The sequence below is a fragment of the Streptomyces sp. NPDC004610 genome (assembly GCF_040609715.1).
Classification (GTDB): Bacteria; Actinomycetota; Actinomycetes; order Streptomycetales; family Streptomycetaceae; genus Streptomyces.
The window spans coordinates 115344-171596 of sequence record NZ_JBEXLA010000016.1; the positions used below are offsets into that span (position 1 = coordinate 115344).

Here is a 56253-nt window from a genome sequence, read left to right on the forward strand (position 1 = left end):
CGCGAACACCGATGACGAGCGCAGCCCGAGGAACTGAACCCGACCATGACTCCTGACTTCCCCGAGTCCGAGATCGCTGCCCTGATCCGCCCCCACGCGGGTGCGGTGCGCGAGATACAGCGCACTCCCAGAGGCTTCAGCTCCGATCTCGCCGCGCGTGTCGACGCCGAGAAGGGCCGGTTCTTCGTCAAGGCCATCCGGAACCGGGCCGGAGGCCGGGTTGCCTCGCTCGCGCGCGAGAGGCTCGTCAACCCGTATGTCCAGCCGCTCTCTCCGACGCTCCAGTGGTATGCGAGAAACGGCGAGTGGCTGGCGTTGGGGTTCGAGTGGGCGGAGGGCCGGGCGGCCGGTCTGCTGCCCGGCTCCTCCGATCTACCCGAAGTGGCCAAGACAGTGGACTCGATCAGCCGCATCGCCCTCCCCCACCCCGCGCGGGAATGGGCCGAGACCCGCTGGGACCGCTTCGTCGTCCGTGAGGAGGACGCGCGGCTGTTCCGGGGTGACGTGCTGCTGCACACCGACATCCATCCCAGCAACTTCATCATGGGCGGACGCCGGACATGGGTGGTCGACTGGGCCTGGCCCACCCGGGGAGCGGGGTTCATCGACCCGGCGCTGCTCGTGGTGCAGCTCATCAGTGCCGGTCACAGCCCTGCCGAGGCGGAGGGGTGGGCGGCTCGCTGCGCGGCATGGGGCGGAGCCGATCAGCGGGCCGTCGACGCCTTCGCCGCGGCCACCCTGCGCATGTACCGCGCCTTCTCCCGGCGCAAGCCCGATGAGAGCTGGCTGATGGACATGGCGAGGGCCTGCGAGGCGTGGGCCGATCACCGGGGTGTGGAGGTGCCGCCCGGGGGACCGAGGGGCGTCGGCCCTTCCGGTCGGGAACAAGGCATCGCGGCCAAGTTCCGGTGAACAGCCGATGACCCCGCCGAATCTCCGGTCCCCGGCGCGAACGCTGCCCTTCGCGGAAGTGGTACGAGCGTGTCACGTACCCGCAGCACCGACTTAACACGCGTCCGGCAGATTGGTCGTTGTCGGCAGGGCGGGAGCGGCTCCCCGCCACGGCCGGCACCGAACGTCCAAGGACCTCCGGAGCGGCTCCCGGACCTCCATGGACGCCCGGACGCGCAGGCCCGGCCCTGACCCGGCCCGCGTCCCTCGCGGGGACCGCCGTCGTCCCGCCCCCCGGTGACGGGGGTGCGGCGGTCCCCGCGCATATTTTCGGGAGCGCGGACGATCGACCGGGTACGGCGGTCAGTCCTCCCAGGCGTCGTCGTCCGAGGTCTTCCTCGGGCGGCGGCCTCCGAACAGATTCGGATTCACCCGCACCGCCTGGAACACATTCACCCCGACGATGCCCGCCCACGCCACCAGCAGGCCCGGCAGATCCGCCACCCCGCCGCCGATCGCGGACAGCGGGATCGCCAGCACCAGGGAGACGATCCCGAAACCGAACCGCTCACCCCAGGAATCCGTCGCCGTGGGGGAGCGGCTGTCCCGCGCCGCTGTCATCCGCTGCTCCGCGAACTGGCGGCGCACCCGCCGCTCCACCTCGCCGTCGATCCGCTGGTCGATCTTCTCCAGGAACGAGTCGACCAGCGCGAACTCGTACTCCTCGCCCAGATCCCTGCGGGCGTGCAGGGTGGCGTTCAGCTCTTTCTTCAGGTCTGCGTCCTGCGCGTCCATTCCGCTCATGCTCCCCACGGTAAGGAGGGGGGCGGGCGGGGTGCACTGGGGTTAGCCCCCGGTTTTCGGCCCGGCCCGGTTCGCCCCTCTCGCCGAACCGCGGCGAGCCGGGCCGCCGGTCCGCCGATGATGGTCCTATGACATCCACCACCTCGTTCGATCCCCACGCCCTGCTCGCCGAGCGCAAGCTCGGGGTGCTCGCCACCCTCAAGGCCGACGGACGGCCCCAGCTCTCGCCCGTCATGCCGCACTACGACCCCCGGACCGGTCTGCTCTACGTCTCCACCGGGCAGCGCACCGCCAAGTACGCCAATCTGCGCCGCGACCCCCGTGCCGCGCTGGAGGTGACCAGCACCGACGGCATGTCCTGGGCCACCGCCGAGGGCACCGTCACCCTCACCGGGCCCGGCACCGATCCGCACGGCCCGGAGGTCGAGGCGCTGGTGGAGTACTACCGGCTCGCCGCCGGGGAGCACGAGGACTGGGAGGAGTACCGGGCGGTGATGGTCTCCGATCGGCGGGCGCTGATCATCATGGCGGTGGACCGGGTGTACGGGGAGCGGCTCGGCTGACGGGGCCTCCCCCTCCGGGCCCGGATCGGTCCCCTTGCCCGTCTGTATAGCTTCATGCAGAGTTCTCCTCGTGTGAATAGGTCGCAGAAGCGGCCGGGCAGGGGACCGAGGGGAGCGCTGTCGTGGTGCCGTCGTCATGGTCGTCGTTGTCGTCGTTGTCGTCGTTGTCGTCGTCCTTGCCGTCCTCGTCCTTGCCGTCCTCGTCGTCCTCGTCCTCGTCGTCGGGTGTCGCGTCCGTGGGGGGGATCGTCGTCCTGGACGGGATCGGGCTGCGGGTCGAGGACGTCGTCCGGCTCGCGGACGGGGGCGCCCGGCCCGTGCCGGGCAGTGATGCCATGAGGCGGGTCGAGGAGTCCTGGGACGCCGCCCGGCGCATCGCCGCCACCGGGCGGGTCTACGGCCGCTCCACCGGCGTCGGCGCCAACCGCACCGAGGATCTGCCCACCGACTCCGCCGCCGGGCACGGGCTCCGGCTGCTGCGCAGCCACGCCGGGGCGATCGGCGCCGAGGTGCCCGCCCGGCAGGTCCGCGCCATGCTCGCCGTACGGGCCAATCAGCTGCTCGCGGGTGGGGCCGGGCTGCGGCCCAGCGTCGTGGAGGCGCTCTGCGAGGCGTTGGCGAACGGGGCTCAGCCTGTCGTCCATGAGTTCGGGTCCGTCGGGACCGGTGATCTCGCCGCCCTCGCCCAGCTCGGGCTGGCGCTCGCCGGGGAGCATCCCTGGGCCGGGCAGGGCGCCCCCGCCCCCCAGGCCCTCGACAACAACGACGCCCTCGCCCTCATCAGCTCCAACGCCCTCACCCTCGGCCAGGCCGCCCTCGCCCTGCACGAACTGCGCGGCCTCGTCGCCGCCACCCAGGTCGTCGCCGCGCTCTCGCTGGTCGCCGTCGACGGGTCCCACGAGGCGTACGCCGCCCCCGTGCACGCCGCCCGGCCGCACAAGGGGTCCCTGGAGGTCGCCCGGCGGATGCGCGAGCTGATCGGCGCCGCCGACCGGCCCACCCCACCCCTGGGGCGCATCCAGGACCCGTACGGTTTCCGGTGCCTGCCCCAGATACACGGGCCCGCGCACGACGCCGCCGACGCGCTGGACGACGTCCTCGCCATTGAGGTCAACTCCGCCTCCGAGAACCCGCTGATCTCCGCCGAGGATCTCGCCGCCTACCACCACGGCGGCTTCTACCAGGCCCAGCTCGCCCTCGCCCTCGACCACTTCCGGCTCGCCCTCACCCAGGTCGCCCGGCTCTCCACCTCCCGCCTCTCCACCCTCAACGAGCCCGCCTACACCCGCCTGCGGCCCTTCCTCGCCGACCACGAACCCGCCTCCTCCGGCGTGATGATCCTGGAGTACGCGGCCGGCGCCGCCCTCGGTGATCTGCGCGCCTTCTCCGCCCCCGCCTCCCTCGGCCACGCCGTGCTCTCCCGGGGCGTCGAGGAACAGGCCAGTTTCGCGTCCCTGGCCGCCCGGCAGACCCTGCGCGCCTGCGACGCCTTCCGCCTCGTCGTCGGCTGCGAACTCGTCGCCGCCGTCCGCGCCCTGCGGATGCGCGATCTGCGCCCCGACCCCGGGCTGCCCGCCGGACACGCCCTCGAACTCGCCGAGTCCGTCCTCGACGCCGACCTCGCCGACCGGCCGCTCACCGACGATGTCACCGCCGCCGCCGCACTCCTGGACCGCTTCACCGACCTCTGGAAGGGCACCACCTCCCTATGACCGCCGCCGAGAGCCGCCCGGCACGCCGCCCCGCCGACACCCCGGCCGCGCGCCTCCAGTCCCTCTTCGAGGGCCACCGGCTCACCCCCACCCAGCGCCGTATCGCCCACAGCATGGTCCGCCGCGCCGCCGACGTCCCCTTCCTCTCCAGCGTCGAACTCGCCGAACTCGCCGGAGTCAGCCAGCCCTCCGTCACCCGTTTCGCCGTCGCCCTCGGCTTCGACGGCTACCCGGCGCTGCGCCGCGCTCTGCGCGACACCGCCCCCGCCGGACCCGCCACGGACAGCGCCGCCCCCAACGAGTACCAGCAGGCCGTCGCCGCCGAGATCGAGAACCTCCGCCAGCTCGCCGAGGCCCTCGCCGACCCCGGCCCCGTCCAGCGCGCCGGACGGCTCCTCGCCGCCTCCCGCCCGCTCCCCGTCCTCGGTCTGCGCACCGCCGCCGCCCAGGCGTACGGCTTCGCCTACTTCGCCGCCAAGGTCCATCCGGACGTACGGCTGCTGGACGAGGGCGGCACCATGCTCCAGGACCGCATCGCCGCCGCCGTCCACGCCGGGGCCTCCGCGCTGCTCTGCTTCGCCCTGCCCCGGCATCCGCGCGAGGTCGTCGACACCCTCGTCTACGCCAAGGAGTGCGGGCTCACCGTCGTCACCGTTGCCGACTCCGCGTTCGCGCCGGTCGCCAAGGTCTCCGATCTGCTGCTGCCCGCCGCCGTCGGCACCGGGCTCGCCTTCGACACCGCCTGCGCGCCGATGCTGCTCGGGCGGGTGCTGCTGGAGGCGATGTGCGACGACCTGCCGGACGCGCAGGCCCGGCTGGAGGAGTTCGACACGCGGGCGGCGGCGCGGGGGTTGTTCGTGGAGTGAGTCGACCTCCGGTCCGGAGGGAGGGGGGAGAGGGGGAGGGGGGAGTGGGGGGAGAGGGGGAGGAGGTTCGGTTCCGGTTCGGTTCGGTTCGGTTCTCAGACTGGTCTCAGTTTCCGGCGCTAGTCTCCGCCGCCCGGGACGGTGCGCGAACAGACGATGCGCGAGGAGACGCGTATGCGAGGAGGCGGCAGGGACATGGCACAGGCGGGTGGCAGAGGGCAGGGCAGGGCTCAGGGGCTGGCCCGGGTGGCCGTCGTCGTACGGGCCGGGTCGGCGCCGATGTGGTGGCTCGGGGTGGCCGCCGCCGGGATCGGTGTGCTGGTGCCGGGCATCACCGGGCGGCGGATCGGGGTGATGGCGGGGGCCGCGTTCTTCATCGTCGCGCTCGCCGTCGTCGCCCTGCGCGGGCGCAAGCGATACGACGGGCTGGCCCGGGGTGCCTCCCGGGCGGGTAAGCACGATGTGCTCCAGGACCGGGCGGTGACCACGCGCGCCTGGCGGCGCGGCCACCGCTGGTGGCTGGTGCTGGCCTTCGCCGCCGCGCTGGGCAGCGCGTTCGCCGTGCCCGCGGCCGGGGGGATGCTGCTCGCCGGGTGCGGGGCCGGGCTGCGGCTGAAGGCGGCCTGGCTCGGGCGCCGCGAGCGGACCGAGGACGCCCTGCTGTGGGTGCGGGTGGACTGGCTCGCGAAGAACGCCGGACGCCCGGCCGGCAAGGCGGTCAAGGGGTACCGCAGCACCGGCATCGCGGCCGGCGACGCGGCCCCGGGCGGGGCCCGCCGCCGGGACGCTGCGCTGGTCTGAGGGGGTGGCGGGCCGTTCTGTCGCGTCCCGTCCCGTCCCGTTGCGTTGCCTTGCGTTGCGTTCCGTCCCGGCGCCGTGGCCGGGGTCAGACCTCCAGGCTCTCCTCGATCTTCTTCAGCTGGTGCCGGGCCATCGCCAGGTTGGCCCGGTTCGCGTCCAGTGCCAGATAGAGGAACAGCCCGTTGCCGCCCCGGCCCTTGAGCAGCCGGATCAGGTGGTACTGGTCGGAGAGGGTGATCAGGATGTCCTCGATCTCGCTCTTCAGCCCCAGATGCTCCATCGTGCGCATCTTGGCGCGCACCACGTCCGTGTTGCCCGCGGCGGCCACGTTCAGATCGAAGCTCTTGCTGCCGCCCAGGGTGCCCAGGGCCATGCCGCTGGTGTAGTCGACCAGCGCGGCTCCGGTGGCGCCCTCGATCGAGGCGAGTGCTTCCTTCAGGGCGGTCTCGGTGTTGGCCATGATGGGGGTCCTCTCAGCTGTCGTTGCCGGGTGTCTTCGTGTAGCTGGTGGGGGGATGGTTCGGGTGGTGCGTGGGGGGTGTGGGGGGTGTGGGGGGTGTTTTTGGGGTGCGCGGTGGGGCCGCCGCGTCGACCAGCTCACCGATCCGGGCCGCCGCGCGACGGCCCTCCAGATGCAGCCGCCCGACGTTCACCCGGTCCTCCGTGAGCAGGGTCAGTACGGCGGTACGGCCCGCCGCGTAGGTCGCCACATAGCCCCGGGTGCCGCGCAGCAGCAGTTCCCGCAACTCGCCCTTGCCGGTGGCCTCGGTGCTGCGCATGGCGACGCCGAGCGCGGCGGCGGTCAGCGCGGCGAGGCCCTCCGGTTCGACGCCGGGGGTGTCATGGGCGACGACCAGTCCGTCGACCCCGGCGGCCAGGGCGCCGGTGAGCTGGGGCAGCAGGGCGCGCAGGCGGTGCAGTTCGTCCAGGACGGTGGGGGTGGTCATGAGGTCACCCATGCGACGGGGGGCGGGGTCACCGGCTTCGTCGGCTTCGTTGTCGGGTTCGGCGGTGTCCGGGCGTCGGCGTTCAAAGGGCCTCCAGCGCATCCCTGAGCCTCTTCAGCAAGGTGATGTCGGGGTCGGGAGTGGGGGTGGGCGCGGGGATGGGCGCGGGTTCCCGGTACGGCTCCGGGTCCGGGTACGGCTCCGGCTCCGGCTCCGCCGGGCGGATCAGGCCCGCCGCCACCAGCCGCCGTACGTCCACCAGCGTGTGGAACCCCTGTCTCCCCAGCTCCCGGGCGATGTCCGGCGCGGTGCGGACGCCGTCCACCCGGTCCAGTACCGCCCGTTGGCGCACGGTGACCGAGCGGGCGGGTACGTCCCCGGCCCGGACCAGCGGCGCGGTGTCGGCCCGCGGGTCCGGCCAGATCCGGTCCAGCAGCGCCCGCCGCCGCACCACCGTCCGCTCCAGCACGGCCACCGGCACCCGCACCGGCCCCACCCCCTCGCCCCCCGCCTCACCCCCGTACCGGAACCGGCCCGGCGTGCTGCTCGGTGCCAGTGCGAAGTACGCGGCGTCGTAGAGGGCTTCGAGGCGGCGCAGTTCCAGGGCGCCCTGGGGGAGAGGGGCGTCGGCCGGGAGCAGGGCCTCGACGCCCGGGGCCGAGGGGCTCTCGGCGTGCACGACCTGCCCGGCCGCCAGCCGCAGGGAGCCGCGCTCGCGGTGCAGGGTGCCGGTCGCCCCCTCGGCGGCCAGCCGGATCAGCATCGGGGACAGGGCCCCGGAGTCCTGGTCGGAGGCCGGGCGGCGGTGCCGGGGGTGGTGGCGGACCGGCAGCGGGGGCGGGGGAGGGGGTGGCGGTGATGCGGGCGGCGGGGGTGGGAGCGGGGTGTCGACCATGATCATCCCAGCACCAGCCGTCCGGATATCTCCCCCAGCCGGATCCGGGCGAGGGCGAGATTGCCGTCCGCGCGGCCGAGCCACACATGCAGCACGACCGTGCTCTCGAACGACGTCGGCAGGAACCGCAGGACGTGGTAGCCGTCCCGGCTGGTGACGATCAGATCCTCCACCGGCGGACCGGCCGGAGCGGACCCGCTGGACCCGCCGGACCCGTTGGACGCGCCGGATCCGTTGGAGGCGCCGGACTTGCCGGACGCGCCGGATCCGTTGGACGCGTCGGACGCGCCGGATCCGCCCCTTCCGCCCCCGCCGGGGTCGTCGTCCTGCGGTGCGAAGAGCCTCAGCTCGGCCGCCGGGCGGGCCAGTTCCGCCGCCTCGGCCGCCGCCGCCTCCGCGTCACCGCCCGGGAACTCCCCGACGACCCCGAGCGCCAGCCCGCTCGTCCAGTCCACCAGCGCGGCACCCCGGGCCCCGGGCAACCGCATCGTCTCCAGCAGACACTCGTCGATTCCGGGCACGCCGGTCTCCCCTCCCGCCTGGTGTTCGCCTGAGTGACGTAGAAACTACGCACAGTGCGGAAGGGGAGTGGTGGTTCCGGCATTTTCCGGTGGAACATGCGTCCGGGGTACTAATGTCGACCAACTGACGTGTGTTTCACGCCGGTTGGCCCCCGGTGTCCGGTGCCCCGGTGAGGTGGGCGCAGGTCAGCGGGCGTCCGGTGGGCGCAGGGCGGTCAGCGCCTCGGTGTGCGCCCCGCCCGACTCGGCGACGATCTCCTCCAGCCGCTGCGGTTCGCGGACGGTGGCGAAGGTGACGCCGCTCCCCGAGGGGCCGGTCCCGTCCGTCAGGAAGCCGTACACCCCCGGCCGGGCCAGCGAGTTGTAGCCGTAGTGGTGGGCGAAGTAGTACGCGCCCGTGTCCAGCGCCGCCGCGTAGTCGCCCTGCTCCAGCAGTGGCAGCGCCCGCCCCTCGGCGAGCAGGTCACCCGCGAAACAGGCCGGTCCCGCCACGTCCTGCACCACCCCGGGCCCCGACTTCGCCCGCCCCTTGCCGTCGTACGCGGCGATCCGCAGCGGCCACGACTGCGGCGCGTACACCGTCCGCGTCGCCACCTGCACCCCCGCGTGCGTCACCGCCACCGGCCGCCCGCCCGCGCTCTTGGCGTACTCCACCCGCGCCACCACCGTGCCGTGCTTGGCCAGCAGCGACCGGCCGAACTCCGTCACCAGCCCGTACCGCCCGTCGAACAGCCCCGGCACCGTCCGCGCCAGCAGCCGCGCGTACTCCGCGTAGGTCGGGCTCTCCTCGTCCGAGCCGAAGTTCACCGGCAGCCCGCCGCCGATGTCGAGGGTGTCGATCTGGCGCCGCCCGAGCCGCTCGTTGATCTCCTCCGCCAGCGCGTACGTCTCCGCCACCCCGCGCGCCAGCAGCTCCAGCGGGATGCCCTGCGACCCGGTGTGCGCGTGCAGCCGGGACAGCCACGGCCGCTCCGCGTACGCCCGCACCACCCACTCCCGGGCCCCCTCGTCGCGCAGCGCCACCCCGAACTTCGAGGTCGCCGTCGCCGTCGAGGTCGAGCCGATCGCCCCGCCGCCGATCTGCGGGTTCACCCGGATACCGAGCGGTGAGCGGCTCGGCGCCGACCGCATCAGGGCGTCGATCCGGTCCAGCTCCTGCGGATTGTCGGCGTTCACCGCGATGCCCAGCGCCAGCGCCTCGCGCAGCTCGGCCGGGGTCTTCGCCGGGGAGTCCAGCACCGTGAGCTCCGGCGGCAGGCCCGCCGCCCGTGCGAGCGCCAGCTCACCCGGGCTCGCCACCTCCGCGCCGATGCCCTCCGCGCGCAGCAGCCGCAGGACCGGGACCAGTGGGCCCGCCTTCACCGCGAAGGCGTGCAGCACCGGGGTGCCCGGTGCCGTCACCTCGGCGAACGCGGCCCGCAGCGCCGCCGCCGACTCCCGGACGCCGGTCACGTCCAGCAGCCCGACGAGGGGGGAGTCGGGGCCGAGCAGCCCCTGCTCCACGGCCGCCCGCACGGCACCGTCCCGCCGCGCCGCCCTGTCCGCCGCCGTCACCTGGGCCCCGCCCACCATGCCCGCGACACTCGCCGTATCGCCCGCCATGCCCGCCGTATCGCCCGCCATGCCCGCCGTACCGTCCGCTCTGCCCGTCGTGGCGTCGTCCGTCATGTCGGCCCCCGTCCCGTCCAACCTGTCCAGCCTGTTCCGTTCGGTGTACGAACCCATATGTCCAGCCAAACACGCCCGCCGTCCGGGCCCCGCCGGGCCCCCACCCTTGACTAGCCTTATTCATCGCCTCAGGATGTGAATAATCGCAGTAAACGGAAGGCGACGGACGGTGGCCCGCACGGACACCGGCCCGGTCACGGGAGCGATCAGCCAGGAGGCAGACCATGTCAGGACCCCGGCCCGTCCGAGCCCCCCGCGGTACGGAACTGAGCGCCCTGGGCTGGCAGCAGGAGGCCGCCCTGCGGATGCTCCAGAACAACCTCGACCCCGAGGTCGCCGAGCACCCCGACAAGCTGGTCGTCTACGGCGGCACCGGCAAGGCCGCCCGCGACTGGCGCTCCTTCGACGCCATGGTCCGCACCCTGCGCACCCTCAAGCAGGACGAGACCATGCTCGTCCAGTCCGGCCGCCCCGTCGGCGTGATGCAGACCCATGAGTGGGCCCCGCGCGTCCTGCTCGCCAACTCCAACCTCGTCGGCGACTGGGCCACCTGGGAGGAGTTCCGCCGCCTGGAGGCCCTCGGCCTCACCATGTACGGCCAGATGACCGCCGGGTCCTGGATCTACATCGGCACCCAGGGCATCCTCCAGGGCACCTACGAGACCTTCGCCGCCGTCGCCGCCAAGCGCTTCGGCGGAACCCTCGCCGGGACCATCACCCTCACCGCCGGACTCGGCGGCATGGGCGGCGCCCAGCCCCTCGCCGTCACCATGAACGACGGCGTCGCCCTCTGTATCGACTGCGACCCCCGCGCCATCGAACGCCGTATCGAGCACCGGTACCTGGATGTCCGGGCCGACGATCTCGACCACGCCCTCCGGCTCGCCGTCGAGGCCCGCGACGCCCGCCGCCCGCTGTCCATCGGCGTCCTCGGCAACGCCGCGGAACTGCTCCCCGAACTGCTCGCCCTGGGCGCCCCCATCGACATCGTCACCGACCAGACCTCCGCCCACGACCCGCTCGCCTACCTCCCCCTCGGCGTCCCCTTCGAGGAGATGGCCTCCGCCGCCGCGAAGGACCCCGCCGGGTTCACCGTCCGGGCCCGGGAGTCCATGGCCCGGCATGTCGAGGCCATGGTCGGCTTCCAGGACGCAGGCGCCGAGGTCTTCGACTACGGCAACTCCATTCGCGGCGAGGCCCAACTCGCCGGATATGACCGGGCGTTCGCCTTCCCCGGCTTCGTCCCCGCCTATATCCGCCCCCTGTTCTGCGAGGGCAAGGGCCCCTTCCGCTGGGCCGCCCTGTCGGGCGAGGCGTCCGACATCGCCAAGACCGACAGGGCCATCCTGGAACTGTTCCCCGAGAACGAGTCCCTCGCCCGCTGGATCCGGCTCGCCGAAGAACGCGTCCACTTCCAGGGCCTGCCCGCCCGTATCTGCTGGCTCGGCTACGGCGAGCGCGACCGGGCCGGGGAGCGCTTCAACGAGATGGTCGCCGGCGGTGAACTCGCCGCTCCGCTGGTCATCGGCCGCGACCACCTCGACTGCGGCTCGGTCGCCTCCCCCTACCGGGAGACCGAGGCCATGCTCGACGGCTCCGACGCGATCGCCGACTGGCCCCTGCTCAACGCCATGGTGAACGTCGCCTCCGGCGCCTCCTGGGTCTCCCTCCACCACGGCGGCGGCGTCGGCATGGGCCGCTCGATCCACGCCGGGCAGGTCACCGTCGCCGACGGCACCCCCCTGGCCGGCGAGAAGATCCGCCGCGTCCTCACCAACGACCCCGGCATGGGCGTGATCCGCCATGTCGACGCGGGCTACGACATCGCGGAGTCGGTGGCGGGGGAGCGGGGGGTACGGGTACCTATGCGCGAGGGCGGGAACGGGGTCGAGGGCGAGGCCCGGGGTCAAGGCAAGCCGCACGGCGAAGGTGAGTCCAAGTGACCCGGCGCGCACCCGGCGGCCCCCCCGACGGCCCGCCCTCGTCCCCACAACCACCCCCACCCCCCTCCTTCCACCAGATGTGGCGCGACCTCCACCCCCTCGGCCGCCACCCCGCCTCCCGTGGCTACCGCCGTTTCGCCTGGACCCCGGCCGACGCCGAGTGCCGGGCCTGGTTCACCGCGCAGGCCGAGGCCCGCGGACTGGTCCACGAGGTCGACCGGAACGGCAACCAGTGGGCCTGGCTCGGCGATCCCGCCCTGGGTGACGCCGTGGTCACCGGCTCCCATCTCGACTCCGTGCCCGACGGCGGCGCCTTCGACGGCCCCCTCGGTGTCGTCTCCGCCTTCGCCGCGCTGGATGAACTCCGGCGCCGGGGCACCGACTTCACCCGCCCCCTCGGCATCGTCAACTTCGGCGACGAAGAGGGCGCCCGCTTCGGGCTCGCTTGCGTCGGATCCCGGCTCAGCAGCGGACAGCTCACCCGCGACCAGGCGCACCGCCTCACCGACGGCGACGGCATCACCCTGCCCCGCGCCATGGAGGCCGCCGGGTACGACCCGGACGCGATCGGCGCCGACCCCGACCGGCTCGCCCGGATCGGCGCGTTCGTCGAACTCCATGTCGAGCAGGGCCGCGCGCTTGACCTCAGCGGGGATGCCATCGGCGTCGCCAGTGCCATCTGGCCGCACGGACGGTGGCGGTTCGACTTCCGGGGCGAGGCCAACCACGCCGGTACCACCCGGCTGACCGACCGCCGCGACCCGATGCTGCCCTACGCCGAGACCGTCCTCGCCGCCCGTCACGAGGCCGGACTCGCCCGAGCCGTCGCCACCTTCGGCAAGGTCGCCGTCGAACCCAACGGCGTCAACGCCATCCCCTCCCTGGTCCGCGGCTGGCTGGACTCCCGCGCCCCCGACCAGCGGGATCTGGACGCCGTCGTCGGCGCCGTGGAGAAGGCCGCCCGCGCCCACGCCGACGCCCATGGCGTGGACCTCGATGTCGTACGGGAGTCCTTCACCCCCGTCGTCGAGTTCGAGCCCGCCCTGCGGGACCGGATCGGGCGGATCCTGGGCCGGGACACCGGCCTCACCGTCCCCGTCCTCGGCACCGGCGCCGGACACGACGCCGGGATCCTCTCCGCCACCGTGCCCACCGCCATGCTGTTCGTGCGCAACCCGACCGGCGTCTCCCACTCCCCGGCCGAGCACGCCACCGAGGACGACTGCGTGACCGGTGTCCTCGCCCTCGCCGATGTCCTGGAAGGGCTGATCCACCCGTGAGCAGCGACAGCAGCAGCGACGGCGACAGCGACAGCAGCACTGATGGCAACACCGACGACAACACCGACGGAACCGCCCCGGGCCCCGGCCACCCCACCTACTGGCTGGAACACGCCTGGCTCGGCACCCATGTCGAACCCGGCGTCCTCGTCACCGTCACCCCCGCCGACGGCACCCTCCGTACCGTCACCCCCGGCGTCACCGCCCCGCCCCCCGGCGCCGAGGTGCTGCGCGGGCTCACCCTCCCCGGCCTCGCCAACGCCCACTCGCACGCCTTCCACCGCGCCCTGCGCGGCACCGTCCAGGTCGGCTCCGGCACCTTCTGGACCTGGCGCGAGGTGATGTACTCCGTCGCCGACCGGCTGACCCCGGACACCTATCACGCCCTCGCCCGCGCGGTGTACGCCGAGATGGCGCTCGCCGGGATCACCGCCGTCGGCGAGTTCCACTACGTCCACCACGCCCCCGGCGGCGTTCGCTACACCGACCCCAACGCCATGGGTGAGGCGCTGATCGAGGCCGCCGCCGACGCCGGGGTCCGGATCACCCTCCTCGACACCTGCTATCTCTCCGCCGGCTTCGGCGAGCCGCCCACCACCCATCAGCTCCGCTTCTCCGACGGCACCGCCGACGCCTGGGCCGCACGCTCTTCACTTCTCAAGGAACGGGATCACGTACGGATCGGGGCCGCCGTGCACTCGGTGCGGGCCGTGCCCGCGCGGGAGCTGGGCATCGTCGCCGACTGGGCGGAGCGGCGGCGGGCCCCGCTGCATGTGCATCTGTCCGAGCAGACCGCCGAGAACGACGCCTGTCTCGCCGCCCACGGCCGCACCCCCGCCCAACTCCTCGCCGACCACGGTGTCCTCGGCCCCCGCACCACCGGCGTCCACAGCACCCATCTCACCGACGCCGACATCCGGCTGATCGGCGACTCGGCGACCGGCACCTGTATGTGCCCCACCACCGAACGCGACCTCGCCGACGGCATCGGCCCGGCCGCCGCCCTCCAGCGCGCCGGTTCGCCGCTCTCGCTCGGCTCCGACAGCCACGCCGTCATCGATCTGCTCGAAGAGGCCCGCGCGATGGAGCTGAACGAGCGGCTGCGCACCCGCACCCGGGGCCACTGGACCGCCGCCGCGCTGCTGCGCGCCGCCACCGCCGACGGCCATGCCGCGCTCGGCTGGGACCGGACCGGCACCATCGAACCCGGCGCGCGCGCCGACCTCACCACCCTCGCCCTCGACACCGTCAGAACGGCGGGGCCACCGCCCAGGCTCGGCGCCGAGACGGCCGTCTTCGCGGCGACAGCGGCGGACGTACGGCACACGATCGTGGCCGGACGCCAGATCGTGCGCGACGGGGCGCACACCCGGATCCCCGACGCCGCCGACGCGCTGACCCGGGCCGTGGCCGCGCTCCGCGCCTGACCCGCCCGACGCTCGCCCGGCCCGCCCCCTCCCGCCCCCACGAGGACACGATGAGCAGCAGCACCGTCATCACCAACATCGCCACACTGGTCACCAACGACCCCTCCCTCGGCGACAACTCCCCTCTCGGTCTGATCCAGAACGCGGCCGTCGCCATCGAGGGCGACCGGATCGTCTGGACCGGTGATTCAAGCAAAGCACCCGCCACTGACAATCGCCTCGACGCCGCGGGCCGGGCCGTGATCCCCGGCTTCGTCGACTCCCACTCCCACCTCCTCTTCGCGGGCGACCGCACCGAGGAGTTCAACGCCCGGATGTCCGGCCGCTCCTACACCGCGGGCGGCATCCGGACGACGGTCGCCGCGACCCGCGCCGCCAGCGACGGGGAACTGGAGCGGAACCTCACCCGTTACCTCCACGAAGCCCTCCGCCAGGGCACGACGACGTTCGAGACCAAGTCGGGCTACGGCCTGACCGTCGAGGACGAGTCCCGCGCCCTGCGCATCGCCGCCGCCCACACCGACGAGGTCACCTACCTCGGCGCCCATATCGTCCCCCCGGACCACGCCGACGACCCGGCCGCCTATGTCGCCCTGGTCACCGGCGAGATGCTCGACGCCTGCGCCCCGTACGCCCGCTGGGTGGATGTGTTCTGCGAGCAGGGCGCCTTCGACGGCGACCAGGCCCGCGCGATCCTCACCGCGGGCCGGGCCAAGGGCCTGACCCCCCGCGTCCACGCCAACCAGCTCTCCTACGGCCCCGGCGTCCAGCTCGCCGTGGAACTCGGCGCCGCCAGCGCCGACCACTGCACCCACCTCACCGACGCCGATGTCGACGCCCTCGCCCAGGGCGGCACCGTCGCCACCCTGCTCCCCGGCGCCGAGTTCTCCACCCGCGCCGAGTGGCCCGACGCCCGCCGCCTCCTGGACGCGGGCGTCACCGTCGCCCTGTCCACCGACTGCAACCCCGGTTCCTCCTTCACCTCCTCCGTCCCGTTCTGCATCGCCCTCGCCGTACGGGACATGCGGATGACCCCGGACGAGGCCCTCTGGTCGGCCACCGCGGGCGGCGCCGCGGCCCTGCGCCGTACCGACATCGGCCGACTGACCCCGGGCGCGTACGCCGACCTCGCGCTCCTGGACGCGCCCAGCCATGTCCATCTGGCCTACCGCCCCGGCGTCCCCCTGATCTCCCGGGTCTGGCGCCGCGGAACCCCCGTCACCTGAGCCCCCTCCGGGTCCGGCGCCGCGAACCCCCGCCACCTGACGCCCCCTCACCCCTCCCTCCCGGCTCAGGCCCGCCCCGCCCGCCACCGCTGCCCCGGATCCCCGTCCGCCCCCGCCACGGACCGGAAGACGACCCCCTCCCCGCCCTCCGCCGTCACTGCCGTGTCCAGGGCGATCTCGGGCCGGATCAGCCCCGAGCCGTCGACCGTGAACCGCAGGTTCCGCCCGCTGCGCCCCTCCACCGACGAGCAGGTCCAGATGCCGACCCCGCGCTCCGGGTCGCCCCGGCTGTCGAGGCAGTACTCCGGATCGGCGGCCGACTGCACCACCCCGCGCCCGGCGTCCACCCGCCACCGCTGGGTGGCCGCCGACGAACAGGGCGCGGTCACCACGTCCACCCCCTTGTCGAACCACCCGTCCCGCACGTCCAGACACCGCCCCGAGACCACGTTCACCACCTGCGCGTACGAGGCGCCCGGCGGGGACACCGACGTGGGCCGGGGCGAGGACGAGGACGACGACGATGGCTTCCGGGGGACGGAGGTCGGTGTCGGCGTCGTCGTCGGTATCGGTGTCGGCCTCGCGGACACCGTCTCCGTCTCCGTCGCGGTGGCTGTCACGGTCACCGGGGGCGGTGGCGGCGGAGCGACCGTCACCGGGTTCGCGGCCTGCGCGGGCGGCTGCGGACCGTCCGGCGACAGCGCGGACATCAGCGCGATCAGCGCGACCACCAGCCCCGCGGACACCACCACGACCCGCAGCGACGACCGCGACGACGGCGACGACGGCGACGACGGCGAGGACCGGGAGTACCCCGAGGACCGCGAGGACCACGACGGGAAGAACCGGCCCCGCCGCTTCCCCTCCCCCTCCCCCGCCCCCGCACCCGGCTCCCCGCCCCGAGGCCGGGCGGCGTACGCGGCGCCCGCCCAGGGCAGCAGCCCCTCCGCCAGCGCGGTACGCGGGGTGTCGCGCAGCGCGGTCAGTTCCTCATAGGCGCCGGAGCAGTAGGGGCAGTGGGTCATATGGGCGACGAGGTCCGAGCTGTGCCGGGGCGAGTCCGGCCGTACGGACTCCTCGATCAGCCGCCGGAAGTCCTGGCAGTCGGGGTCGTCGGAGGCGGCGAGCCGGGTGCGGAGCAGCGCGCGGCCGAGGGCGGTGAGCGCCGGTTCGGTGCCGTAGGCGATGTCCGCGCGGGTGACGCCGAGCAGTTGGGCGGTCCGCTCCGGGCTCTCGCCCTCCACCGGCCCGTACCAGATCAGCCCCCGGGTCCGGTCCGGGAGCGTCCGGTACGCGGTGAGCAGGGGCGGTACGGGACCGTCCGGGCCGCCGGTGTTCAGCACCAGCAGCAGACCCGCGTCCAGCGCGGCGGAGCGGTCGCCGTCGGCCCAGCCGCGGGCCACCCGCCCGACCAGCAGCAGGAGGTGATGGCGCCAGGGGACGGACGGGTCGGTGCCCCGGGCGGTCTCGCGGGCGGCCAGGGTGAACGCCTGGGCGGCGAGTTGACGTGCCGCCGAGTCGCCGGTCGTGCACAGCCGGGCGTAGCCGAGGACCGACTCGCGGTGGCGGGCGCGCAGTTCCTGGAGCGCCGGGTAGGCGACGGCGGTGGGGCCGCGCAGCGCTTCGGTCAGCCGGGTGTCGGACGCGCCGAAATGCGCTCCCTCCGGATGGATCCCCGCCGGATTCGCCCCCTCCGGACGGACTCCCGCCGTATGGGTCCCCGCCGGATGCGCCGCGTACGGATGCGTCGCGTACGGATGCGTCGCGCGGTCGTCGCCGGTCCTCTCGGGCCGAGCCATTCACCAGCCTCCTCGCGTTCCCCCGCTGGAGCACGGCCGGGGCGGCGGCGCCTCGATCGGCACTGCTGACGTACCGGCCAGTTTGGAGGGTGACCATAGTGGTCCAGAGGGGCTTGCGGGAAAAGGGGCTACCGGCGGTAATGCGCCAGGGCGGCATGGGCGCGCTCCCATACGGCCCCCGGGAGCGCCGCCCGCCCCACATGCCACACCCGGCGCCGCCGGACGCCGGGTGCGAAGTCTTTGTGGGGTTCCTACGGGTGGACGCCGACGGCGGACGCCGGACGATGAGGTCCGGACGGTGAGGTCCGACGGTGACGTCCGGGGTCAGTCCTCCACCGTGAGCCCCCGCCGCAGTCGCCGCAGGGTGCGGGACAGCAGCCGTGAGACATGCATCTGGGAGATGCCGAGTTCGTCGCCGATCTCGGACTGGGTCATATTGGCCACGAACCGCAGGGACAGGATCTGCCGGTCCCTGGAGGGCAGTCCGGCGATGAGCGGCTTCAGTGACTCCACGTACTCGATGCCCTCGATGCCGTGGTCCTCGTAGCCGATCCGGTCGGCGAGCGTGCCCTCGGTGTCGTCGTCCTCCGGCTGGGCGTCCAGCGAGGAGGCGGTGTACGCGTTGGCCGCGGCCATGCCCTCCACCACCTCGTCGGTGGAGATGCCGAGGTGCTCGGCGAGTTCGGCGGCGGTGGGTGCGCGGTCCAGCCGCTGGGCCAGTTCGTCACCGGCCTTGGCCAGGTCCAGCCGGAGTTCCTGGAGCCGTCGCGGTACCCGCACCGACCAGGAGGTGTCACGGAAGAAGCGCTTGATCTCGCCGATGATGGTCGGCATCGCGAAGGTGGGGAACTCCACCCCCCGGGACAGCTCGAACCGGTCGATCGCCTTGATCAGGCCGATGGTGCCGACCTGGACGATGTCCTCCATGGGCTCGCTGCGGGAGCGGAAGCGGGAGGCGGCGAACTTGACCAGGGCGAGGTTCAGCTCGACCAGCGTATTGCGGACGTAGGCGTACGCGTGGGTCCCTTCCTCAAGGGACTCCAGCCGCTCGAAGAGGGTCTTGGACAGGGCCCGCGCGTCGACCGGCCCGATCTCGGCGAAGGGGGGGATCTCGGGGATCCCGGCCATGGGGTCGGTCATGGTGGCGGTACCGGGGGTACTGGCGGTGTCGATGTCGATGTCGGTGGCGGATTCGGTGTCGTGCGTCGACGTCGCCGTCTGGGTCTGCGATCCGTCGAGCCGGGGTGACATGGGTGTCCTCCATCGTTCTCGGCATATGGCTGCATGGCCGCTGGCTGCATGACTGCCGAAGCCGGTACGTGCGGTGCGGTGTGCGGCGCCTCCGAAGCCGGCCGTGTCGGGTACGTGTCCTTACTAGCCCTACCCGCTCTTCCGTACCCACTGCAAGTAGCGTTGCGTCGCAAATGTCCAAATATGTGAGGTTGTTCGGGTGTCGCGGAGGGGAGTGAGGGCGTAGGGTTCGAGGGCGTCGTCCGCCGCTTCGGCGCGGCGGGCACAGGGTCCGCCGGCAGGCGGACGGACCGGTCGGCGGCCATACAACCCCCGGGAGAGAGACGGCATGGACCACGGGATGCTCGGCAGCGCACAGTCGGGCCGGCTTCTGGTGGAAGTGCGGCACCAGGGGGTGAGCGCCGTGGTCACTCCGGCGGGTGAGCTGGATCACCATACGGCCGATCTGCTGCGCGAACCGCTGGAGGAGTGCCTCGCCCAGGGGCTGACCCGGCTGGTCGTCGACTGCACCCGGCTGGACTTCTGTGACTCGACGGGCCTCAATGTGCTGCTCGGCGCCCGGCTGAAGGCCGAGGCCGCAGGTGGCGGGGTCCATCTGGCGGGAATGCAACCGGTGGTCGCGAGGGTGTTCGAGATCACTGGTGTGGAGGCGGTCTTCACTCTCCATGACTCGGTGGAAGCGGCTCTCGCCGACGAGTCCACCTGAGGGGTGTTCCTCCCGAATCGTCGGGCAGAAGAGATCGTGGCACCGGTGGGATGTTCGACACGATGAGAAAACCGCCGGTACCACCGACAATGACGCTTGAATCATGAACTGGTGAATCGGTGAGGTGAAGCGCTGATGAGCACCACCCGGCCCTACCCGCCGGGCTCCCCTGAGCCCACCGGCGCTTCCGGCCCGTCCGGAGTGCCAGGCACGTCCGGCACTTCCTCCGTGTCCGGCACGTCCGGTGCGTCCGAGCCCGCGGGTACCTGCGGTGTGCCGCCCGGCGCCACGGGTGTCTCCGACGTGCAGCCGGGCGTCTCCGACCTGCACCCGGGCGTCTCCGACGTGCACCCCGGGGCGACGGGCCGCGCGGGCGTGACGTCCGGCGCGACGGGCACCACCGGAGGGCCTGGTCAGGCGGCCGGGGGCGAGCGGGGCGCCGGGGATGACGGACTCGCCGGGACCGACCGAGTCGCTGAGGGCGGCGCGGCTGCCGGGGACGACGACCAGGGAACCGCCCCCCGGACCCCCACCCCCGACCAGCCCGGCGGAGCCACCACCACTCCCGGACGCCAGCTGCGCCGCCTCAACTTCGAGGGCCAGGTCGGCATCGTGCCGATGGCCCGCGACTTCGCCCGGCAGGCGCTCCACGCCTGGGGCTGGCTGCCCGCCGCCACCGCCGACCGCCGGGCCGCCGCCGAGGATGTCCTGCTCGTCGTCTCCGAACTGGTCACCAACGCCTGTCTGCACGCCGAGGGCCCGGACGAGATGTGGCTCACCTGCGACCGCAAGGTGATCCGGATCGAGGTCTCGGACCGGGGCGCGGGCCAGCCGTCCCCGCGCACCCCGCACCGCGCGGGCCGCCCCGGAGGGCACGGCATGTTCATCGTCCAGCGCCTGTGCCTGGACTGGGGGGTCGTCCGGACCCCGGGCGTAGCGGGCAAGACGGTCTGGGCGGAACTGAGCGCCCCGGCATAGCGCACGCCCACTCCCCACGACTCACCGCGCGGCCTCTCCTCCCTCCGCTTGCCTCCCCTTGACGGCCCATGCGGCTCCCGCAGACCGGCCCCGAGTACTCGGCCGTCGCGCTGGCCCTGACACTGCTGCTCCTGGGTCGGTCGGCCATGGGGCGTGACGCTGTCCTGGGCGCCGCTGCGGCTGCGACACGGCACCGGACTCCGAGGTCGTCCTCATCCGTGACGCCAGATCGCCAGCATCAGGGCGATGAGGCTGCACGCCGTCAGAACGCCGCTCCAGAAGGCGTCGTCGTGCGGGACGCGTGGTTTCATGCCGGGTGCTCCCGCCGGATGTGCCGCCGCAGCAGGACATTGACGTCGACCAGCGCGCTCTGGTTGCCCGCCGCACGGGCTCTGCGCTGCCGGGCGGCCAGCTCCGTACAGAGGGTGCAGCCGTCCACGGGGACCGGCGGGACGAGGGTCATCCGATCCGTCCCAGCAGCGCGGCCTCGATCGCCCGCAGCACGGCGGGGGTCGGCCGAGTCCAGCCACCGGGCGGCGTCCAACGCTCGGCACGGTAATCCCGGGTGCGCCAGGGGAGTTGGGGGCGATGGGGGGTGGGCCTGGGAGTGGGAATGGGCATGGAGGTGGGCATGGCTGGGCTCCTCTACTGGGTGGGGTTGGATCTGTCTCTCACATGAGGGCGGCGCCGGGCAGGCACCCGTCAGCCGGAATCCGAGTCTCGTACGAGCAGTCCGTCACCGGCGGGGAAGCGCACGGTGCCCCCGTCCTCCCAGACGACGACCACGGCCAGTCCGCCCATCGGGCCCCGGTCGGTGCCCGTCGTCCGTACGGTGCGCCACTTGCCGTCGTAGGCGATCACATCGCCCGGCCCGATCAGGGCCGCGAGTTTGGTGCGGTGGTGTGACCGCTCTCGTGCACGAGCCGGACGTGGGTCAAAGGGGTCTCCCATTCCACGCCACCCCCTCTCGGCCGAAGGTAGGCGGTCCGGGCGATGAGCCGCCCGGTGCTCTTTGAGCGTTCCTCGATCACGCCCTGTAACTCACCGTGGCGATGTGTGGTGGTGTCCTCCACGAGGGTGCCTCGCGCATAGGGCAACGTTCCGTCGCTGATCAGGGTCGGTGGCGCCCTGTGCGTGCCGGTCACGACGGCTCCTCCTGACTGGGGGCATGTCTCTCACCCAAGAGAACTGCTCTCGCAGGAGGCCGACTTGCACATCTCATGCACACCCCGGGGCACCTGCGGGGCGTGAGTGCCACCATGGGACGAAACGGATGTCGAGTGGGGAAGACGCAAACACATGAGCGTGACCAGGATTCCCGGACCCGGTGCCAACATCGCACTCCGCCGTAAAGCCCGCGGCCTGAGTCAGGTCGCTCTCGCCCGACGGGCCGGTATCTCGGTCTCGCTGCTCAGCAAGATCGAGGTCGGCGACCGTGCTCTCACTTCCGGTATCGCCGCCGCTCTCGCCCAGGCCATGGGCCTGACCCTGGACGAGCTGCTCGGCACCGCGCCAGTCGGGCGGAGCGACGAGGCGAGCCTCACCGGCCTCAACCACGCCATCCGCCGCTTCGAGATCCCCGGCCCACCCCCACCGCACCCCGAGGACCTGCCCCGCGCACTGGCAGACCTGAACGGTCACCGCCATCGCACAGAGCTGTCCGCCGTACTGCGCAAACTGCCCGGCGTCCTGGCCGACATGACCAACCACGCCCACGCCACCCAGTCCCCGGACGCCTGGACGCGGGTCGCCGACACCTACAGCGTGGTCTACTGGCTCGCCGCCCGGCACCGCTGGATGCACCTCGCCGAACTCGCCGTCATGAAGCAGTGGTCGGCCGCCGAACGCGCCCACCCGATCGCTGCGACCGTCGCAGCCCGCGACGAGGCGGGGGCGTTCCTCAACTCAGGGGATTTCGAAGGCGGGTTGGCCGTGGTCGACCGGGCGATCGTCGCGGCGGAGTCGGTCCTGCGGGGCCGTGACCGCGCGTACGGACTGGGCATTCTGCATCTGCGCGGGCTGACGCTGGCCGGGCGGATCGGGGACGGGGCGACGGCCGGACAGCACACCGAGGCGGCCTGGCGGGTGGCCGAGGAGTTCCCGGACGACATCGAGGACCACGGCATCCACTTCGGCCCGGAGAACACCGCGGTCCATGTCATCTCGACGGCCTCGGACATGGAGAACCACCGCGAGTCCCTCGCGACGGCGGACGACCTGATCCGTGCGGGCCTCACCCTCCCGGCCACCCGGGTGGGCCCCCTCCACATGAACATCAGCCGCTCGAAACTGGCCCTCGGCGACCGGGACGGAGCCCTCGCGTCCCTCGAAGAGGCGTGGGAGGTGGCACCGGAGATGGCCGGAGTGCACCCGACCAGCCAGGAACTGATCCGAGTCCTGACCTCCCTGCACCGCCGCAGCAACCCCCGCCTGACCCGCCTGGCCAAACGCGCGGGCGTGACCTGCTAAGGGAAGAGCCGCGCCCGCCGGCCGCACGGCATCAGACAACTCCACAAGGAGGCACCCCTTGCGACCCATCGACCCGACCACGTGCACCTGGCGCAAGAGCAGCCACAGCAACGGCGACGGCGGTCAATGCCTCGAAGTCACCGACGATCTCCCCGCCTTCGTCCCCGTCCGAGACTCCAAAACCCCGCAGGGCCCGCCCTCATCTTCGGAGAACCCGCCTGGGCCGCGTTCACCGCATCCGTCTGGCAGCGGCCCCCGGCTCACCCCTCCTTCGGCGGAACCACGAACCCTCGCGTCGGTCCCGGACCAGGCTCCTCCCCGGGGAACGCGTCAACCACAGCCGCCAACGCGTTGGCCGTCACATCCCGGCGCCCGGCGACCGGGTCCGCCGAGTCGTACACGCGCCAGGGACCCGCCGTGTCCTCCGGCGCGACCACGCCGAGGATTCCCAACCGCCGCAGCACCGCGTCCACCTGACGAGCCTGCTCGCTGTGGCTCCCCCGGGCCGCCCCGACCCCGACCCGGTCCGACCCGGCCCGACCGTCCCTCACCCGCATCGCCACCGGTGCGTCACGCCACCTGCACGCTACTCTCCACCTTCAGGCGTATACCCCGGTCGTCCGGGAATCGGCGTCTCCGCCCCCGGCCGAATCCCCTCTTGCCTGGCTAGATTCCCGCGCATGATCGCAACCCTCCGCAAGGCCAAGCGCACGGCCGCCCTGTTCGTCGGGGCCACCGCCCTCGCCGCCACCGCCGGTCTCGTGACCGCCACTCCCGCCGCCGTCGGCGACCCCAATGTGTGCAACGGGTACCAGCTCTGCCTCTGGTACGACGGCAACTACGAGAACACCCGCGTGATGTGGGACTACCTCCCGATCGACGGCAACTTCACCGTTGCCCACGACGTCACGTCCTCCCTCGTGAACAACTCGTCGTCGACCCTCTGCTTCTACGAGCACCCCAACTACGGGGGACTGGAGTTCAGAGTCGCCCCCTGGGCGCGGTGGGCCTACGTCCCCTCGTGGATCAACGACAAGATCAGCTCGACATCAACCGGGCCCGGGGTGACGCGTCCGGTTTCGATGTTGCTCAACTTGGTCTGCGACATGGTGGCGCGCTGGGCGAGCCAGACCTGAGTGCGCCCGGCGTCCCTGCGCAGACCGCGGAGCCTCTCCGCCAGGTCGGCCTTCGACCGGCCCAGTTGGTCAGGGTCGAGCGTCAAGGCCCCGCACGTACTCCTCGAAGGGAAGGGCGTGCTCCAGTGCCACCCGCTTCCACTCCCGGTAGGGCTCCGGATCGCCGGTGTGCGCCGAGCGGTTGATCTGGGTTCCGTCCGGGCGGAAGTCGAGGTGGGCGATGCGGGAGTCGTCGAACAACCACCAGTCGCGGCCGGAGAGCGGCAACCCGAAGTCGTCTCGCGTCACATCCAGGATCCGGATGTCTTCCCCGGCCGCAAGGTTTCCGGGGATGCCCCATGCGAATTGATACCGCTGGTAGTCGGTGAGCGGTCGACGCACGATGCGGACCCGGCCGATGCGCTTGCCGGATCCGACGTATCCGCGCACTCGGTCGTGCCAGCGGGCGTTGTGGCCGACGGGCTTCTCGCCACCCCGCAGGAAGCGGGCCACGTTCTCCTGTTCCCTGGGCATGGTGTACGTGGGCTGAGCCTCGAACCGCCAAGCCTCGTGCTCGAAGGCGTCGAAGAACCGGCGCCAGTCGTCACCATCCAAGAGCACGGACAGCCTCCCTCAGAGTGTGCTCGGGAATCTCCACCAGTCCCTCGCCGACGGGTGGCGAGAAGGCGTCAGACAAACTGCCCTGCACGACGATGGAACCGCTCTCGGTCCGATAGACGTTCGGGCAGTCGTCGTCACAATCGGGCCCGCTGACGATGCCGGTGAGGCGGGTCAGTTCCGCACGCGCCATCGTTCCCCCTCTCTGGGACACAGAGCCGTTCCCTGTGGTCATGAGGACGGTAGGACGGACTCCGGTACCAGGTCCACGGCACTTCGCCGATATGCGCGTGATCGGGTAGACGAACTCGAAACGCCCCCCAACAACACCCCCCAACAACCCTGAACCACCCCCACCCCACCCCCCGTTGTAGAGGTGCTCCGGGACACCCCGGCGCTGCGCGCCCGCGCACCCGCCCCGTGAAGGAGACGCCATGCCCAGGACGGACGAGTACCGCGACTCACGGAAGGGCGCCGCCCGGCTGATGGCGGAGGCGCACAAGAACGCCCCCAAGAGCCGCCGCGGGGACAGCCGTTCCATGATCCTGATCCATGTCACCCTCAAGGACGGCAAGAAGCGCAAGCTGATCGAACGCTCGACCCCGGTCCGCCGCAGTGGGCTGACCGCCACGACGGACTCGCACTACAGCAAGCCGGGCACCGCTCCCGAGCACACCGAGGCGAAGAAGGACTCCGAGAAGGCGTCCGCCGATGACGCGCTGCGGGACATCCGGGGGCTCATCGGGAAGGTGCAGCCCTACCGCATCGCCATCGACCTCGTCACCAGCCGCCGACCCTGCAACAGCTGCACGGACACGGCACAGCAGCTCACCGACGATGTCGCGCACTACTTCCCCGGCGCCGACGTCAAGACCGCCGTCCTCTCCTACGACCGGGAAAAGGGCTCGGTGCACGAGGAGTTCGCCGTGGTGCCGGGCCGGTTCAAGGACCATGTCGCCCGGTCGGCGTACGGGAACTCCAGTGCCGTCCCGATGCACCACTCCGCCCCCGCCGAGACCGACCAGGGCTACGACGCCGACGCCCACACCTCCCACTCCGACGGCGACTCCGACTCCGTGACCCAGGCCCAGGCCCAGGCGTACGGCGAGGGGGCGTACCAGGTCGGGGAGTCGCACGCCGAGAGTTCCTCGGCCGCACAGGCCCCGGAGGGTGCGCAGGCCCAGGAGGGCGCGGAGGCCGCCGACACCGACCGGTACTGGAAGCTGTCCCTCTACCCCGAGGAGCCCCTGCGCTACCAGGGTCCCGTCCAGGAACCGGTGCACGGCGGCGGAGTCCTGGAGTCGGCCACGGACGACTCCCCGTACGTCACCACCGAGCCGACCCACAGCACCGGCTCGGACTCCGACGGCTCCGGCCAGTTCAAGGGGAAGGCGTCGGACAGTTCGGGGTCGTACGAGTCCACCCTGAGCGCGCAGATGAACGAGGCCCTGAACCCGGCCAACTGGCTGCCCGAGCAGGGCCTGCCCAACACCCATCTGAACGACGGCTTCGAGTACGACTCGCAGAACGCGCTGCACTACGCCCCGGACTTCAGCCGGATCGTGACCAGCGACGGCGAACGGCACAACTTCGTCGGCGCCGTACCCGACCCCCTGGACCGGACCGTGTTCGCCTACGGCAACAGCAGGACGGGCATGCTCGGGCTCTACACCTTCGACGCCACCGAGAACCAGTGGGCCACGTACCCGACCACCAAGGCCAAGGACTACTGCCAGTCCTATCTGACCAAGGGTGACCCCGACCGCAAGAAGACCTCCCACCACGACCGCCAGAAGCATCATTCGAGCAAGGGGGCGAAGAAGAAGTAAGGGGGGAGGGGAGAACGGGGAGGGAGGGGGAGGGAGAGGAGGGGGCCCGGTGCGGGGCGGCCCCCCGGCCTCAGCGCACGTCCCCCATCAACTGCTTCACCTTCCGCCGGTACATGAACACCCCGGCACCCGCCGCCACCGCCAGCGCCGCCTCCGCCGCCACGACCCCCGTCTTGTTGAGGTCGACGCCGTACGTCGAGAGCAGGCCGGTCACCGCGTCGCCCGCCGTGACCGCCAGGAACCAGACGCCCATCATCTGCGAGGCGTACTTCGCGGGGGCCATCTTGGTGGTCACGGAGAGGCCGACGGGGGACAGCATCAGCTCACCCGTGGTCTGGCAGAAGTAGATCAGCACGATCCACCAGGGGGACACCGCCCCGTCGCCCGCCGCCGTCAGGGGGAGGAGGAAGACGAAGAAGGAGATGCCGACCATCACCAGACCGCCGGAGAACTTGGCGATCGTGCTCGGCTCGCGCCCCCCGCGGTTCAGGGCCAGCCACACCGTGGCGAAGACCGGGGCGAGGGCCATCACCAGCACCGGGTTCACCGACTGGAACCAGGAGACCGGGAAGTCCCAGCCGAAGACCTGGGTGTCGACGCTCTTCTCGGCGAACAGGGCGAGCGTGGAGCCACCCTGGTCGTAGATCATCCAGAAGACGGCCGCGGCCACGAAGAACCAGATGTAGCCGGAGACCTTGGACTGCTCGGTGCGGGTCAGTTCCTTGTCGCGCTTGATCCGGGCCAGCACCATGACCGGCACCACCAGGCCGATCACCATCAGCGGGACCATCACCCAGTTCAGGGTGTATGTACCGGTGCCGACGACGATCGCGTAGAAGACCACCGCGATCAGCAGCCAGATCATCGCCTTGCGGAGCGTCGCGTTGCGCTCGGCCACGTCCAGGGGCTTGGGGACGATGCTGGACTTCGCCGAGAGGTGACGGCTGCCCAGCAGGAACTGGGCCAGGCCCAGCGCCATACCGAGCGCGGCCAGCGCGAAGCCGAGATGCCAGTTGACCTTCTGGCCGATGGTGCCGATCACCAGCGGCGCGGCGAACGCGCCGAGGTTGATGCCCATGTAGAACACCGTGAAGCCGCCGTCGCGGCGCGGGTCGTTCGGGCCGTCGTAGAGCTGGCCGACCATCGTGGAGATGTTGGACTTCAGCAGGCCCGAGCCTATGGCGACCAGGAGGAGGCCGAAGTAGAAGGTCCCGGCGGAGGGGAGCGCCAGGACGAGATGGCCGGCCATGATGACCGCGCCGGCGATGGCCACCGTCTTGCGCGGGCCCCAGACCCGGTCGCCGAACCAGCCGCCCGGCATCGCCAGCAGGTACACCGTCGAGACATAGACGGAGTAGATGGCGATCGCCGTACCGGCGTCCAGGCCGAGCCCGGCGGGGGCGACCAGGTAGAGGGGGAGCAGAGCCCTCATGCCGTAGTAGGAGAAACGCTCCCACATCTCGGTCATGAAGAGGGTGGCCAGTCCGCGGGGGTGGCCGAAGAAGGATTTCTCGGATCCGGATCCGGGGGTGCCCGGGAGGGCCGAGTCCTTCGTCAGGCTGGACGCCATGGGTCGTTCCTTGCTGTCGGGACGCGCGGGTGGAGCGGAGCGCGCCCGGTGGGGGAGCCGGCACCGGCGGGCCGGTTCGTCCACCCCACGCCCACGGGGTGTCCGCCCCGGATCACGGGGCGGTGGACGACGGCCACCGGGATCCACGCCTCTACGCGCGTCGATGCGCTACGAGGCCCGGCCACAGGTCATTCCTTTCAAGGCCGGTGGAGAACCCCCGACCCGCACACAAAAGAGACCTTCAGTGTCAAACCGCGACACGAAGGTCCCTGTCGGTGCTACAGGCGTTCCATCACCATAAAGCAGGGCACCATCTGATATGGAAGGACTTGAGACAGGGATCACAGACTGTGACGGAACCGTAAGCAGTCATTCCGCTCTCGCGCGAGCTGCCTGGCCGAAATGTCCGCCATGTGCGCCAGTAAGAATCCGTCCAGGCGATCTCACCTCGGTGTCGTGGCCTGCGGGACTACCATCACCCCATGACCCGTGTACTGCTCGCCGAGGACGACTCCTCCATTTCGGAGCCCCTGGCCCGCGCACTGCGCCGGGAGGGATACGAGGTCGAGGTGCGGGAGGACGGACCCACCGCACTCGACGCGGGCATGCAGGGCGGCGTCGATCTGGTCGTGCTCGACCTCGGCCTGCCCGGCATGGACGGTCTGGAGGTGGCCCGCCGTCTGCGTGCCGAAGGCCACACCGTGCCCATCCTGATCCTCACCGCCCGTGCCGACGAGGTCGACACGGTCGTCGGTCTCGACGCCGGCGCGGACGACTACGTCACCAAGCCCTTCCGGCTCGCCGAACTGCTCGCCCGCGTCCGGGCCCTGCTGCGGCGCGGCGCCGCCGAGCCCCAGCAGCCGCCGGCCACCCACGGTGTGCGGATCGACGTCGAGTCGCACCGGGCGTGGATGGGCGAGGAGGAGCTCCAGCTCACGGCGAAGGAGTTCGACCTGCTGCGGGTGCTGGTCCGGGACGCGGGACGGGTCGTCACCCGGGATCAGCTGATGCGGGAGGTCTGGGACACGACGTGGTGGTCGTCCACCAAGACGCTGGACATGCACATCTCCTGGCTGCGCAAGAAGCTCGGCGACGATGCCGCGAATCCGCGGTACATCGCCACGGTGCGGGGTGTCGGCTTCCGGTTCGAGAAGAGCTGAGCCGGTGGTGGTGGGGTGGTCGGTGGGGCAGGGTGCGGGTTTCGCTGTGGCTGGTCGCGCAGTTCCCCGCGCCCCTGAGGTGACGGCTGGTCGGCGGGTTGGGTGCGGGTCTGAGGTGACGGCTGGTCGGTGGGTCGGGTGCGGGTCGGGAGCGACGGTCGGGCGCGCAGTTCCTCGCGGCCCTGAGGTGACGGCTGGTCGGCGGGTTGGGTGCGGGTCTGAGGTGACGGCTGGTCGGTGGGTCGGGTGCGGGTCGAGAGCGACGGACGTTCGCGCAGTTCCTCGCGCCCCTGAAAAGACGGCTGAAGCGACGGCCGGTCGGCGGGGGCCCCGTGCCCCCCTCCCGGCGTCACCCCGGCGGTAGGTGTCTGCATGCGTCGCCGACTCATCCAGTCCACCCTCGCCGTCGTGCTCGTCGTCATCGCCGTTTTCGGGGTGTCGCTGGTCATCGTCGAGACCCGGACGATCACCGAGAGCGCCCGGGAGCGCGTCGAGTCCGAGTCGCTGCGGCTGGCCAGCATCGTGGACAGCCGCATCCTCGGGCACGAGGAGATCTCCGCCCCCATCCTCGGCGACCAGGTCGGCGCCGACCAGTACGCGGTCATCCGGCTGCCCGACCGGCCGCCCATCGAGATCGGTGAGCAGCCCAGCGGCGATGTCATCGAGTACACCGCCCGCGGTGAGGAGGGCGAGACGGTCACCTTCCAGGAGCCGCGCTCCTCCATCACCCAGGAGGTCGGCCGCACCCTGCTGATCATCGGGCTCGTCGCCCTGCTCGCGGTCGTCGCCGCCGTGCTGCTCGCCGTACGGCAGGCCAACCGGCTCGCCTCCCCGCTCACCGATCTCGCCGAGACCGCCGAACGCCTCGGCTCCGGCGACCCCCGCCCCCGCCACAAGCGCTACGGCGTCCCCGAGCTGGACCGGGTCGCCGATGTGCTGGACTCCTCCGCCGAGCGGATCGGGCGGATGCTCACCGCCGAGCGACGGCTCGCCGCCGACGCCTCCCACCAGCTCCGCACCCCGCTGACCGCGCTGTCCATGCGGCTGGAGGAGATCACCCTCACCGACGACCCGGAGACGGTGAAGGACGAGGCCACCATCGCCCTCGCCCAGGTCGAGCGCCTCACCGATGTCGTGGAGCGGCTGCTGACCAACTCCCGCGACCCCCGTACCGGCTCCGCCGTCTCCTTCGATCTCGACGAGGTCATCCAGCAGCAGCTCGCCGAGTGGCGGCCCGCCTACCGGCAGGCGGGACGGGCCATCGTCAGCTCCGGCAAACGGCATCTCAAGGCGGTCGGCACCCCCGGCGCCGTCGCCCAGGTGCTGGCCGCGCTGATCGAGAACTCCCTGATGCACGGCGGCGGCACCGTCGCCCTGCGCACCCGGGTCACCGGCAACCAGGCCGTCATCGAGGTCACCGACGAGGGGCCCGGCGTCCCCGCCGACCTCGGGGCACGGATCTTCGAGCGCGCGATCAGCGGCCGCAACTCCACCGGCATCGGCCTCGCCGTCGCCCGCGACCTCGCGGAGGCCGACGGCGGGCGCCTGGAGATGCTCCAGACCCAGCCCCCGATCTTCGGGCTGTTCCTGTCACGCACGGCGGTGCAGCGGGCCTCGGAGGACGAGGAGCGGACGGTTCGCTAGGCCCCGCCCGAGGACCAGTCAGCGGGTCAGACCCGGGCGCGCGCCCGCTGCCGCTGCCGTACCGCCCCCGCCGACCGGCCACCCCGGCCGTCACGGTCGTCGCGGTCCTCCAGGAACGATTCGTCGCCCGCCCCGCCCTCCCGGGAACCCGGCAGCGCCCGGAACACCCACGTCCGGTACGACCAGAACCGGAACAGCGTGGCGATCCCGATGCCGAGGAACTTGAAGACGTTGTTCTGCATCGGGGTGTCCCAGCCGAGCCCATAGGTCGCCAGGTACAGCACCCCGTTCTCGATCACCAGCCCCACCGCGCTGAACAGCAGGAAGAGGCTCATCTCCCGGGTCCGGCGGTTCTTGTCCCGGTCGCGGTAGGCGAAATAGCGGAAGCCGATGTAGTTGAAGACGATGGCCACGACCGTGGCGATCACACTGGCCCGCACCACCTGGAGGTCGGTCACCGCCCTGACCAGGTTGAACACCGCGAGATTGACCAGCAGCCCGGCCCCGCCCACGGCGCCGAACTTGGCGACCTCCCGGCCGAGCCGCCGCACCCGCGACCGCCACCCGCCGGGGGGCGTGCCACGGAATCCTGAGGAGCCGTGTGCGACAGGGGAGCCCGAGGAACCTTGTGCCATGGGGGAGAAGGCTCCCGTCCGGTCGGCGACGTCAACCCGGCCATGCTATCCAGGCCCCTTCCGTGATCGCCCCCGGACCAGCTCACAGGTTCGGAAAGAAACCCGACCGTCGGCCGATGGCAGTCGATGGCAGCCGACGACAGCCGATGACATCGGGGCGACCCGGGGCGACCCGGGGCGGACAAGGGCGGACAAGGGGCGATCCGGGTGGCCGATACCCTAGGGGTGTGACGTTCCCGGTAGTCGGCATGGTCGGCGGTGGCCAGCTCGCTCGTATGACCCACGAGGCAGGCATCCCGCTCGGCATCAGGTTCAAGCTCCTCAGTGACACCCCGCAGGACTCGGCGGCGCAGGTCGTGAGCGAGGTCGTCATCGGCGACCATCGCGATCTGGACACGCTGCGCGCCTTCGCGCGGGGCTGCGATGTGATCACCTTCGATCACGAACACGTTCCCACCGAGCATCTGCGCGCCCTGGAAGCGGACGGGATCCCGGTACGGCCCGGCCCCGACGCCCTGGTGCACGCCCAGGACAAGGGGGTGATGCGCGCCAGGCTGGCCGAGATCGGCGTCCCGTGCCCCCGCAACCGGATCGTGGCCGACCCGCAGGACGTGCTGCGCTTCGCCGCCGAGGGCGACGGCTTCCCGGTCGTCCTGAAGACCGTGCGCGGCGGCTACGACGGCAAGGGCGTCTGGGTCGTCGAGAGCGCCGAGGAGGCCGCCGAACCGTTTCGCGCGGGCGTCCCGGTGCTCGCCGAGGAGAAGGTCGACTTCGTCCGGGAGCTGGCCGCCAATGTCGTCCGCTCCCCGCACGGCCAGGCCGTGGCCTACCCGGTGGTGGAGTCCCGGCAGGTCGGCGGGGTCTGCGACACGGTGATCGCGCCCGCGCCCGAGCTGCCCGAGCGGCGGGCGCTGGCCGCCGAGGAGATGGCCCTGCGGATCGCCAAGGAACTCGGCGTGGTCGGCCATCTCGCGGTCGAGCTGTTCGAGACCCGCGACGGACGGATCCTGGTCAACGAGCTGGCCATGCGCCCGCACAATTCCGGCCACTGGACCCAGGACGGGGCGATCACCTCCCAGTTCGCCAACCATGTCCGGGCGGTGCTGGACCTGCCGCTGGGCGACCCCCGCCCCCGCGCGCCCTGGACGGTCATGGTGAACGTCCTCGGCGGCGACTACCCCGACATGTACTCCGCGTATCTGCACTGCATGGCCCGCGACCCCCGGCTGAAGATCCATATGTACGGCAAGGACGTGAAGCCCGGCCGCAAGGTCGGCCATGTCAACACCTACGGCGACGACCTCGCGGACGTGCTGGAGCGCGCCCGTCACGCAGCCGCCTATCTGAGAGGCACGATCACCGAATGAGCCCTGTCGTTGGCATCGTCATGGGATCCGACTCCGACTGGCCCGTCATGGAGGCCGCCGCCCAGGCGCTGGACGAGTTCGAGATCGGCTACGAGGTCGATGTCGTCTCCGCCCACCGGATGCCCCGCGAGATGATCACCTACGGTGAGCGGGCCGCCGACCGGGGCCTGAAGGTCGTCATCGCCGGGGCCGGGGGCGCCGCCCATCTGCCGGGCATGCTCGCCTCGGTCACCCCGCTGCCGGTGATCGGCGTCCCGGTGCCGCTGAAGTACCTGGACGGCATGGACTCGCTGCTGTCCATCGTGCAGATGCCGGCGGGTGTGCCGGTGGCCACGGTGTCGGTCGCGGGGGCGCGCAACGCCGGGCTGCTCGCCGCCCGCATCCTCGCCACGCACGACGAGGAACTCCTCGGCCGGATGCGGGACTTCCAGCAGGAGCTGAACGACCAGGCCACCGAGAAGGGCAAGCGGCTGCGGGCCAAGACCGAGGGACCGAGCGGCTTCGGTTTCGGGAAGTGACCAGGACATGACCTCTCCGACATCTCCGGCCTCTCCGACCCCAGGCACCCCCGAGACCCCGGTGACCCCCGGCACCCCGGTGACCCCCGGCACCCCGGTGACCCCCGGCACCCCCGAGACCCCCGGCACCGAGGGTGCCCTCTCCGAGGCCCGCGCCCGCGCCCTGCTGCGCGAGTTCCCCGTCGTCGACGGCCACAACGACCTGCCCTGGGCCCTGCGCGAACAGGTCCGCTACGACCTCGACGCCCGGGACATCGCCACCGACCAGTCGGCCCACCTCCACACCGACCTCCCCCGGCTGCGCGAGGGCGGCGTCGGCGCCCAGTACTGGTCGGTGTACGTCCGCGCCGACCAGCCCGACCCGGTCCCCGCGACGCTGGAGCAGATCGACTGCGTACGGCAGTTGCTCGCCCGCTACCCCGAGGACCTCGCCCCCGCCCTCACCGCCGCCGACATGGAGTCCGCCCGGCGCGAGGGCCGTATCGCCTCCCTCATGGGCGCCGAGGGCGGCCACTCCATCGGCTGCTCCCTGGCCACCCTGCGCGCCCTGTACGACCTGGGCGTGCGGTACCTGACCCTCACCCACAACGACAACGTCCCCTGGGCCGACTCGGCGACCGACGCCCCGGGCGTCGGCGGGCTGTCGCCCTTCGGGCACGAGGTCGTCCGGGAGATGAACCGCACCGGCATGCTGGTCGACCTCTCCCATGTGGCGGCGACGACCATGCGGGACGCCCTGGACACCTCCGTGGCGCCGGTGATCTTCTCCCACTCCTCGTCCCGCGCGGTCTGCGACCACCCCCGCAACATCCCCGACGACATCCTCGAACGCCTCCCGGCCAACGGCGGGATGGCGATGGTGACCTTCGTCCCCAAGTTCGTCCTCCAGGCCGCCGTGGACTGGACCGCCGCGGCCGACGACAACATGCGCGCCCACGGCCTCCACCCGCTGGACGGCACCGCCGAGGGCCGCAAGGTGCAGCACGCCTTCGAGGCCGCCCACCCCCGCCCGATCGCCACCGTCGCCACGGTCGCCGACCATCTCGACCACATGCGCGAGATCACTGGCATCGACCACCTCGGCATCGGCGGCGACTACGACGGCACGGCCTTCCTGCCCGACGGCCTCACCGATGTCTCCGGCTACCCCCGGCTGATCGCCGAACTCCTCGACCGCGGCTGGTCCCGCCCCGACCTGGCCAAGCTCACCTGGCAGAACGCGGTCCGGGTGCTCGGCGCGGCCGAGGACGTGGCCCGCGACCTCCAGACCGGGCGCGGCCCCTCCAACGCCACCCTCACCGCCCTCGACACCCCGGCGGGGTGACCCGAACAGCCGCTCCACCAGGAGTACCCGGCGGCTCCGTGCGACGGTGATCGAACAGGCGATCGCGCCTGGCGATCACATCGATGGATTGCGGACGTACGGAGCCGACGATGGCAGACCTCCAGCACGAACTGCACACCACGGCGGAGGTGGGCCGGCTCGCCCCGCTGCCGCCGCCGGAGGCCCCGTACGACACTCCCCCCGCACCGCCCCCGGCGTCGGACAGTGACCGGCTGCTGCTCGCCCGCGCCCTGCTCACCGCCCACCCCGTCGCCGACGGCTACAGCGGACTGCCCTGGGCCCTGCGCCATCTGCCCTGGTACGACCTGGAACTGGGCGAGAACGCCCTCGACACCGATGTCCCCCGGCTGCGGGAGGGCCGGGTGGGTGCCCTGTTCTGCGCCCTGCACCTGCCCGAGGGACTGGCCGCCGACCGCGCGGTGGCCGCCACCCTGGAACAGATCGACCTGGTCCGAACCGTCGTCGCCGGGCACCCCGAGGGCCTGCGGTACGCGCACACCGCCGGCGAGGTCATCGACGCCCGCAACTGCGGCCGGACGGCGGTGCTGCTGGGCCCGGCCGCCGCGGCGGCCCTGGACGACTCGCTGTCACTGCTGCGGATACTGCACGACACCGGCGTCCGGATCATCACCCTCACCGGCACCTCCTGGGCCGGAGAGGCGGGGCTGACCCGGTTCGGCGAGGAGGTCGTCCGGGAGATGAACCGGCTCGGTGTGCTCGCCGACCTCTCCGGCGCCTCGGAACCGGCCGTCCGCCGCGTCCTGGCCTGCTCCAAGGCGCCCGTGGTGTGCACCCGCTCGGCGTCCCGCGCGCTGCGCCCCCACCCCGCGAACCTCCCCGACGACCTGCTGGCCGAGATCGGCGCGGCCCAGGGCCTGGTCATGGTCCCGCTGACGGCGGAGCAGACCGGCCCGACGGTCCGGGACGTCGCCGACCACCTCGACCAGGTCCGCCGGGTGGCCGGCCCGCACGCCGTGGCCCTCTCCGGCACCTACGACGCCGGCACCGCCCACCCCCAGGAACTCCCCGACCCCGCGTCCTACCCCCACCTCATCGCCGAACTCCTGCGCCGCGACTGGCCCCACCCCGACCTCGCCCTGCTGACCTGGGGCAACGTCCAGCGCGTCCTACGCGCCGCCGACACCACCGCCAAGGCCGCCCAGACCCGCCGCGCCCCGTCGACGGCGAGGATCGCGGAACTGGACGGCTGAGCGGACGGCAGGGGTGGGGTACCGCTACGGCGGCTACGGCAGATTGCGGGCCATCACGATCCGCTGCACTTGATTCGTCCCCTCATAAATCTGCGTGATCTTGGCGTCGCGCATCATCCGCTCCACCGGGTAGTCCCGGGTGTAGCCGTAGCCGCCGAGGAGTTGGACGGCGTCCGTGGTGACCTCCATGGCCACGTCGGAGGCGAAGCACTTGGCCGCCGCGCCCTGGAAGGTGAGATCGGCGTCCCCGCGCTCGGATTTCGCCGCCGCCGCGTAGGTGAGCTGGCGGGCCGCCTCGATCTTCATCGCCATGTCGGCCAGCATGAACTGGATGCCCTGGAAGTCGCCGATCGGCTTGCCGAACTGCTTGCGCTCCCTGACATAGCCCTTGGCGTAGTCGAGGGCGCCCTGGGCGATACCGAGGGCCTGGGCGGCGATGGTGATCCGGGTGTGGTCCAGGGTGCGCATCGCGGTGGCGAAGCCGGTGCCCTCGGCGCCGATCATCCGGTCCGCGGGGATCCGGACGTTGTCGAGATAGACCTCGCGGGTCGGGGACCCCTTGATGCCGAGCTTCCTCTCCGGGGCGCCGAAGGAGACCCCCTCGTCCGACTTCTCCACCACGAACGCGGAGATCCCCTTGGAGCGCTTCTCGGGGTCGGTCACGGCCATCACCGTGTAGTACTCGGAGACGCCCGCGTTGGTGATCCAGCGCTTCACGCCGTCGAGGACGTAGTGGTCGCCGTCGCGGACCGCCCTCGTCTTCATCCCGGCCGCGTCCGAGCCCGCGTCCGGCTCGGAGAGACAGTACGAGAACATCCCGTCACCCTTGGCCAGCGGGCCCAGGTACTTCTTCTTCAGATCCTCGGAGCCGGACAGGATCACCGGCAGCGAGCCCAGCTTGTTCACCGCCGGGATCAGGGAGGAGGACGCGCAGACCCGGGCGACCTCCTCGATCACGATCACCGTGGCCAGCGCGTCCGCGCCGGAGCCGCCGTACTCCTCCGGAACGTGCACCGCGTGCAGATCGTTGGCCACCAGCGCGGTCAGCGCCTCCTGCGGGAAGCGGGCCTCCTCGTCCACCGCGGCGGCGAACGGCGCGATCTTCGCCTCGGACAGCGCGCGGACGGCGTCCCGGAGCATGTCGTGCTCCTCGGACGGGCGGTACAGGTCGAAATCAGCCGATCCGGCCACGGTTTCTCACGCTCCAAGGACGACGGTGACGCGGGGGAGAGTCTCTGCAAACTACCGTTAAGTAACCCGAATTTTAGAGGGCCGCCCGGCGCGCGGGTACGTGACCTGGACGACATCGGGAAAACTGCCCGTTGAGGCCGGGCGCGCACCCCCGACTATGCTCGGGCACCGCGCCCGGCGCCGCACCTCGCACCACCCCCCGGCACATACGTTCGCTTCCTGGAGTACCCCATGGCCCTGAGGATCACCGTGATCGGCACCGGCTATCTCGGCGCCACCCATGCCGCGGCCATGGCCGAACTGGGCTTCGAGGTGCTCGGGCTGGATGTGGTCCCGGAGAAGATCGAGATGCTCCGCCGCGGCGAGGTCCCGATGTACGAGCCCGGCCTGGAGGACCTGCTGCGCAAGCATGTCGCCGGGATCGAGGGTGCCACCGGGCGGCTCCGCTTCACCACCGACTACGCCGAGGCCGCCGCCTTCGGGGACATCCACTTCGTCTGTGTGAACACCCCGCAGCGGCACGGCGAGTACGCCTGCGACATGAGCTATGTCGACGCCGCGTTCGCCTCGCTCGCCCCCCATCTCACCGGCCCCGCCCTGGTCGTCGGCAAGTCCACCGTCCCCGTCGGCTCCGCCGAGCGACTCGCCGCCTACCTCGCCGCCCACGCGCCCGCCGGGGCCGCCGCCGAACTGGCCTGGAACCCGGAGTTCCTGCGCGAGGGCTTCGCCGTCCAGGACACCCTGCACCCCGACCGGATCGTCGCCGGGGTGCGCAGCGAGCGCGCCGAGCGGCTGCTGCGCGAGGTCTACGCCGGACCGCTCGCCGACGGCGCCCCCTTCGTCGTCACCGACTTCCCCACCGCCGAACTGGTCAAGACCGCCGCGAACTCCTTCCTGGCCACCAAGATCTCCTTCATCAACGCCATGGCCGAGGTCTGCGAGGCCGCCGACGGCGATGTCGTCCGGCTCGCCGAGGCCATCGGGCACGACGACCGGATCGGCGCCAAGTTCCTGCGGGCCGGCATCGGCTTCGGCGGCGGCTGTCTGCCCAAGGACATCCGCGCCTTCATGGCCCGCGCCGGTGAACTCGGCGCCGACCAGGCACTGACCTTCCTGCGCGAGATCGACTCGATCAATATGCGCCGCCGGGGCCAGATGGTGGAGATGGCCCGCGAGGCGCTCGGCACCGGCTCCTTCCTCGGCACCCGCGTCGCCGTCCTCGGCGCCGCCTTCAAGCCCGACTCCGACGACGTACGCGACTCCCCGGCCCTCAATGTCGCCGGGCAGATCCACCTCCAGGGCGGCCAGGTCACCGTCTACGACCCCAAGGGCATGGCCAACGCCCGGCGGCTGTTCCCGACCCTGGGGTACGCCGACACCGCGCTGGAGGCGGTACGGGGCGCCGATGTCGTCCTGCATCTCACCGAGTGGCGGGAGTTCCGCGAGCTGGACCCGGCGGTGCTCGGCGAGGCCGCCGCCCGCCGGGTCATCCTGGACGGGCGCAACGCCCTCGACCCCCAGGTGTGGCGCAAGGCGGGCTGGACGTACCGGGCGATGGGCCGCCCGACGGCCTGAGACGCCCGGACGGGCGGACGGGGACGCCGGTTCGGCCGAGGCTCAGTCGGCCGAACCGGCGTCCCGACGCATTCTGCCCCACCGGCCCCGGCCCCGGACAGCGAAGACGAACAGGGGTCCGGACGGGCGCCAGGCAGGCACCAGGGGCGTCGACCGCGCCCCCCTCACGCCCCCTTGGCCCGGTAGCGCCGCATCTTCGCGCGCGCCCCGCACACCTGCATCGAGCACCAGCGGCCCCGCCCGGCCGGACTGCGGTCGTAGTACGCCCAGTGGCAGTCGGGCAGTTCGCATGCCTTGAGCCGCTGCCAGGTCCCGGCCGTGACCGCCTCCGCCACCGCCGCCGCGATCCGGGAGAGCAGCGCGCCCCCGTCCCCCGGGATCAGCCGCGCCGAACCGTCCCCGGGGTCGACCGCCACATACAGCGGCGCCCGCGCCAGCAGCGCGCCGAGCGGGGTCACCGGGCGGTGCGGGGGACGACCGGCGTGCGCCAGACAGGTCGCGCGCAGGGATTCGCGCAGCTCACGCGCCTCGTCGAGGTCGGCCTCGGTGAGCTGGAAGGGGGCGCGTCCGGCCGCGCTGTCGAGGGTGTCCGCGCCGGACTCCAGGCTCACCGTGTTCACCAGCGCCTCGATCAGCGCCAGCCCGCCGGGCGCGGCAGATCGCTCCGTCACGCTTGCGAGGTTACCGGCAGTGCGCCATGATGCGGTAACGCAGGCCGTTACCGTAAGACGGCCTGTAGCAGTAACACCACCGACATGGATGATTCGAAGGGGAGGAATCATGGCTCTCGCCACGCTGGGTGCCGTCGTCCTGGACTGTCCCGACCCCCGCGCGCTCGCCGCCTTCTACGCCGGGCTGGTCGGCGGCACGGCCGACGGTGACGGGGACTGGGTGGATCTGCGGCTGCCGGACGGGCGGACCCTCGCCTTCCAGGCCGCGCCGGACCACCGGGCGCCGGAGTGGCCGTCGGGCGGGCGCTCGCAGCAGTTCCATCTGGATCTGACGGTGGCGGACCTGGACGCGGCGGAGTCGGCCGCGCTGGCGCTGGGCGCCAAGCCGCTGGACAGCGCCGAGGGGCGCGGCTGGCGGGTGTACGCGGACCCGGCAGGGCATCCGTTCTGCCTCTGCCGGGCCTGATCAACGCGAGGACCGTGGCCGTCAGTCGGCGGTGACGGTGACCTTCTCGTCGTTCTTCAGCTCGTCCACCAGTTGCTTCACCTTCTCGGTGTCCCACTGGAGGTTGCCGTTGGCCGCGTTCCCGGCCAGCGGCATGTTCATCGAGGTGCCGTCACCGCCGCTGACGCTCTTCATCGCCCAGAACATGCTCGCCAGATCGAACAGGCCCATGTCCTCGTCGACGATCAGCGAGTCCAGGCCGGCGCCCATCGTCGGGTACAGCGTGAAGGGGTTGAGGACCGTGCTCGGCGTGGCCACCTGGCTCGCCAGCGCGGACAGGAACTTCTGCTGGTTCTTGGTGCGGTCGAGGTCGGAACCGGCCAGCGCGTACCGGGTGCGGACGAAGGCGAGCGCCTCCTCGCCGTTCAGGGTCTGCTTGCCCTTCTTGAAGTCCGCGCCCGACTTGGTGTCCTTGATGTCCTGCGGGATGTCCATCTCGACCCCGCCCACCGCGTCCACGATGTTCGCGAACCCGGCGAAGCCGATCTCGACGTAGTGGTCGATGCGCAGCCCGGTGTTCGCCTCCACCGTGCGGACCAGCAGCTCCGGGCCGTCCTCGGCGTAGGCGGCGTTGAGCTTCACCTGGCGGCCGGTGCCCTCGTAGGTCTTGCCGGAGTCGGAGCCGACGAAGGTCGGGATCTCGACGTTCGAGTCACGGGGGAGGGAGACCAGGGTGGAGCCGTTGCTGCCGGTGTGCAGGATCATCATCGAGTCCGTGCGCTTGCCCTCGGCGGAACCGGTGTGCAGGTCCTTCTTCTGCTCATCGGTCATGCCCTCACGGCTGTCGGAGCCGACGATCAGATAGTTGGTGCCCTCGCCCGCCTCCGGGCGGTCGATCACCTTCGACAGATCGACCTCGCGGTTCAGCTTGGAGTCGGCCCAGAAATAGGTGCCCACCGAGGTGACGACGAGGACGGTGACCAGGGTGATCGCGGTCACCTTGATCCGGCGCCGCCAGTCGGGCGCGGGCCGCCCTCCGGCGCCACCGCCACCGCCGTGTCCGCCACCGCCTCCGGCGTTGCCGTAGACCTGGCCGGTGTTGTACCCGCTGTCGTAGGGGTCACCACCGGGTCCGTTCGCGTACGACGGCTGCTGCGGGACGCCGTCGTACGCCTGGGGGTGCGGCGGCTGCTGCGGCTGCTGCGGGGGAGCGGGCGGGTAGCCGCCGGCCCCGGACGGCCCGCGGCGCACCTGGCGCATCACGCGTGCGCCCTCCGGCTGAGCGCTCGCGCTGCCGCCGCCATGGCGGTTGCGGCCTGCGTCGCGGCGGTTGTCGTCGGACCATCCCTGGGGCCAGTCATTCATGGGCCTTAGTGTGCCGTGCGCCACCATGGGGCTCACAAGGTCCGGCGGAAAATCAGAGCGGGGCTGTTGCGAACCCGACACAAAGTCCGCGGTGCGTACCCCGGCATAAAATGGACTGTATGACAGATCAGGCCGGTGCGATTCCCGGCAAGCCGACGTCCGCCTCGCGGACCACCCTCAGCCGGATCATGACCCACAACGACACCAATCTGTTGGGGACCGTGCACGGTGGCGTGATCATGAAGCTGGTGGACGACGCCGCGGGCGCGGTCGCCGGGCGGCACAGCGGCGGGCCCGCGGTGACGGCGTCCATGGACGAGATGGCGTTCCTGGAGCCGGTCCGGGTCGGCGACCTGGTGCATGTGAAGGCGCAGGTCAACTGGACCGGGCGGACGTCCATGGAGGTCGGCGTACGGGTCATGGCCGAGCGGTGGAACGAGTCGACTCCGGCGACGCAGGTGGGGTCGGCGTACCTCGTCTTCGCGGCGGTGGACGCGGACGGGAAGCCTCGGGGGGTGCCGGAGGTGCTGCCGGAGACGGAGCGGGACCGGCGGCGGTACCAGGAGGCGCAGATCCGGCGCACGCACCGGTTGGCTCGGCGCCAGGCCATCCTGGAACTCCGGGAGCGGAGGGCGGCGGAGGGGATGGGGGACTGAGGGATTCATCCCGGGCGCGGGCCGGATGTGGTCGCTCGCGCGGTTCCTCCTCCAGAGGGGGTACTCCCAGCCCCCAGCGCCCCTAGAAGCAGGGCGCTGCCCGGCACCCCGTCGCGCCGGGTTGCGCCACGGCCCGGCCCGTACCCCCACTCACCCGCACGTCACCTCGTCCCCCCGCACCACCGGCTCCTGCGAAGGCGTCGGCGTGTCCGGACGGACCTCGCGCAGGGCGCGGAAGTCGGGGCCCACCGTCACCTTCAGCACCGGCCCCTGCCCCTTCACCGCCCGCAGCTCACTGCCCGGCAGCGCCGCCGCCAGCGACCGCGCCGAGCGGTCCCAGCGCGGGTCGTAGGAGACGACCGTCCGGTCGACCTCCGCCGCCGCGTTCACCGGCTGCCCCGTCGTCCGGAACCCCTGCGCCGCCAGCGCGGTATCGACCCGCCGTCCCAGCCCCGCCGTCCCCGTGCCGTTCTCGACCTGGACCTGGATCCGGTCCGGCGCGACCGGCACCCGTACCGGCGCGGGGGACCGCTTCGCCGGGGCGGGCCCGCTCCGCTTCGACAGCGGCTCGTCCTCGCGCAGCGCCTTGAACAGTTCCTCCGACTTCACCGGGTCCCACTTCAGCGTCGACCCGATGCCCTTCACCGCGTACCCCATCTGACCGATCGGGACCGTGGTGAACTCCGAGGACGAGGGGGAGAAGTTGCGCATCGCGCGGCCGAGGTCCAGCAACTCGTCCGTGCCGAACCCCCGGTCCGCCCGGACCGACCCCAGCACCGCCCGCGTCACATCCCGGAACTTCATCGGGTTCAGCAGCACCCCGGAGGACGTGGCCCGCTCCACCAGCGCCGCCAGGAACCGCTGCTGGCGGCCCATCCGGCCCAGGTCCGACGCCCCGTCCACATGCCGCGCCCGGACGAACTGGAGCGCCTGCCCGCCGGTCATCTCATGCCGGCCGGCCGGGAGATTCAGCCCCGTATAGGTGTCCTTCATCGGCTCGGCCGTGCAGATCTCCACCCCGCCCAGCACATCCACCGTCTTCATGAAGCTGGTGAAGTCGACCTCCAGGTAGTGGTCGATCTTCACCTTCGTCATGTGCTCCACCGTCCGGACCGTCAGCTGCGGCCCGCCCTCCGCGTAGGCCGCGTTCAGCTTGACCGGGTGTGCCGCGTGCCGCTTCCCGGTCGTCTCGTCGGTGTGCGCGGGCAGTTCGGCGTACGAGTCGCGCGGCAGGCTCACCACGCTCGCCCGCTCCCGGTCCTCCGAGATGTGCACGATCATGATCGTGTCGGTGCAGTGGCAGGGGGCGCCGCCCAGCCGGTATCTGCGCCGCTCGGCCTCGGAGATCTTCTCCCGGCCGTCCGTGCCGACCATCAGCACATTCATGCCGTGCCCGGCGCGCGGCCGGTTCTTCATGTCCTTGAAGGGGTCCACGCGGTCGATGTCCGCGTCCAGACCGGTCATCACCGCGTGCCCGATCCCGGCGGACGCCAGCACCACCACCGACAGGGTGGTCACCGCCCGCATGGCCCAGCGGGGCCGCCGCCTGGGCCGTACGGCGGAGCGCGCGGGCTGCCGGTCCTCCGCCGTGTCCGGGCGGGGGCGGCGCTGCGGCACGGGCCGCTGCGCACGGCGCCGGGGACCGGCGGGCGACCGGGGTGGCGTGCTGGGCATGGGGGACACCTCCGGCGGAGCCTGGGCGGCCGGCCTGTCGGGATCGGGGGCCCGTCGGGATGCAGGGCCCGGCCGTGAGCACCGTAGGCCCATACGATCTGCGACCCGGTGCAGCGCACCCGGCGGCGCGCAAACGTGTCCCCCGTTCGCGGTAACGCGCGCACTGATGAACGACCCGGCCGGGATGCGGCTCCCGGCCGTTTCCGGGATCATGCCGGTCCTCGACCCGGCCGCACCCCCGCCGCCCGGCGGGGCTCACCGGGGGCTGACGTTCCCGCTCACCAGGTGTAGTTCGGATTCACCCGCATACAGGCGCTGTCGTCCGCCCCGTTGAGCGGGTTCGCGGTGTCCGGCATGGAGTCGTCCGCCTCGGGGGCCTCGTACCGGGTGCCCTCGCGCCAGTCCGCGCCGACCACCAGGGTGACCCCGGAGACCTCCGTGCTCTTCTCCACCGCGTCCGCCGGGACGCCCAGCGCCTCGGCCACCCGGAGGGCGTCGCCCTCCAGATCGGCGCTCGGGTAGCGCACCACGGTCCGCTCCTCGCTCAGCGCGGACGACCGGTCGGCGAACGCCTCCTCGAAGCCGTCCTCCACCAGCAGCCCCGCCACCGTGCTCGCCCGCCCCGACGCCGGTCCCAGCGTGTCCGTCCGGGTCCCGTTCTGCACCTGGACGGCGATCTCGGCGTCCTCGGCGGCCGGGTCGGAGGGCTCCGCGGGCTTCGTGGGCCCGGCCTTGGCGGGCGTCTTCGGCTCGTCCTTGCCGTCCAGCGCGATGTCCTCCCGCACCAGCCGGAACAGTTGCTCGGCGTCCTCGGTGGGCTCGACCCGGGCGCCCACGTACCGGTTGGGCATCGTCGTCATGGTGATCCGCGCCGGCTCGACCTTGCGCAGCTCGTTGCTGAGGTCGTACAGCTTCTTCACCGTGTCCAGGCCCTCGTCGACGGTGAGTGCCCGGGTGGCCTCCTCGACCAGCCGGCGCAGCTTGTTGGGGCTGGTCAGGGTGGCGTTGGCGCGCAGCTCGCGGACCATCGAGTTCATGTACATGTGCTGGGCCTTGGCGCGGGCCAGATCGCTGCCGTCCTCGAAGCCGTAGCGGGTGCGCAGCCACTCCAGGGCCTGCTCACCCTGGATCGCGGTGGTGCCCTTCTCCAGCTTCAGCCCGGAGCCCTTGCCGTCGCTGGTGCGGGAGAGGATGTTGGCGTCCACGCACACCGGGACCCCGCCGATCGCGTCGGCCATGCTCACCACCCCGGCGAAGTCGACCATCATGAAGTGGTCGATATGGATCCCGGTCAGCTCCTGCCAGGTCGCCACCGCACACCCCGGACCGCCGTGCCCGAGGCTCCGGTTGGTCATCACCCGGCCGTCGCTCGCCGGGTACACCGTCCCGTCGTCGGGGTCGGTGCACTTCGGTATCTCCACCAGGGTGTCCCGGGGCATGCTGATCACCGACATGTTGGTGCGGTCCGCCGACAGATGCAGCAGCATCTGCACATCGGCCAGCGGCGCCGCCCCGAAGGTCTCCCTGGCGCCGCCCAGCTCCTGGTTCTCCTCGGAGTCCCGGGCGTCCGAGCCGATCAGCAGAATGTTCAGCGGGGTCTGCCCGGCGGCGTTCGGGGTGGGCGCGGCGACCTTGCTGTCCCCGAGATTGAGATGGTCCTTGCGGAGATTGTCGTTGAGCCGCTCGTAGTAGAGGTATCCGGCGCCCGCCGCGCCGAGCACGGCGAGGGCGAGCCCGGCGGCGGCCCACTTCAGGATCCGGCGCCGACGGCGCCGGGGCGGAGCCCCACGCCCCTCCTCGGACCCGGCCTCGGTCTCCTCCACCTCGGTGTCGACATCGGTGTCGGTGTCGGTGTCGGTGTCGGCCCCGGAAACGTTGTCGGTGTCGGTTTCGGTGTCGGTTCCGGCGGTGCGCCGGGCGCGCGTGAGCGTGCCCTCCCCTCGCACACGGTGCTGCGTCATTGTGTCCGTCCTCCCCCACCCCTGCGCGGTACGGGGATCAAGGACCCGAGGCCGGACCACGAGGTCCACGGCTCTACAGGTCTACACCAGAACAGCTGCGATCTTTTCGAGCGGGCCCCGGGCGGGCAACCCCTGCCTGAGTGACGTGTGTCACCAGCGATAAGGCGCGTACACCTCCATGCACGGGGTGTCGTCGGAACCGTTGAGGGCGTCGGCGGTGTCGGGGACGTCCCCGGCCTCCGGCGCGGCCTGCCGCGGATACGCCGCGCCCTCCCGCCAGTCGGCGCCGACGACCAGCGTGACCCCCGAGACCTCGGTGGACCGCTTGACCGAACTCAGCGGAATCCCCAGCGCCTCGGCCACCCGCTGCGCGTCCCCCTCCAACTCCGCGCTCGGATACGACACCACGGTGCGCTCCTGCGCCAGCGACCCCGAGGAATCGGCCGCCGCCCGTACGAACCCGGCCCCCACCAGTTCCTGCGCGACGGCCCCGGCCCGCCCGGGAACGGCGGCCTCACTCCCGGAGCGGGTCCCGTTGCGCACCTGGACGCCGATCTCGGCGTCGGGCGCGGAGGGCTCCACGGCGACCGCTTCCGAGTTCTCCTTCTTCCCCTTCTTCTTCTCCTCCTTGCCGTTGCTGTCGAAGGGGACGTCGTCGCGGAGCATCGTCCACATGGTCTCGGCGTCGGCGGTGTCGGGGACGACATGGTTGGAGTCCTGGGGGTCCTGGACGTTGGGCATGGTCGTCATGGTGATGCGGTCGGTCGGTACGGTCTTGAGCTGCATCCCGAGGTCGTAGAGCTTCTTGGGCGAGCCGATCTCCTCGGAGACCGCCAGCGACTCGGTGGCCGCCTCGGCGAGCTGGGTCAGCCGGCCGCCGTCGGTGAAGACGCTCTGCTGCTTGAGGGTGCGGATCATGGAGTTGAGGTACATGTGCTGGGCGCGGGCGCGCAGCAGATCACTGCCCCAGGCGTGCCGGGTGCGCAGCCACTGGAGGGCCTGCTCGCCCTGCACCTTCTTGCGTCCGGCGGTCATCTTCAGCCCGGAGCCGCCCTTCATCCCGGGCAGCGGACGGTCCCAGACGTTCTGCCGGACGCAGACCTCCACCCCGCCGATGGCGTCCGCCATGCTGACGACCCCGGCGAAGTCGATGGTCATCCAGTGGTCGATATAGACGCCGGTGAGGTTCTCCCAGGTGGCGAGGGTGCAGCCGGCGCCGCCGCGGCCCAGGGACTCATTGATGATGGCGTTGGTCGCCGGATAGGTCGTGCCGGTCTTGGGGTCCTTGCACTCGGGTATGTCGACCCGGGTGTCACGGGGGATGGTGACCACGGCCGCGCTCTTGCGGTCGGCGGAGAGATGGATCAGCATCTGGACGTCGCCGAGCGGCGGACTGTCCCGGTTGTCCCGGCTGCCGCCGAGCGCCACATTGGCGTTGGAGGCGCGGCTGTCGGAGCCGATGAGCAGGATGTTGAGGGGCGTCTGCCCGGCCGCGTTGGGGGCGGTGCGCTCGGCCTTGGAGTCACCGCTGCTGCGCTCGCCCTTCTCCAGATTGCCGCTGAGGTGCTGGTAGTAGAGATACCCGGCACCGGCGGTACCGAGGATGACGACCGCGAGGGTACTGGCCGACCAGCGGATCAGCCGACGCCCGGTTCCGGAGCGCCGCGAGCGGACGATCCGGGGCCGCAGCGGCATGGTGTCCTCCACGCGGCTTCCCTCTGCGGGCGCGTCCCCCCGCACACTGCTCCCGCTCACGTCCCCGTCCTTCCCCACCCGGGCCGACCCGCCGACACCGGTGGGTTACCTGTCAGACCCACGAGACCGGCCGGTGGTTGGCCACGCCCGAGCAAAATTCACACACGGGAGCGGCAGAAGGGAACGTTCGGGCAACGCAGGGGGCCCTTCAGTGACGCATGGCACCGGGCCGAGCCAAGGCTTCTCGACGGGCGCACGGCCTGAGCGTCGCCGGGCCGAGCCAAGGCTTTCGGTGGCCGCATGGCCTGATCGCCGGGCTGGTCCAAGACTTTCAGGGCCGCATGGGCTGAGCGTCGCCGGGCTGAGCCAAGGCTTTCAGGGCCGCATGGGCTGAGCGTCGCCGGGCTGGTCCAAGGCTTTCAGGGCCGCATGGGCTGAGCGTCGCCGGGCTGGGCCCAGGCTTTTAGGGGCGCGGGGAACTGCGCGACCAGCCCCCACCCACCCGCACCCAACCGACAACGCCCCCCGGTGAATCAGCTAGCGCACTTCTCCTGATCCGCCGTCGACTTCTCCACCTCAGGCGCCTTCGCCGCCCCCGTGACCGGCGTCCCCGCCCCCTTGAAGTCCTCCCCGAGAATCAACGTCATCGCCGGCAACCCCTGAGAGTTGGCCACACTCTCCCCCGGCTTCAGCGCGGTCCCCGGCAGCCCCATGATCTCCGCCAGCGCCCGCGCCTCGTCCGCCTGGTCCGGCGCGTACTCCAGACTCGTCTTCGGCTGGTCCGCATCCGCGTTGCCGACCTGCTCGGACTTGACGACCCCCTCCTCGGTCTGGAGCCAGGTCAGCGTCTGCTGCGCCGCCCCGTCACCGCCCCCGCCGTTGAGGATCCGCACCCGCACCTCCGACGGATCGGCCTTCGTGCCCTCCAGCCGCTTCGCCGCCTCGGCCGCCGCCGCGTCCTTCTTCTCCTCCTCCTGCTTCTTCACCTCGGTGAAGGAGACATCGCCGTTGATGGCGTCGAACACCTCGGGCGCCTTGGTCTCGTCCACGACGACCGTCGCCTTGACCACCTCGGCCGGATTGTCGATCACCGGCACGGTGGTGAAGGTGATGTTCTTCGGGGGCACCTTCTTCAGCTCCAGCGCCACATCCGTCAGCGTGGACACCTTGCCGATACCGGTGTCCACGGTCAGCGCGTCGGTCGCCGCCTCGGCGAGGGAGAGCAGCTTGCTCGGGCTGGTCAGGGTGTCGCTGGAGGACATCTTCCGCATCAGCGACCCCAGGAACTGCTGCTGCACCTTGATCCGGTCCAGATCGCCCTGGTTGCCCCAGCTGTGCCGGGTCCGGACGAACGCGAGCGCCTGCTCACCCTCGATGACCGACGTACCCTCGGGCAGCTTCAGCTTGGAGTCGGGGTCGTCGACCGCCTCCTCCACACACACCTCGACCCCGTCCACCGCCGTGGTCAGTGTCTTGATCGCGTTGAAGTCGGCCATCATGAAGTGGTCCGGCTTTATCCCGGTGACCGCCTCGACGGTCCGCATGGTGCACCCGGCGTCCCGGCCCGCCTGACCCAGGCTGGTGTTGAACCGGACCCCGGTCTCGCCCGGCACCACCGTCTCGGTGCCGTCCTCCTGCTTGGTCGCGCAGTCCGGGATGTCCACGATCAGATCGCGCGGAATGCTGAGCGCGGTCGCGTTCGTCCGGTCCTTGGAGACATGCAGCAGGATCGTGGTGTCGGCGTGGCCCTCGCTGCCGGTGTCGCCGTAGCCGTCGTTGCCCTCACCGGTGCGCTTGTCCGTACCGAGGAGCAGGATGTTGAACGCCTCGTCCTTGGAGAAGCTGCTGGAGCCCGCGTCACCGACATCGGTCGTACTGACGTTGCCTTCCAGATGCCTCAGATACAGATAGCCGCCGACACCGGCCGCCACCAGGACGAAGGCCATCGTGCCGCCGGTCCACACCAGCGCCTTCTTCGCCCTGTTCTTCTTCGCCGGGCGCCGCCCGCGCCGGCCGGGCGGCGGCTCCTCGGGAGCGCTACGACGCCGGCGCGGGCCGGGAACGTCCCGTCCGGGTGAGGTACGTCCCGGAGCCTGACGGGTCTCGCTCGCACCGGACGCGCCCTGGCCCGACCGGGCCGGAGCGGATCCGGAGCGGCTGCCCCGCGCCTCCTTGGCGGTGCCGCCGCCACCCGGCGCCGGCGCCTTTCGGGAACGCGGCGGTCTGCCCGATCCGCGTTGCCCGGGAACCGGTGACTGCGGTGCGGAAGGACTCAGTCGCAGTTCGTATTCACCGGTGTTCGGATTGAGCACCCACTGGTCTGCGGGATCGACATTCTCCGCCCGCCCACGGCCTTGCGCGTCCACGGTTGTCCGAATCCTCCGTCGGGGCCACGCGGCGCCTTCCCCCTCAAAGGCGCTCGGGTCTCGTACACACAGTGCGCGACACCACGACGTCCGCGGGTCGAGTACACACCGAAGCGCTCACACTATCCGCCCAGTTCAGCGTCCAGCGACGGCGGCCCGAAATTGGTTGTCCCTACAACTGGGCAATCCGGCCCATTTCTTTGAACACTCGTACGCCCGCTTGGGATCCGCTTTACCCGGGCGGCCCGGAAACCTCAGGAACAGCCGTCCCGGGCGGCGGTGTCACCCCGGAAAGTGGGCGCGGCGGACGCGTCCCGCGAGGGCTTCTTGTCCGCCTTGTCGGATTTCCCGGGTTTCCCTGGTTGCCCGAGTTTCCCCAGTTTCCCTGGTTTCCCGGATTTCCGGGATGTCCGGGATTCCCCGCCGGGGGTCACCGCGACCGGCGTGTCCATGCGCAGACGTTCGAAGAGTCGCTCGGCGGCGGGCTCCACGAGCTGATCGCGATTGGCGTTGCCCGCGTACGACTCTCGCGGCACCGTGAGGAATTGAACACGTTCGGTGGGGATGTCCCGCAGTCCTCGAACGAGCGCGTACAGACTCCGCAGACTGGCCAGTCCCGGGTCGGTGGTGAGGGACGAGGTCGCGGCGTCCAGCACCGGATAGAGCTTCGCCGGATTCAGCAGTACGCCATTGCCGCGCACCTTCTTCACCAGGGCCGCCAGGAAGCGCTGCTGCCGGTCCATCCGGTCGGTGTCGCTGCCGTCCCCGAGCGACTTGCGGACCCGGACGTAACCGAGGGCCTGTTCCCCGTCGAGCGTCACCCGGCCCGCGGGCAGCCGGAGTTTGGCGTCCTCGTCGTGAATGGGCTTCGCCAGGCAGATCTCCACCCCGTCGAGGGCGTCCACGATGTCCTTGAATCCGCTGAAGTCGACGACGAGATGGTGGTCGATCCGGATGTCCGTCAGCTTTTCCACGGTCCGGATCGTGCACGCCGAACCCCCGGTCTCGAAGGCGTGGTTGAACATCGCGAACACCGGCGCGCTGCGCCCGCCGTCCCGGTCGCGGCAGGAGGGGACGTCCACCATCAGATCCCGGGGGATCGACACGGCCGTGGCGCTGTTCCGCCCGGCGGGCAGATGCAGCAGGATCGCGGTGTCCGAGCGCTCGGTGCCGTCGTCCTGCCCGTAGCGCCGATTGCCCTCCCCGGAGCGGGAGTCGGAGCCGAGGACCAGCAGATTCTGGGCGCCCTTCACCAGTGCGGTGGGGCGCTCCTTCTCGTACCGGGCCAGTTCCCGGGCGGCGGCCTCGTCGGCGGTGATGTTGCCGTTCAGCTTCAGATAGACGCCCCATCCGACGCCCGCCCCGGCCAGCAGCAGCCCCACGCCCCCGAGCGCGCCCGCGCGCACCCAGCGCCGGCGCCGCCGTCGGCGTACCCCGGCCCCGACGGCCGAGGCCCCGCCACCCTCGTCTGACCCGCCACCCACCACACACCCCCTACGACCGACTCGCTGCGCCTACGACGATGCCGGGGGAGGGCGACGGGGGCGCCCCGGGGAGGACCGAACGGGTGACGGCGGCGGGGCGGTTGCCGGGGTGACGGCGCCGGGGGAGCCGGTATCCGTGCCTGGCGGGGTGACGGCATAGGGGGGAGCCCCTACCCGCACCTACCAGGGTGACGGCAGCGGAGCCCGTACCCACGCCCACCGGGTGACGGCGTCGAGGGAGCCCGCGCCTACCGGGGCGTCCGTACGATCTCGGTCACCCGCTCGCTCTCCGCCCGCGCCGCCAGCGCGTCCTCGGTCAGCCGCTCCAGGTTCCGGCACAGCACCACCGACCCCCCGCTGGCCAGCGCCGCGTAGAGCCCCGCGCTCACCCCGTCCCAGGTGTCGTACGGCAGCCCGGACAGCACCCGCGAGCCCGGCCCGGTGAAACCGAACCCCGCCGCGTCGCCCCGGGCCCGCTCGACCACCTCCGCGCCGCTCAACTCCGCGCCCGCCACGATCAGCGCGGGTTCCTCCGGATCGACCGGCGCGTACGGGACGAACCGGTCGCCGAAGGTCGGGACGTCCACCGCGTAGTCCGCGTAGCCGTCCGGGGGGCCCGGCACGAACCGGCGTCCCAGCGGCGCCAGCGACAGCGCGTACCGCTCCCCCCGGCACGCGAGCCCCGCCTCGAACGCCCCCGGCCCGGCCACCACATGGTCCGCCCGCCCGGCGTCCCCGCCCAGGTCGGCGAGCACGCCCACCGAGGAACAGGCCACCAGCCACACCGCCGTCTGCCAGTGCGCGGGCAGCAGCAGCGCCACCCGCTCACCCGGCTGAGCGGACAGTCCGTCCTGGAGCAGATTCGACGTCTTGGCCACCCAATTGGCGAAGGTGGCGACGGACAATTCCACGCGCTCGCCCGTGGCATCGTCGTAGAAGGTCACCAGCGGGCGGGCCGGATCCGCGGCCAGCGCGGAACGCAGCAGGTCGGCAGGGGTGCGATCGGTGGAGTTCACCCGGGCAAGCGTACGCGCGCACCGCCCGCCGCCCGGAACGTCCGGGTCACCGGTTCGGCGCAGCGGCACCCGACGCCCCCTCAGTTCCGCGATGGACAGATTTGCACCGTGATGTCCACGATCAGATGCATGCGTGGATACCTTGCCTCCGCCATCGGCGTCACCTGTATGGCCGCCCTCGCCCTCCCGACGACCCTCCCCGAGGCCGCGGCGGCCCCCGGTCACCCCGGGTCCGCCACCGACACGGCCACCACTGCCCGCGCCACCGGAACCACCGGAACCACCAGCACCAGCGGCACCAGCGGCACCAGCGGAGCCACCGGCACTACCGGAACCACCGGCACCACCGGTATCCCGGGCAGTACGGAGTCGCTCCCCCTCGGCCCCCTCTCCCGGGACCGCGCCCTCGGCGCCACCCTCCAGGGACTGCCCGTCCAGGACGTCCGGCACTTCTCCCTCCTCGGCGTCATCTGGGACGACCCCGACGCCGAACTCCACGGCACCGTCCAGGTCCGCACCCGCTCCGCCCTCACCGGCGACTGGTCCGGCTGGCAGGACCTGGAGACCCACAACGCCGAACACGCCGCCGACCCCGACACCGCCGAGCGCTCCTCGCCCCGCCTCCGGGGCGCGACGGCCCCGCTGTGGGTGGGGGAGTCGGACGGCGTCGAGGTCCGCGTCCAGGCACAGGCGGAGGAGTCCGCCACGTCCGCCACGTCCGCCGAGCCGGGTGGCGACGGCGCCCGCTCCGGCACCGAGCCGGTCCTCCCGGCGGGCCTGCGGATCGAACTGATCGACCCGGGAGTGGCGGACGGCCCCCAGTCGGCCACCCCGCCGACGGCCTCCGGCACCCCCGCCGCTCCCGCCGAGCCCCTGGAGCTCCCGGCCCTCACCCGCGCCGAGACGGAACGCGAACTGGCCCTCGCCTCCCCGGGCGCCACCTCCCAGGGCGCCACTTCCCCGGGCACCGCCGCCGCGGCCGGCGCCCCCCAGGCCAAGCCCTACATCGGCCCGCGCCCGAAGATCGTCACCCGCAAGGGCTGGGGCGCGGACGAGAGCCTGCGCGAGAAGAGCTTCCTCTACACGAAGAAGGTCAAGGCCGCCTTCGTCCACCACACCGCCACCGGCAACAACTACAAGTGCTCCCAGGCGTCCTCCGTCATTCGCGGTATCTACCGCTACCACGTGTGGAGCATGGGCTGGCGGGACATCGGCTACAACTTCCTCGTCGACAAATGCGGAAACCTCTACGAGGGCCGGGCCGGCGGTGTGGCGAAGCCGGTGCTGGGCGCGCACACCCTCGGTTTCAACACCGACAGCATGGGGATCGCCGTCATCGGCACCTACAGCTCCACCAAGCCCACCGCGTCCGCGGTCACCGCGGTCGCCCGGCTCAGCGCCTGGAAACTGGGCATCTGGGGAGCCAATCCGAAGGGAACGACGTCTCTCAAGTCGGGTGGTGGCAATCTCTATGCAAAGGGTAAGAATGTGCGACTGAATGTGATCTCCGGACACCGGGACGGTTTCGCCACGAACTGCCCCGGCGGCCAGCTCTACGGCAAACTCGGCACCGCCCGTACCGACGCGGCACGCCTGCAAGGGCGTTGAGCCGGCCGTAGGGCCTCGGGGGAGGGGCTGCGACAACCCTCCGCACCACCCGTCTGCATACACTGACCGGCCGAATGACAGTTCGGCCGGTCCCGGCAGGAAGCAGAGACGACAGGTGACGGAAGCGATCCTTCTGGTCGGCGGCAAGGGCACCCGGCTGCGCCCGCTCACGGTGCACACGCCCAAGCCGATGGTCAGAGCGGCGGGGGTGCCGTTTCTCACGCATCAGCTGGCACGGGCCCGCGCGGCGGGCGTGGAGCACATCGTGCTCGCCACGTCCTATCTGGCGGAGGTCTTCGAACCGCACTTCGGCGACGGCTCGTCGCTCGGACTGCACCTGGAGTACGTCACGGAGGACGAGCCGCTCGGCACGGGCGGCGCCATCCGCAATGTGGCGTCCCGCCTCCACTCGGCCCCGGACGAACCGGTCCTTGTCTTCAACGGCGACATCCTGACCGGCCTGAACATCCGCGCCCTGGTCGACACCCATGAACGCGCGGGCGCGGATGTCTCCCTGCACCTCACCCAGGTCACCGATCCCCGGGCCTACGGTCTGGTCCCCACGGACGAGACGGGCCGGGTGACGGCGTTCCTGGAGAAGCCGCAGACACCGGAGGAGATCGTCACCGACCAGATCAACGCGGGGGCGTATGTCTTCCGCCGCTCGGTCATCGACACGATCCCGGCGGGCCGCCCGGTGTCGGTCGAGCGCGAGACGTTCCCCGGGCTCCTCGCCGCCGGGGCCCATCTCCAGGGCATGGTCGACTCCACATACTGGCTGGACCTCGGCACCCCGGCGGCGTTCGTGCGCGGTTCGGCGGACCTGGTGCTGGGCCGGGCCCCGTCCCCGGCGGTCCCGGGCCGCACCGGTGACCGTCTCATCCTCCCCACGGCCAGGGTCGCCCCCGACGCCAAGCTCACCGGCGGCACGGTGGTGGGGGAGGGCGCGCTGGTGGCCAGGGGCGCGCGGGTCGTCGGCTCCACGATCCTGCCCGGCGCGGTGATCGAGCCCGGCGCGGTCATCACGGACTCCCTGATCGGCACGGGCGCGCGGGTAGGCGAGCGCTCCATACTCACCGGCACGGTCATCGGCGACGGAGCGTTCGTCGGCCCCGACAACGAACTCCAGTCAGGCGCCAGAGTCTGGTGCGACGCCCAGATCCCCCGGGGCGCCCTCCGCTTCTCCTCGGACCAGTAACCCCACAGCGCCCCCCCACGCCCCTTGCCTTCAGGGGCGCTGGGGCACCCCTCCAGGGACGCGGGGAACTGCGCACTCAACCACAGCGCTCCCGCACCCACTCCACTCGGCCGACCACCCACCCCTTCAGGGGCGCGGGGAACTGCGCACTCAGCCCCAGCGCTCCCGCACCCACTCCACTCGGCCGACCACCCACCCCCTCAGGGGCGCGGGGAACTGCGCGACCAGCCCCAACGCTCCCGCACCCATCCACACACCTAACTCCCCCTTCCCCCCCGTCACAACCCAGCAATATCCCCCACCGCCATCCGAGGCGCCCGCCTCTCCGGCACCTTCCCCCCCAGCAAAATCAACCGAACCGCCCGATGCCGCTGCCCCCCATACGGCTCAAGCAAGCGCAGCATCTCCCTGTCGTCGGCATACCGATCCCCCGCCAGCGCGAACCCCACGATCCCCGGCAGATGCAGATCCCCCACGGTCACCTCATCCGCCGCCCCATGACTACGCTGCACCACCTCCGCAGACGTCCACGCCCCCACCCCCGGCACCACCTCAAGCCGCCTCCGCGCATCCCCCGCCGACATCCCCACCGCCTGCTCAAGCCGCGCAGCGACCCGCACGGCCCGCAGGATCGTCGACGCCCGCTTGTCATCGACCCCGGCCCGATGCCACTCCCACGACGGGATCAACGCCCACCCCCGCGCGTCCGGCATCACCCACATCCCCCCAGCCATCCCCCCGACCTCCCCCCGCCCGGCGGGCCCCGGCGCGGGCTCCCCGAACCGCCGCACCAGCATCCGCCAGGCCCGGTACGCCTCGACGGTCGTGACCTTCTGCTCCAGGATCGACGGGATCAGCGACTCCATCACCAGCCCGGTCCGGGTCAGCCGCAGCCCGGGACGCCGATGCCGCGCCAGCGCGACCAGCCGGTGCCGGGGCCGGAACACCGAGGGATCGTCCGCACTCCCCAGCAGCTCCGGCAACCGCTCCAGCAGCCAGCCGCCCCCGGGCCCCCAGGCCTCCCCCCGGACCGCCCCGCCCCCCAGGGACACCCGCAGGGTCCCCGGCCCGCCCGGCGTCCGGCAGGCCCGCCACACCGACCCGTCGGGCAGCGCCCGGAACGTGGGGTCGGCGGGCCCGCGCCGCAACGGCCCGAGTACCAGCCCCAGCTCCACCGGCCCCTCGGGCACCCATGTCCGCACCAGCCCACCACCCACGCGGGACCCCGCACGGACCTGCCCAGGCACGGCCCGAGGCGCAAAACGTCCAGCCACCGGCAACCCCCTCAGATCCGAATCCCGCTCACCGCACACACCTCACCGTACAAACCCCACCCCCCGAACCGCACCGCACCCACCTCCCGGCACACCTCACTCGCCCCCACCCCACCCACCTCACCGCACCTCGACAAACCCCCCGGCGTCCCGCACCCCCCGCGCCCGGGGTGCCTCCGCCGGATGCCCGACCGCGACCGCCCCCATCGGATCCCAGTCCCCCGGCAGCTCCAGCACCCGCCGCACCACGTCCCGGCAGAACATCGTGGACGACACCCACGCCGACCCCAGCCGCTCCCCGGCCAGCGCGACCAG

The 56253-nt window shown here is 72.0% G+C and carries 52 protein-coding genes and 1 pseudogene (1 of these 53 cut by a window edge); 26 read left to right on the forward strand and 27 right to left on the reverse strand.

Going from position 1 to position 56253, the window contains the following annotated elements:
* Positions 1 to 45: 45 nt before the first annotated feature.
* The gene (locus tag ABZX40_RS19745; RefSeq protein WP_355739468.1) at positions 46 to 912 is read left to right on the forward strand and encodes a phosphotransferase; all 867 of its coding nucleotides are present in this window, start codon (positions 46 to 48) and stop codon (positions 910 to 912) included.
* A 342-nt stretch (positions 913 to 1254) separates the two neighbouring features.
* Here the strand turns inward: ABZX40_RS19745 and ABZX40_RS19750 are convergent, their stop codons facing one another.
* The gene (locus ABZX40_RS19750) at positions 1255 to 1686 is read right to left on the reverse strand and encodes a hypothetical protein (protein ID WP_355739715.1); all 432 of its coding nucleotides are present in this window, start codon (positions 1684 to 1686) and stop codon (positions 1255 to 1257) included.
* Between the two features lie 137 nt (positions 1687 to 1823).
* On the opposite strand from ABZX40_RS19750, the gene ABZX40_RS19755 reads away from it, so the two are divergent.
* The gene (locus tag ABZX40_RS19755; RefSeq protein WP_355739465.1) at positions 1824 to 2258 is read left to right on the forward strand and encodes a PPOX class F420-dependent oxidoreductase; all 435 of its coding nucleotides are present in this window, start codon (positions 1824 to 1826) and stop codon (positions 2256 to 2258) included.
* 52 nt (positions 2259 to 2310) lie between these two features.
* Here the strand turns inward: ABZX40_RS19755 and ABZX40_RS19760 are convergent, their stop codons facing one another.
* Positions 2311 to 2595 carry a hypothetical protein gene (locus tag ABZX40_RS19760; protein WP_355739734.1) on the reverse strand — a complete coding sequence of 95 codons (285 nt, stop codon included), beginning with the start codon at positions 2593 to 2595 and terminating at the stop codon, positions 2311 to 2313.
* Here ABZX40_RS19760 and ABZX40_RS19765 point away from each other — a divergent pair.
* The 3 genes from ABZX40_RS19765 (at position 2495) to ABZX40_RS19775 (ending at position 5637) form a co-directional block, all read left to right on the forward strand.
* Positions 2495 to 3970 (forward strand): aromatic amino acid ammonia-lyase, encoded by a 1476-nt coding sequence (locus ABZX40_RS19765; protein ID WP_355739462.1) that lies wholly within the window; start codon positions 2495 to 2497, stop codon positions 3968 to 3970. The genes ABZX40_RS19760 and ABZX40_RS19765 overlap by 101 nt on opposite strands.
* Positions 3967 to 4836, forward strand: coding sequence for a MurR/RpiR family transcriptional regulator (locus tag ABZX40_RS19770; protein ID WP_355739459.1), 870 nt, complete (start codon positions 3967 to 3969; stop codon positions 4834 to 4836). The genes ABZX40_RS19765 and ABZX40_RS19770 overlap by 4 nt, the downstream gene beginning before the upstream one ends.
* Before the next feature lie 195 nt (positions 4837 to 5031).
* Positions 5032 to 5637 carry a hypothetical protein gene (locus ABZX40_RS19775; protein ID WP_355739456.1) on the forward strand — a complete coding sequence of 202 codons (606 nt, stop codon included), beginning with the start codon at positions 5032 to 5034 and terminating at the stop codon, positions 5635 to 5637.
* Positions 5638 to 5722: 85 nt separating this feature from the next.
* Here ABZX40_RS19775 and ABZX40_RS19780 read toward each other — a convergent pair whose 3' ends face one another.
* The 5 genes from ABZX40_RS19780 to ABZX40_RS19800 form a co-directional block, all read right to left on the reverse strand.
* The gene (locus ABZX40_RS19780) at positions 5723 to 6097 is read right to left on the reverse strand and encodes a hypothetical protein (protein ID WP_355739454.1); all 375 of its coding nucleotides are present in this window, start codon (positions 6095 to 6097) and stop codon (positions 5723 to 5725) included.
* 13 nt (positions 6098 to 6110) lie between these two features.
* Positions 6111 to 6584, reverse strand: coding sequence for a roadblock/LC7 domain-containing protein (locus ABZX40_RS19785; RefSeq protein WP_355739451.1), 474 nt, complete (start codon positions 6582 to 6584; stop codon positions 6111 to 6113).
* 82 nt (positions 6585 to 6666) lie between these two features.
* Positions 6667 to 7485, reverse strand: a complete 819-nt coding sequence (locus ABZX40_RS19790; protein WP_355739448.1) for a transcriptional regulator — start codon at positions 7483 to 7485, stop codon at positions 6667 to 6669.
* Positions 7482 to 8000 carry a hypothetical protein gene (locus tag ABZX40_RS19795; protein ID WP_355739445.1) on the reverse strand — a complete coding sequence of 173 codons (519 nt, stop codon included), beginning with the start codon at positions 7998 to 8000 and terminating at the stop codon, positions 7482 to 7484. The genes ABZX40_RS19790 and ABZX40_RS19795 overlap by 4 nt, the downstream gene beginning before the upstream one ends.
* 186 nt (positions 8001 to 8186) lie before the next feature.
* Positions 8187 to 9572, reverse strand: coding sequence for a diaminopimelate decarboxylase (locus tag ABZX40_RS19800; RefSeq protein WP_355739712.1), 1386 nt, complete (start codon positions 9570 to 9572; stop codon positions 8187 to 8189).
* 320 nt (positions 9573 to 9892) lie between these two features.
* On the opposite strand from ABZX40_RS19800, the gene hutU reads away from it, so the two are divergent.
* From hutU to hutI, 4 genes are all read left to right on the forward strand, one after another.
* Entirely contained in the window at positions 9893 to 11611 is a 1719-nt protein-coding gene (hutU, locus tag ABZX40_RS19805) for a urocanate hydratase (RefSeq protein ID WP_355739442.1), read from the forward strand.
* 77 nt (positions 11612 to 11688) lie between these two features.
* The gene (locus tag ABZX40_RS19810) at positions 11689 to 12891 is read left to right on the forward strand and encodes an allantoate amidohydrolase (protein ID WP_355739710.1); all 1203 of its coding nucleotides are present in this window, start codon (positions 11689 to 11691) and stop codon (positions 12889 to 12891) included.
* 104 nt (positions 12892 to 12995) lie between these two features.
* Positions 12996 to 14318 carry a formimidoylglutamate deiminase gene (locus ABZX40_RS19815; protein ID WP_355739707.1) on the forward strand — a complete coding sequence of 441 codons (1323 nt, stop codon included), beginning with the start codon at positions 12996 to 12998 and terminating at the stop codon, positions 14316 to 14318.
* A gap of 50 nt (positions 14319 to 14368) precedes the next feature.
* Positions 14369 to 15544: an imidazolonepropionase gene (hutI, locus tag ABZX40_RS19820; RefSeq protein ID WP_355739439.1), complete on the forward strand. Its 1176-nt coding sequence runs from the start codon at positions 14369 to 14371 to the stop codon at positions 15542 to 15544.
* A gap of 65 nt (positions 15545 to 15609) precedes the next feature.
* Here the strand turns inward: hutI and ABZX40_RS19825 are convergent, their stop codons facing one another.
* Together ABZX40_RS19825 and ABZX40_RS19830 are read right to left on the reverse strand one after the other, a co-directional pair.
* Positions 15610 to 17343 (reverse strand): RICIN domain-containing protein, encoded by a 1734-nt coding sequence (locus ABZX40_RS19825; RefSeq protein ID WP_355739436.1) that lies wholly within the window; start codon positions 17341 to 17343, stop codon positions 15610 to 15612.
* A gap of 324 nt (positions 17344 to 17667) precedes the next feature.
* Complete coding sequence (locus tag ABZX40_RS19830) at positions 17668 to 18594, reverse strand: RNA polymerase sigma factor SigF (protein ID WP_355739433.1); 927 nt, start codon at positions 18592 to 18594, stop codon at positions 17668 to 17670.
* 328 nt (positions 18595 to 18922) lie between these two features.
* Between ABZX40_RS19830 and ABZX40_RS19835 the strand changes: the two genes are divergently transcribed.
* Positions 18923 to 19300, forward strand: a complete 378-nt coding sequence (locus tag ABZX40_RS19835) for an STAS domain-containing protein (RefSeq protein ID WP_355739430.1) — start codon at positions 18923 to 18925, stop codon at positions 19298 to 19300.
* Positions 19301 to 19675: 375 nt separating this feature from the next.
* Complete coding sequence (locus ABZX40_RS19840) at positions 19676 to 20278, forward strand: ATP-binding protein (RefSeq protein WP_355739704.1); 603 nt, start codon at positions 19676 to 19678, stop codon at positions 20276 to 20278.
* Between the two features lie 307 nt (positions 20279 to 20585).
* On the opposite strand, the gene ABZX40_RS19845 is transcribed toward ABZX40_RS19840, so the two are convergent.
* On the reverse strand, positions 20586 to 20741 hold the full coding sequence (locus tag ABZX40_RS19845; RefSeq protein WP_355739427.1) for a hypothetical protein: 156 nt from the start codon (positions 20739 to 20741) through the stop codon (positions 20586 to 20588).
* A 239-nt stretch (positions 20742 to 20980) separates the two neighbouring features.
* Positions 20981 to 21229 (reverse strand): hypothetical protein, encoded by a 249-nt coding sequence (locus ABZX40_RS19850; protein ID WP_355739425.1) that lies wholly within the window; start codon positions 21227 to 21229, stop codon positions 20981 to 20983.
* 348 nt (positions 21230 to 21577) lie between these two features.
* Between ABZX40_RS19850 and ABZX40_RS19855 the strand changes: the two genes are divergently transcribed.
* From ABZX40_RS19855 to ABZX40_RS19865, 3 genes are read left to right on the forward strand one after another with little or no spacing between them, the layout of a single operon-like run.
* Complete coding sequence (locus ABZX40_RS19855; protein ID WP_355739422.1) at positions 21578 to 22747, forward strand: helix-turn-helix domain-containing protein; 1170 nt, start codon at positions 21578 to 21580, stop codon at positions 22745 to 22747.
* Between the two features lie 58 nt (positions 22748 to 22805).
* On the forward strand, positions 22806 to 23417 hold the full coding sequence (locus tag ABZX40_RS19860) for a DUF397 domain-containing protein (protein WP_355739419.1): 612 nt from the start codon (positions 22806 to 22808) through the stop codon (positions 23415 to 23417).
* Between the two features lie 10 nt (positions 23418 to 23427).
* The gene (locus tag ABZX40_RS19865; protein WP_356009130.1) at positions 23428 to 23883 is read left to right on the forward strand and encodes a peptidase inhibitor family I36 protein; all 456 of its coding nucleotides are present in this window, start codon (positions 23428 to 23430) and stop codon (positions 23881 to 23883) included.
* Here the strand turns inward: ABZX40_RS19865 and ABZX40_RS19870 are convergent.
* The 3 genes and pseudogenes from ABZX40_RS19870 to ABZX40_RS19880 all read right to left on the reverse strand — a co-directional run.
* Positions 23835 to 23969, reverse strand: a pseudogene (locus ABZX40_RS19870) (XRE family transcriptional regulator); the annotation flags it as partial. The gene ABZX40_RS19865 and the pseudogene ABZX40_RS19870 overlap by 49 nt on opposite strands.
* Positions 23953 to 24483 (reverse strand): DUF6879 family protein, encoded by a 531-nt coding sequence (locus ABZX40_RS19875; RefSeq protein ID WP_355739413.1) that lies wholly within the window; start codon positions 24481 to 24483, stop codon positions 23953 to 23955. The pseudogene ABZX40_RS19870 and the gene ABZX40_RS19875, both read right to left, overlap by 17 nt.
* On the reverse strand, positions 24467 to 24673 hold the full coding sequence (locus ABZX40_RS19880) for a hypothetical protein (protein ID WP_355739410.1): 207 nt from the start codon (positions 24671 to 24673) through the stop codon (positions 24467 to 24469). The genes ABZX40_RS19875 and ABZX40_RS19880 overlap by 17 nt, the downstream gene beginning before the upstream one ends.
* A gap of 241 nt (positions 24674 to 24914) precedes the next feature.
* Between ABZX40_RS19880 and ABZX40_RS19885 the strand changes: the two genes are divergently transcribed.
* A complete protein-coding gene (locus ABZX40_RS19885) occupies positions 24915 to 26309 on the forward strand; it encodes a hypothetical protein (RefSeq protein WP_355739407.1) in 1395 nt (464 codons plus the stop codon).
* A gap of 70 nt (positions 26310 to 26379) precedes the next feature.
* Here ABZX40_RS19885 and ABZX40_RS19890 read toward each other — a convergent pair whose 3' ends face one another.
* A complete protein-coding gene (locus tag ABZX40_RS19890; protein ID WP_355739404.1) occupies positions 26380 to 27879 on the reverse strand; it encodes an oligopeptide:H+ symporter in 1500 nt (499 codons plus the stop codon).
* A 482-nt stretch (positions 27880 to 28361) separates the two neighbouring features.
* Between ABZX40_RS19890 and ABZX40_RS19895 the strand changes: the two genes are divergently transcribed.
* Together ABZX40_RS19895 and ABZX40_RS19900 are read left to right on the forward strand one after the other, a co-directional pair.
* A complete protein-coding gene (locus ABZX40_RS19895) occupies positions 28362 to 29039 on the forward strand; it encodes a response regulator transcription factor (protein ID WP_355739402.1) in 678 nt (225 codons plus the stop codon).
* A gap of 372 nt (positions 29040 to 29411) precedes the next feature.
* Entirely contained in the window at positions 29412 to 30683 is a 1272-nt protein-coding gene (locus ABZX40_RS19900) for an ATP-binding protein (protein WP_355739399.1), read from the forward strand.
* A gap of 26 nt (positions 30684 to 30709) precedes the next feature.
* Here ABZX40_RS19900 and ABZX40_RS19905 read toward each other — a convergent pair whose 3' ends face one another.
* Entirely contained in the window at positions 30710 to 31318 is a 609-nt protein-coding gene (locus ABZX40_RS19905) for a GtrA family protein (RefSeq protein WP_355739398.1), read from the reverse strand.
* A gap of 227 nt (positions 31319 to 31545) precedes the next feature.
* Between ABZX40_RS19905 and ABZX40_RS19910 the strand changes: the two genes are divergently transcribed.
* The 4 genes from ABZX40_RS19910 to ABZX40_RS19925 all read left to right on the forward strand — a co-directional run bounded on the left by ABZX40_RS19910 (position 31546) and on the right by ABZX40_RS19925 (position 35759).
* On the forward strand, positions 31546 to 32685 hold the full coding sequence (locus ABZX40_RS19910; protein ID WP_355739396.1) for a 5-(carboxyamino)imidazole ribonucleotide synthase: 1140 nt from the start codon (positions 31546 to 31548) through the stop codon (positions 32683 to 32685).
* Positions 32682 to 33203 carry a 5-(carboxyamino)imidazole ribonucleotide mutase gene (gene purE / locus ABZX40_RS19915; protein WP_355739393.1) on the forward strand — a complete coding sequence of 174 codons (522 nt, stop codon included), beginning with the start codon at positions 32682 to 32684 and terminating at the stop codon, positions 33201 to 33203. The genes ABZX40_RS19910 and purE overlap by 4 nt, the downstream gene beginning before the upstream one ends.
* A 7-nt stretch (positions 33204 to 33210) precedes the next feature.
* On the forward strand, positions 33211 to 34527 hold the full coding sequence (locus tag ABZX40_RS19920) for a membrane dipeptidase (protein ID WP_355739390.1): 1317 nt from the start codon (positions 33211 to 33213) through the stop codon (positions 34525 to 34527).
* A gap of 110 nt (positions 34528 to 34637) precedes the next feature.
* A complete protein-coding gene (locus ABZX40_RS19925) occupies positions 34638 to 35759 on the forward strand; it encodes a dipeptidase (RefSeq protein ID WP_355739387.1) in 1122 nt (373 codons plus the stop codon).
* Positions 35760 to 35792: 33 nt separating this feature from the next.
* On the opposite strand, the gene ABZX40_RS19930 is transcribed toward ABZX40_RS19925, so the two are convergent.
* Positions 35793 to 36950, reverse strand: a complete 1158-nt coding sequence (locus tag ABZX40_RS19930; RefSeq protein ID WP_355739384.1) for an acyl-CoA dehydrogenase family protein — start codon at positions 36948 to 36950, stop codon at positions 35793 to 35795.
* A 231-nt stretch (positions 36951 to 37181) separates the two neighbouring features.
* On the opposite strand from ABZX40_RS19930, the gene ABZX40_RS19935 reads away from it, so the two are divergent.
* Positions 37182 to 38525, forward strand: a complete 1344-nt coding sequence (locus ABZX40_RS19935; RefSeq protein WP_355739381.1) for a UDP-glucose/GDP-mannose dehydrogenase family protein — start codon at positions 37182 to 37184, stop codon at positions 38523 to 38525.
* 164 nt (positions 38526 to 38689) lie between these two features.
* Here the strand turns inward: ABZX40_RS19935 and ABZX40_RS19940 are convergent, their stop codons facing one another.
* Positions 38690 to 39196, reverse strand: a complete 507-nt coding sequence (locus ABZX40_RS19940; RefSeq protein WP_355739378.1) for a CGNR zinc finger domain-containing protein — start codon at positions 39194 to 39196, stop codon at positions 38690 to 38692.
* A 109-nt stretch (positions 39197 to 39305) separates the two neighbouring features.
* Here ABZX40_RS19940 and ABZX40_RS19945 point away from each other — a divergent pair, with 109 nt between their 5' ends.
* Positions 39306 to 39662 carry a VOC family protein gene (locus tag ABZX40_RS19945; protein WP_355739375.1) on the forward strand — a complete coding sequence of 119 codons (357 nt, stop codon included), beginning with the start codon at positions 39306 to 39308 and terminating at the stop codon, positions 39660 to 39662.
* Between the two features lie 21 nt (positions 39663 to 39683).
* Here the strand turns inward: ABZX40_RS19945 and ABZX40_RS19950 are convergent, their stop codons facing one another.
* Entirely contained in the window at positions 39684 to 41006 is a 1323-nt protein-coding gene (locus ABZX40_RS19950; protein ID WP_355739372.1) for an LCP family protein, read from the reverse strand.
* 110 nt (positions 41007 to 41116) lie between these two features.
* On the opposite strand from ABZX40_RS19950, the gene ABZX40_RS19955 reads away from it, so the two are divergent.
* Positions 41117 to 41662, forward strand: coding sequence for an acyl-CoA thioesterase (locus ABZX40_RS19955; RefSeq protein ID WP_355739369.1), 546 nt, complete (start codon positions 41117 to 41119; stop codon positions 41660 to 41662).
* A 150-nt stretch (positions 41663 to 41812) separates the two neighbouring features.
* On the opposite strand, the gene ABZX40_RS19960 is transcribed toward ABZX40_RS19955, so the two are convergent.
* The 6 genes from ABZX40_RS19960 to ABZX40_RS19985 all read right to left on the reverse strand — a co-directional run bounded on the left by ABZX40_RS19960 (position 41813) and on the right by ABZX40_RS19985 (position 51858).
* Positions 41813 to 43336: an LCP family protein gene (locus tag ABZX40_RS19960; protein WP_355739366.1), complete on the reverse strand. Its 1524-nt coding sequence runs from the start codon at positions 43334 to 43336 to the stop codon at positions 41813 to 41815.
* A gap of 278 nt (positions 43337 to 43614) precedes the next feature.
* Positions 43615 to 45297 (reverse strand): LCP family protein, encoded by a 1683-nt coding sequence (locus ABZX40_RS19965; RefSeq protein ID WP_355739364.1) that lies wholly within the window; start codon positions 45295 to 45297, stop codon positions 43615 to 43617.
* A gap of 150 nt (positions 45298 to 45447) precedes the next feature.
* On the reverse strand, positions 45448 to 46992 hold the full coding sequence (locus ABZX40_RS19970; protein WP_355739701.1) for an LCP family protein: 1545 nt from the start codon (positions 46990 to 46992) through the stop codon (positions 45448 to 45450).
* Between the two features lie 533 nt (positions 46993 to 47525).
* Positions 47526 to 49358 (reverse strand): LCP family protein, encoded by a 1833-nt coding sequence (locus tag ABZX40_RS19975; RefSeq protein WP_355739361.1) that lies wholly within the window; start codon positions 49356 to 49358, stop codon positions 47526 to 47528.
* A 254-nt stretch (positions 49359 to 49612) separates the two neighbouring features.
* On the reverse strand, positions 49613 to 50842 hold the full coding sequence (locus ABZX40_RS19980) for an LCP family protein (RefSeq protein ID WP_355739358.1): 1230 nt from the start codon (positions 50840 to 50842) through the stop codon (positions 49613 to 49615).
* A gap of 248 nt (positions 50843 to 51090) precedes the next feature.
* Positions 51091 to 51858, reverse strand: a complete 768-nt coding sequence (locus ABZX40_RS19985) for a TIGR03089 family protein (protein ID WP_355739356.1) — start codon at positions 51856 to 51858, stop codon at positions 51091 to 51093.
* 129 nt (positions 51859 to 51987) lie between these two features.
* Between ABZX40_RS19985 and ABZX40_RS19990 the strand changes: the two genes are divergently transcribed.
* Together ABZX40_RS19990 and ABZX40_RS19995 are read left to right on the forward strand one after the other, a co-directional pair.
* Positions 51988 to 53466 (forward strand): peptidoglycan recognition protein, encoded by a 1479-nt coding sequence (locus ABZX40_RS19990; RefSeq protein WP_355739354.1) that lies wholly within the window; start codon positions 51988 to 51990, stop codon positions 53464 to 53466.
* 115 nt (positions 53467 to 53581) lie between these two features.
* Positions 53582 to 54664 carry an NDP-sugar synthase gene (locus ABZX40_RS19995; protein WP_355739352.1) on the forward strand — a complete coding sequence of 361 codons (1083 nt, stop codon included), beginning with the start codon at positions 53582 to 53584 and terminating at the stop codon, positions 54662 to 54664.
* Between the two features lie 278 nt (positions 54665 to 54942).
* On the opposite strand, the gene ABZX40_RS20000 is transcribed toward ABZX40_RS19995, so the two are convergent.
* Positions 54943 to 55911 carry a DNA-3-methyladenine glycosylase 2 family protein gene (locus tag ABZX40_RS20000; RefSeq protein ID WP_355739350.1) on the reverse strand — a complete coding sequence of 323 codons (969 nt, stop codon included), beginning with the start codon at positions 55909 to 55911 and terminating at the stop codon, positions 54943 to 54945.
* A gap of 147 nt (positions 55912 to 56058) precedes the next feature.
* Positions 56059 to 56253, reverse strand: partial view of a coenzyme F420-0:L-glutamate ligase gene (locus tag ABZX40_RS20005; RefSeq protein ID WP_355739347.1) — the 3' portion only. It continues 1125 nt past the right edge of the window; 195 of the gene's 1320 nt are visible here — the last part of the coding sequence; the start codon falls outside the window, past its right edge; it ends in the stop codon at positions 56059 to 56061.

Excerpts from the sequence above, each read along its gene's own strand:
- ABZX40_RS19845 (WP_355739427.1), bottom strand. The coding sequence starts at position 20,741 with ATGACCCTCGTCCCGCCGGTCCCCGTGGACGGCTGCACCCTCTGTACG.
- ABZX40_RS19925 (WP_355739387.1), top strand. The coding sequence starts at position 34,638 with ATGGCAGACCTCCAGCACGAACTGCACACCACGGCGGAGGTGGGCCGG.
- ABZX40_RS19920 (WP_355739390.1), top strand. The coding sequence starts at position 33,211 with ATGACCTCTCCGACATCTCCGGCCTCTCCGACCCCAGGCACCCCCGAG.
- ABZX40_RS19750 (WP_355739715.1), bottom strand. The coding sequence starts at position 1,686 with ATGGACGCGCAGGACGCAGACCTGAAGAAAGAGCTGAACGCCACCCTG.
- ABZX40_RS19990 (WP_355739354.1), top strand. The coding sequence starts at position 51,988 with ATGCGTGGATACCTTGCCTCCGCCATCGGCGTCACCTGTATGGCCGCC.
- ABZX40_RS19880 (WP_355739410.1), bottom strand. The coding sequence starts at position 24,673 with ATGGCGCGTGCGGAACTGACCCGCCTCACCGGCATCGTCAGCGGGCCC.
- ABZX40_RS19755 (WP_355739465.1), top strand. The coding sequence starts at position 1,824 with ATGACATCCACCACCTCGTTCGATCCCCACGCCCTGCTCGCCGAGCGC.
- ABZX40_RS19970 (WP_355739701.1), bottom strand. The coding sequence starts at position 46,992 with ATGCCGCTGCGGCCCCGGATCGTCCGCTCGCGGCGCTCCGGAACCGGG.
- ABZX40_RS19945 (WP_355739375.1), top strand. The coding sequence starts at position 39,306 with ATGGCTCTCGCCACGCTGGGTGCCGTCGTCCTGGACTGTCCCGACCCC.
- ABZX40_RS19770 (WP_355739459.1), top strand. The coding sequence starts at position 3,967 with ATGACCGCCGCCGAGAGCCGCCCGGCACGCCGCCCCGCCGACACCCCG.
- ABZX40_RS19835 (WP_355739430.1), top strand. The coding sequence starts at position 18,923 with ATGGACCACGGGATGCTCGGCAGCGCACAGTCGGGCCGGCTTCTGGTG.
- ABZX40_RS19760 (WP_355739734.1), bottom strand. The coding sequence starts at position 2,595 with ATGGCATCACTGCCCGGCACGGGCCGGGCGCCCCCGTCCGCGAGCCGG.
- ABZX40_RS19950 (WP_355739372.1), bottom strand. The coding sequence starts at position 41,006 with ATGAATGACTGGCCCCAGGGATGGTCCGACGACAACCGCCGCGACGCA.
- ABZX40_RS19855 (WP_355739422.1), top strand. The coding sequence starts at position 21,578 with ATGAGCGTGACCAGGATTCCCGGACCCGGTGCCAACATCGCACTCCGC.
- ABZX40_RS19895 (WP_355739402.1), top strand. The coding sequence starts at position 28,362 with ATGACCCGTGTACTGCTCGCCGAGGACGACTCCTCCATTTCGGAGCCC.
- ABZX40_RS19935 (WP_355739381.1), top strand. The coding sequence starts at position 37,182 with ATGGCCCTGAGGATCACCGTGATCGGCACCGGCTATCTCGGCGCCACC.
- ABZX40_RS19825 (WP_355739436.1), bottom strand. The coding sequence starts at position 17,343 with ATGGCTCGGCCCGAGAGGACCGGCGACGACCGCGCGACGCATCCGTAC.
- ABZX40_RS19885 (WP_355739407.1), top strand. The coding sequence starts at position 24,915 with ATGCCCAGGACGGACGAGTACCGCGACTCACGGAAGGGCGCCGCCCGG.
- ABZX40_RS19955 (WP_355739369.1), top strand. The coding sequence starts at position 41,117 with ATGGACTGTATGACAGATCAGGCCGGTGCGATTCCCGGCAAGCCGACG.
- hutI (WP_355739439.1), top strand. The coding sequence starts at position 14,369 with ATGAGCAGCAGCACCGTCATCACCAACATCGCCACACTGGTCACCAAC.
- ABZX40_RS19905 (WP_355739398.1), bottom strand. The coding sequence starts at position 31,318 with ATGGCACAAGGTTCCTCGGGCTCCCCTGTCGCACACGGCTCCTCAGGA.
- ABZX40_RS19830 (WP_355739433.1), bottom strand. The coding sequence starts at position 18,594 with ATGTCACCCCGGCTCGACGGATCGCAGACCCAGACGGCGACGTCGACG.
- ABZX40_RS19865 (WP_356009130.1), top strand. The coding sequence starts at position 23,428 with ATGATCGCAACCCTCCGCAAGGCCAAGCGCACGGCCGCCCTGTTCGTC.
- ABZX40_RS19800 (WP_355739712.1), bottom strand. The coding sequence starts at position 9,572 with ATGGTGGGCGGGGCCCAGGTGACGGCGGCGGACAGGGCGGCGCGGCGG.
- ABZX40_RS19785 (WP_355739451.1), bottom strand. The coding sequence starts at position 6,584 with ATGACCACCCCCACCGTCCTGGACGAACTGCACCGCCTGCGCGCCCTG.
- hutU (WP_355739442.1), top strand. The coding sequence starts at position 9,893 with ATGTCAGGACCCCGGCCCGTCCGAGCCCCCCGCGGTACGGAACTGAGC.
- ABZX40_RS19745 (WP_355739468.1), top strand. The coding sequence starts at position 46 with ATGACTCCTGACTTCCCCGAGTCCGAGATCGCTGCCCTGATCCGCCCC.
- ABZX40_RS19900 (WP_355739399.1), top strand. The coding sequence starts at position 29,412 with ATGCGTCGCCGACTCATCCAGTCCACCCTCGCCGTCGTGCTCGTCGTC.
- ABZX40_RS19890 (WP_355739404.1), bottom strand. The coding sequence starts at position 27,879 with ATGGCGTCCAGCCTGACGAAGGACTCGGCCCTCCCGGGCACCCCCGGA.
- ABZX40_RS19775 (WP_355739456.1), top strand. The coding sequence starts at position 5,032 with ATGGCACAGGCGGGTGGCAGAGGGCAGGGCAGGGCTCAGGGGCTGGCC.
- ABZX40_RS19810 (WP_355739710.1), top strand. The coding sequence starts at position 11,689 with ATGTGGCGCGACCTCCACCCCCTCGGCCGCCACCCCGCCTCCCGTGGC.
- ABZX40_RS19850 (WP_355739425.1), bottom strand. The coding sequence starts at position 21,229 with ATGGGAGACCCCTTTGACCCACGTCCGGCTCGTGCACGAGAGCGGTCA.
- ABZX40_RS19780 (WP_355739454.1), bottom strand. The coding sequence starts at position 6,097 with ATGGCCAACACCGAGACCGCCCTGAAGGAAGCACTCGCCTCGATCGAG.
- ABZX40_RS19960 (WP_355739366.1), bottom strand. The coding sequence starts at position 43,336 with ATGCCCAGCACGCCACCCCGGTCGCCCGCCGGTCCCCGGCGCCGTGCG.
- ABZX40_RS19965 (WP_355739364.1), bottom strand. The coding sequence starts at position 45,297 with ATGACGCAGCACCGTGTGCGAGGGGAGGGCACGCTCACGCGCGCCCGG.
- purE (WP_355739393.1), top strand. The coding sequence starts at position 32,682 with ATGAGCCCTGTCGTTGGCATCGTCATGGGATCCGACTCCGACTGGCCC.
- ABZX40_RS19790 (WP_355739448.1), bottom strand. The coding sequence starts at position 7,485 with ATGATCATGGTCGACACCCCGCTCCCACCCCCGCCGCCCGCATCACCG.